Here is a 44,002-nt window from a genome sequence, read left to right as displayed (position 1 = left end):
CGGTAAATGCCGCCGACCAGCAAGCCTTCCTCGCTCCAGTCAAACTGAAACGCCTCGCCAAGAGCAAAGGTCAGCGGCACAAAGGCCTGCGACGCCTTGCCCTGTCCCCCTCGCCAGGCACGGATAAACGCGGTGAGCTGGCTGTAGCCACCGTCATAACCTTCGGCTTTGATTTGCGCCAACAGCGCCTTGGCACTGCGCCGCTGTTGCTTGGGCCGCAGCGAATCGGCTTTTAGCGCCTGCTCCAGCGTGGCGTGAAAAGGGCTGAGTTTGTTGAAGATCGCGCGGCGTTGGTAGACCGGCGGCTTGGCCTCAGGTGCTCTGACCCACTTGCGAATCGTGTTGCGCGCCAACCCGGTGCGCTTGGCTATCTCATGCAGCGACAGCTTGTCGCGGAAATACATCCGGCGAATTTTGCCCATCATTTCCATACTGATCACCCTGTGTTCTCCTGCTCAATAATTGAGCAGAAGCAGTTGAACACCTGGGTCAGTTTTCAGTCGGCAGAACAGCCTCTACTGGGTCAGTTTTCGGTCAGCGGCAACACGCAGGCGCACTGGGTGTTCTCCGGCTCGTGACGAATCACGGTACGCGGAAATTGCGGCGGCAGCGCTGTGCGCTTGGGCTGTTGGCGTGGTTCGGCTGGGGTGGCCGGGGGATTGACGGCTTTCAACTCCGCCTCGATGGCGGCGATGTCAGTGTCGAGCAGGTCATCCAGCAAGCTGCCTTGGTCAGGGCTCAGTTGCTCGCTACGCTTGGCAAACTTGTGCCGTTTGTACCAAGCGATTTCGTGTGTGAGCTGCTCAATGATGGTTTGATCACGGTGGATTTTCTTGCCCATCACGTCGACCTGCGTCAGCAACTGCGCGGCCAGTGTGCGCAGTTGCTCAGCTGTCAGTTGGTCGAGATTGGGCGAGGAGTTCATGCTGCTGATTGTGCCAGAGCAGACGCTCTGCGCAGATACACCGATGGGCTAATGGCCGGTGCTACAGCACTGTGATCGCGCCGCCCGCACCGACCCGCTGCCAGGGCAGCCCCAGTACCAACGCCTGAAGTTGCTCTGCGTCGAGTTCAACTTCCGAGCCGTGGCGGATGCCTGGCCAGTGAAACCTGCCTTGGTTCAATCGCCGTGCGGCCAGCCAGATACCCACGCCGTCATGCACCAGAACTTTCATGCGGTTGGCGCGACGATTGGCAAAGAGATAGGCGCAGTGCGGCTTCGCCGCACCGAACACCGCCACCACGCGGGCCAACGCGGTTTCAGTGCCAGCACGCATATCCATTGGCTCGGTGGCGAGCCAGATACTATCCACGCGGATCACTGGCCGAGCCCACGGACAAAGCGGGCGCATCCTTCAGGATCGGAGGCTGGCCATTTCACCGTGACCGATTGCTCGCCCAGCGGTAGCTCGATAATCACCACTGCTTCAGCTGGTCGTTTGGGCGTAACCCTCGCAGGAACGAACGCCGGCAACGCCGCTGGCAGTTGATCTCGATAAAGCGGTAGCCACTTGCGAATGACGTTGGCGTTGATGCCGTGGCGGATGGCCACGCTGGAGACGCTCGCACCGGGTTGCAGGCACTCCTGAACAACCTGGGCCTTGAATGGTTTGGGGTAAGAGCTTCGTTGGCGCATGGAAATCCCGGCGATAAGGGCTATCGCGTCCGCTTAAAAATACGCGGACACCATCGCCCTTAATGCTGAGATTCGGAAGGTGAGTTGGCCGGACGCTTACTACTTTTTAAGCTACTGAGCCATTTATCGCTCAGCCGCTACAACGCTAGGCGGAGTGCCAGAGCGAATCTTCGCTGATTAGCATGCCGTGCAAAACCACGAAGGTTTCATCTCGGATCTGTAATTTAAGCGGATCGCGCTTGACGATGACCCACCCCTCGCGGAGGAGATAATCAATGTGCGCGCGTAGCGCTGGGAGGTAGCGTTGCTCTTGCATGGACCAGTCCTTTGTTACCTGCAGAATTGCCTTAACACGGCGAATAGAACTACCACGCACACCATCAATCATGTGAGGAAGCATAGTGGCTTCTCGCCTGTCATAACAGCGCTAATCACTGGGATGTGAAAACCAAGAGCCGAACATCACTGGAGGCAGCTGGCTTGCACTGCTACAACGCCGTGACCGCAAAAGCGGGCATCAAGCGCGATCTGAAAGACGCCTGCGACGCCGAGCGTTCGCAAACACCGCAGCCAGCCACTGCTTGATCAACTCAAAGCCTGGCTGGACAAAACCCAGCCGCAGGTTGCCGGCAAGACTACACTGGGCCTGGCCGTGAACTAAGTGGTGAGAAACTGGATCGCTAGATCGAAGCGGTAAACCTGCCCATCGACAACAACAGCGCCGAGAACGCCATCCGCCCGTTCGTCATCGGCCGCAAGAACTGGCTGTTCAGCGACACCCCCAAAGGCGTCAGCGCCAAGGTCCACAGCCTGATCGAAACCGCCAAAGCCAACGGCCAAGAACGCTACGCCTACCTGCGCCACCTTCTTGAACACCTGCCAACCGCCAGCAGCGTTGGGAACTACGAAGCGCTGCTCCTATGGAACTGCTCGCTGGCTTCTGTCCTTGCGCCCTGAAAAAAACTTCGTTCTTCTGGACGGGTTTATGGAGGTCTTACAGAGAAACGGGAGTTCAGCATCTAATGATCGGGGGATATGGGCAGATGGGCGTTATGGCGCGGTACGCAGAAACCGTTCTCGTAACACGTGTCTACCCCAGCCTAAACGAACACTAGCGGCATTGAACACTGCGTATTTTTACAGCCCCGAGCCTACGCCATGCCGTATGTAACCAAGTATCGGTGAAGATATCGGTTTCATCGTACGGCTCAGGAAGCAGGACGTGCGTATATAAAGTAGCCAGAGAGCTTTTTCAGCCTCTCTTAAATTCCAGAAGGCATATCAATTTAAGGCACTTTTCTTAGAACTGGCCGCTGCCCTAAAAAGCACCAAGACAAAATAAAATAGCGTTCAAATAACTTATGGACCCCAATGCACGCGGTAATTGTAACAAACAAAGCAGTCACTACATGCACAGCAATACTTTCAACACCAATATAATGCAGAGCTACTCTAGCTGCAGCAAGAAAGAACACATGAAACAAAAATATTGTATATGAATAACACCCAATATACGCAAGAAAACTGGATTTCAGCCTTGAGTAATATAAAGTCGCACAACCGGAAAAGCCGATCAAATAACCACAAAAGCTGATCTTTCCTACACCTCCAAAATTTGACTGCATATAATACTTACCGACAAGCCCAACCAATAACGAGCAAACCAATACAACCTTCAAAAACCTCGACAGTTCAAAGCCATAAAGGCGCAGCAGACTGCCCAGTAAAAAATAGGGCAGCAGGTATATAAATCCCGAAAACGAGAAAAACTGGATGCCTGCAGGCATATAAAAAGATAAAAATACCGAGGCAAAAAAAGAATAGAGCAAACTCTTTCGATCGACCCCTACCGTCAACGACAGGAAGACTAAAAACAAAAAAACCAAAAATATTGCATGGATAAACCAATAATGAAAGCGCGCATAGTAGAGAATAGAAAAATAGTAGCCAAGCCCTGACGCTTCGACTTGCACATGGGAGTAGCCACTATTAGCCTGAACGAATAAAAACGCTCCACCAACACAGATAAGCGGCAAATATAAACGCTTAACCTTACCCACCAGAAGCACAAGCTCTTCGCCTTTATTTAAACCTCTGAAAGAAAAAACCACACCACCAAGAAATGCAAAAAGCGGCATCCTTAGATTCTCAAATAGCACATTAAAACTTGACCACGGCGAGTCCGATGGCAGGCTAAGACCCACGTCCGAATCACTGCCAATAATATGGAATACCACAAGGAGAATACAGGCCACTCCCCTTAGAGAATCTAAGTGTGAAACTCTCATGCTACTGCTCACAGGAAATTGTATTAGAAACAAAAATAGCCGATATGCTCATGGTGATAAAAAATTACCGACACTAGGACTTAAGCAAGCTTATATTTTGAATAATTCAGCGCTGTCAGAACACGGCCGACCATTGAGCCCGGCCAGGCACTAAACAGACTCATCTAGGCAGATTAGTGTGCGGACTAAGAATATGGGGTTGCCCAATACATAGCGCTGAAATAAGCGCTTCGGTTCGCTCAGCAGGCGAAATACCCACTCACAACCCAGACGGCGCAGCCACTGTGGAGCCCGGGTGACTTTGCCGCCGAGGAAATCCAAAATCGCCCCCCCGCACACAATCAGGCACGGCGCGCCATTAACAGCCAGCCTAGCGGCAACAACTTCCTGCTTAGGCATGCCCATACCCAACACGATCAACTCGGGCTGCAGTTGCTGCGCTAAGTCGAGGTAGTGTTCCACCTCAGCAAAACCATGCTCGGCAGAAACCACATTTACCGCAAACATGGTTTCGCTACACTGCACAGCGCTCATCAGAAAGGGCTCTTCGGTGCCCCAGAAGGCCACACGGCGCCCCTTATAGGCCGCCAGTAACTTGGGAATAAAATCGGTCCCATTCATATTTAGTCCCGGCGTTAAGCCAAGCCGGCGAAACAGGATGGACATGCCGGAACCGTCTCGTAACAGCACATCAGCAGCCGCGAGGGCGTTGTAATAATCGCGGCTACCCGCCACTAAGTTCATGGCATGGGCATTGACGAAGCCCAGCACTGTCGTCGCCTTCGGCTTCGACAAACATTCAATCAAACGTTGTTCATCCTCGGGATCGCCGACCACCCGGAGTTTGTCGACAAGCGCGCGCCAGCGTTGCTGCCAAGGCAAAGAATCCATCAGTGCTCATCCCGTTTCGAACGAACCCAATCGACCTGGCGCTTGAACAGAAAGCCCAGGTACAGGGGAATTTTTTTCGCGGCGTAAAGGGGCGCATACAACAGAGACATGAACGAAATAATCTCGCGCCCGCAACGAGACCACGCAAGCAGGATGGTGCTGCCCAACATTGCCACCCCGACCGTTGCAATCATCGCCGGCGCCAGCAGCCCGCTCAGGGCAAACAGCAGCCAGGCCAAGAGGAAGGCCGCAATAGCCACCAGGGTCAATAACGCCAGCGGCGGCACCAGCAGATCGAGGGTCATGCCCAACAGCTTCCAGTTACCCCGCCCAAGCGCCTCGACTAGTAACTTGGGCGCATCGCTGAGGATCACCCCGAGGTGCCCATGCTCCCAGCGCGTGCGCTGGCTGCTCAACCCCTCCTCACTGCGTGGGAAACAGCTGCTGACCCTGGCATCGGGGCAAAACAATGGCGGTTTGCCGTTGCGGCAAAAGTCCAAGCCCATCTTCAAGTCTTCGACTATGTGGCCGCTGGCGAGGTCGATCAGCGTCAGATCGCGCCAGACAAAGGCCATGCCCGACCCCATCAGCTGACAGGGCCAGCCGAGCCGCACCCAACCGCTCGGGCGAAGCAAGTTCTTCACGCACCAGGCGAATTCGGCAATACGCACTTTCAAGCCTGAACCTGGCGGCGCATGCATCAGATACAGCGCCTGGGTCGGCCGCCCGGACTGGATGCAGCGGACAGCCAGGCGCTCGATCGCACCTTCGCTCACCTGACAATCAGCATCGACAATAATCAGCACGTCAGGTGCATCAGCTGCCAGATAACGCACGCCAAAATCCAGCGCATAGCCCTTTCCACGCTGCTGTTCATTGCTGCGCTCGGCTACCTCCGCTCCCGCAGCCCTGACTAACGCGGCGGTGTCATCCTTACAGTTATCAGCCACCACCAGCAGCCGGTCGCCCTCACGCAACTGCGGCAGAAGGCTATTCAGCGTTGCGGTAATGACTGAAGACTCATTGTGCGCGGGCACCAACACGGCCACGCGCGGGCGCACTACCGGCGATGAAGGCTTCGACCGCACAGGCAGGCAGGCAAGAACCACTTGCAGGAACAGCACCAGTACCGGCAACAAGATGATTATCAGCACTGCGCTCAATAACCAATTGAGAAAAATCATCATGCTTGCGCCTCGAACAACACGGCCAACTTGGCGGCCTCGGTATCGATGTCGTGCCTCTCGAGCACCCGCTGATAAGCCGCCTCGCCCATGCGCGCCAGTACCTCAGCAGATTGCGCTAGGCAGTCCGCCAACGCCACGGCCAACGCTTCAACCGATCCAGCAGGGAACAACCAGCCATTCTCACCGTGGCAAACCAGCTCCGGAATGCCCGCGACATAGGTGGTCAGCACCGGCCTGCGCAACGCCATCGCTTCCATAATCACCACTGGCAAGCCTTCAGCAAAGCTTGGTAACACCAGGGCCCGCGCCGCGAGGATTTCCGCCCGTACCTGCTCGCTGCTTATCCAGCCGGTGATACGCACCCGCGCCTGCAAGCTGTAACGCGCGATCAATGCCTCGATCTCGGCACGCATCTCGCCATCACCGGCCAGCACGATCTCGAACTCAAGCCCCTGCTCGGCCAGCAAACCGGCGGCCTGCATCAGCAACAGCTGGCCCTTCTGCTCACACAGGCGGCCCACGCATACCAGGCGCGGCGCTGTGGGCATGGCGACTGGTGGCACATCGTGAAACGCGCGCTCCAGCCCGCAATGCACCACCTTAACCTTTGCCCAGTGCGCATGTTCTACCCAGCGAAACAGCTGGCTGCGCCCATAGGAGCTGATCGCCACAACGAAAGCCGCCCGGCGCACCTTTTCGCCCAAATGAATAAACTGCGGCTTATCGAATTCTTCCGGGCCATGCACGGTAAAGCTGTAGGTCGGCCCTCCCAAGGCTTCGGCCAGCATCACCACTTCCGCGGAGTTGGTGCCGAAATGCGCATGCACATGGGTTGCACCGAACTCGCGCAACCAGGGCAACAGGCGACAGGCCTCCGCCAGATAGACCAGGTGGTATGGCCAGGCGCGGTCGGCGCGCAGGCCCATGCGCAACGCCAGCAGGAGTGCCGAAAAGAACCGTCGTGGCTGCTCGCGCAGCGTCTGCAAAACCGGCAGCAGCAAACCCTTGATGCCCTCCTGCAACACATAGCGTGTGCGCCCGCGCTCGCGCAGATCCTCATCATCCACCAATTCGCCATCCCAGCCGCGCAAGGCGATGCGTTGCACCTCGAAACCGTTGCGCTCCAGCGCGAGAATCTCTCTGCGGATAAAGCTATGGCTGACCTTGGGGTATTGATTGATAAAGTAGGCAATACGCATCGATTCAATCTTCCTGACAAGGTCGAGGTTTAACAACAGCAGGAACGCCTACCGCCATACAATTATCCGGCACATCAACCAGCACCACAGCATTGGCACCAATCACCACATGATTGCCAATCCTTATCGGCCCTAATATTTTTGCCCCTGCGCCAATATCCACATGGCCACCTATCTGCGGGGCTGCGCCAGAACCGCGCGTCCCGATCGTAACCTGCTGGAAGATCAGACAATTGGGGCCGATTTTCGCATCCGGGTGGATAACCACACCGTTGGCATGGGGTAGCAACAAGCCACCCGCTATCTGCGAGGTGATAGGAATATCCGCCCCGGTGATGACACTCCAGAAGCGATGACGAAGCACCGCCCACTTCTGCAGCAATAACGACAGTGGGTTATGCGAACCACGACGCTGCTGGTAGGCGCGGATGCTCGCGAGCAATGCCCGCGAGGGCGCCCAGGCAAACGGCGCCTTGTGCTCACGCAACATGTCAGGAATTTCAGCCGATGGCACAGACACTCTGTTCACCTATTTATATTCGATCAGCGTCGTCTTGCCGGCACCAACCCGACTCAACAGAAACTTGACCTGACCGAGCATCTCCGGAAACTTGCCCAGCACCAGAAACAACGCCGGCAACCAGTTCTCGCGAGCGCTCCCCTCTCCCCGCAAGGCGAGTCGCGCAACCTGCAACGGGTAGACCAGCAGCAGAATCAGCCCCAACCAACCCAAGATCAGGCAGGCAAGTACAACGCCCACAGGTATGCCCAGCCCCCATAGCCAGGCACGCCGAGACTCACGCAGCCAGTGCCGCTCAGGTGAGGCACCATGCAGAAACGCCCCCTCGGCAAACGCGTGACCACCGCGCAGCGTGCGCCGCCACCACTGGCCAAAGCTTGTCATAGCGGCATCATGTAATGTCATTTCAGCGTCCAAACGCCAGACTTTCCAGCCGGCCGCACGTAGTCGCACGCATAATTCCGGCTCTTCTCCGGCGATCAGATCGGCGCGGAAACCGGCCTCAGCCGTGAAGGCATCGGCCCGCATCAGTGCGTCGCCCCCACAGGCTTTCGCCTCACCGATGGGGGTGTCCCATTCAAGGTCACATAAATAATTGTAAATAGAGCGTTGCGGAAACCGCTCACGACGCCGACCACAGACCACAGCAACCGAGGGATGCTCTTGTAGAAACGCTTGAGCCTTGGCCAGCCAATCAGCGGCTACCTCGCAATCACCATCGACAAACTGCACGTACTCGATTCCTGGCAGCAGTCGCTGCAAACACTGGAAACCTTCATTGCGCGCACGCGCGGCCGTGAAGGGCAGTCTCATATCCAGCGCGACAACCTCAACCCCAAGCCCTTGTGCCATTTGCACGGAACCGTCAGTTGAGCCGGAGTCGACATACACAACCTTGTCAGCTGTACCGAGCAATGATGTCAGGCAGCGTTCAAGACGTCCGCCCTCATTACGACCGATAACAACTACACCGACGCCTGTAGTCATGATCTTCACTCAGCGCCGCATCAGCGCGTTTTTGAACAGACGTAAATAGGCCGCGCCATGGCGCACTATCGGCATAGTGTCATACCAACGCAGGTCATGGATGTCTGTGCGTGACGCACGCTGGAAGCCAAGCTCTGGGGTAACCAGGACGGTCTTGAACTGCGGGTTCGCACGCCTGAACCAGTTGTAAGCACCATCGACATGCATAGGCCCCCCTTCGGGATCTCCCGCAGGCCGACTCAGTATTTTTTCCAGATAGTGCACGGCCGCCGAGATCGCCTCGCCCTGAAAAACCACGAAATGGGTCGTCCCGATCAGCTCATCCGGTTGACTCTCGACTATCCCGTCATGGGCCAGGCCGCGAGAAGGTTGCGCAATGTGGTAACCGCCATAGAACATTGACCAATTGGTACTTGCCAGCCGTTCGATAACAGACGCAATCCGCACATTGAAATTCGCGGCAAAGTCCAAGTCGTCCTCGAAGATAGCCACACGTTGCAACCCCAGCCGCTTTGCGGTGCGTAAAACACTCAAATGGCTCATAAAGCAGCCCCGGGCACCAATGCTGGGAAACCCTTCAGGAGCATCTGGACGCACCGCTGGGAAAAGCTCAATGTTTGTACTATCCAGCCTCAGCCCGATAGCTTTTAGCTGAGCAGCTATTTCAGCTTGGCGATCCGTACGCGCAGGCAGATTGATGATAAAAATTCGTTCGAAATAGTCCAGTGGATGACTCATTAGGATTCCTTAGTCCCTACGCACAGGCTGATAAAAGATAATCGCTGAAACGCTTGCGGGCATTTTTTGAGTTCCATTACTGACTTTTCATGGTTATCTGCGGCTTGACAGCCAGTACTACAGAGTTTGCGGGCACAGACTGAGCCAACACGGCATTTGCGCCGACAAAACTGTCATCACCAATTTCGATACCGCCCACGATTACCGCTCCGGTGCCAATATCGCAGCGATTGCCGATGACGGGCTTCAGCCACCTAGGATCACCCCGATGTTTAACGCCAAAGGTGGTGTTCTGTCGGATATGCACATCATCGCCAATTGCCAGTGCGCCCAACACCATGCCGCCGTGGTGCCAGATGCGTACACGCCGGCCAACCACCACGGTGTACTTGAGGCTAATGCCACAAAGCCATTCGACTAGTTTTTCCAGGATCTTGTAGAGCAACGAGAGCGGCATCCGCAGCAAGCGGTTACCAATACCCATGCGCCAATTACCGAAGCGCTGCACGGCCAGCGCCCAAAACCCCTGGCTGAACAAGTCACGCTCATGGGTAATGAAGTCCTCCTTGATCAGGGCCATAAACCCGATCCCAGGCGGATTGCAATTACGTGTGCCGAGTAAAACATCGGACTCGGGGCGAATATCGGAAGACTCGACCATAGCGTCATGCCTCACAGATAGTTATAACGCAAGAAGTCCCACCATAAACGAGGCGGGTCCTCACAGGGCTTGCGCCGTAAGCACTGCCATAGCCGGCCGAGCGGATAGCTCAACAGCCAAGCCAGGTTCGCCATATGCAGGTAAAGGCCACCAAAATTCTTACGGAAAAAATACGCCCTGGAATCGAACCAGTACTTGGGCCTGCGTTTGAGCATGCGGGTAGACCCCGTCACCCCGGAAGCCTGGCCGACCAGATGCACCACGCTAAAGTCCGGCCAGTACCAAACCTGAAAGCCTTGAGCCTGGGCGGCCAAGCAGTAATCAGTTTCCTCGAAGTACATAAAGTAGTTTTCGTCCATAAGGCCGACGCGTCGCACAACATCGGCCCGTATAAAAAGACTGGCTCCGCTGACCCAGTCGACCGGAACAGCGACCGGGCTAGGGGCTGGCGCTACCTGAAAACGCTGCAGCAGTCGCGAAACCGGACCGAAAGCCAGAGCCGAATCCACTTCAGAGAAAATACTCGGTTTCCTGAAGGCACTACGGCGCACCGTGCCATCCTCGTCCTCAACTTTTGAACCAATAATGCCGACCAGTGGGTTCGTCTGCATAAACTCCAACAGCGGCAAAATACTTTCGTTCTTCAAATAAGTATCAGGGTTCAATAGCCACACCACATCGGCAGAAACATCAGCAAGCGGCAAGAAGTATTGGCGTAACACTTCGTTATTGCCGTAGGCAAAACCACCATTGCGCGCCGACTGCATAAAAGTCGCCGGAACGCGCAGCTGCATGTTCGCAAGGCCCTGCTGAAGAACTTCCGCCGAGTCGTCGCCGGAACAGTTGTCAATCACCACCGCACTGACATCCAGCCCCGGGTGAACAATCTTCTCCAGCGAGCGCAAACAGTCCAACGCCAAGCCTGGCGTACGGTAATTAACAATGACAACTAACAGCCTCATAAAAAACCTCGCACTTTTTAGTGTGCTCACGCGAATGACTTCGTACAGATTTAACTACACATCACCAACAAGAACGACAACCAAAAGCAATCAATCACACCAGCTTATATTAGGATAGCGGCCAGCCATGGAAAACTCATAGACCGCACGATTCTTCCCATAAGAATTATCAAAAAAATGCACTTCTTTATTGAGCAGTAACGAAACAATACATACATGCAATCTATCTGTACGCACCACATCGAATTGACTGACAAAGCCAATAAAAGACCGCGCCGCAATTACAGAATCTAAAGCTGACATACTATCTGCCGCGAGCATCTGAGAGACATCAAAATTAGCCAATGCATCGGCCCTTCCAGTACCCTCAACGTCCCCCCTAAATGAATTAAGCGTATTACGCTGACTTGCATTTTTAAATCTATGGAGCAAAACTCTGACAAAGCGTTTTGCAGTCCTTAATGGCCTATTCAGCCAGGCGCTTTCAGAAATTCCTGCAGAAGTTAGTAACGCCGAAACATCAAGAGATAAAGCAACATCATCCATTAAGTGTACTTTTGCACACGTTACAAACTGCGAAACATAATCATATGAAACCTGCTCCCTGCAAATAATATCCACATTCGAGCCTAATGCAGAAACCAACTCCGAATAGCCGACGATGGTGTGAGGAAGAATAACAAGGCGCTTCGCATGCTCATGATGCCGAGAGATAAAATTCCTGGCATTCGGATAAGGGGCGACTAAATTACCACCGCCACCATAGAAAATCACTGCCCCCTTGGTTTTAGACGGATCAATATCCAAAGGAACAACACTATAGTCAATTCCGAGCCGATCAAGCATCTGATATTCTGCACAAGCGATTACTGAGTCACCCGCATTACCTGGGTTCGGCGCAAATAGCACACGCTCACCAACAAAACTTTTTAAGAAAGCCTCAATATTAGAATTCAAATCAACACCCCCCAAAACTCATTATTACCGCAGGCAAAATCGCCATTGCGCACCGACGGCATAAAAGTCGCTGGAACGCGCAGATACATTTGCGCCAGACCCTGCTGAAGAAATTCCGCCGAGTCGTCGCCCGAGCAATTGCCGATTACCACCGTACTGATATTCTGCCTTGCATGGACAGTCTTCTCGGTCAATCGAAAATAGGCGCATACCAAGCCTGGCGTACGGTCATGAGCGATAACAGCTAACAGCTTAATGAATAAATATTTCTCTCAGATTTCTGTTTATGTTCGCGAAAATATGAATCCCGCGACATCACTGTCTCGTTATGTCTTTTTCGCCAAAGAAGAATGTCGAGCGCATGACCTTAAGTACCGGCTCTATGCGTGGGTCATAAGCACCTTCGCGTTGCCGGATCAGCTCAATCCACGGGTAGGTTTCAGCACGCGCCTCCATGCGCGCCACCAACTCTTCGGTCGTGCAAATGACTTTTGCCGGATTACCACCAACCACAACGCCCGGCGGCACATCCTTGGTGACCACTGCTCCCGCAGAAACAATGGAATCCGGGCCTATATTGACACGCGGCATGACAATAGCCCCATAGCCGATAAAGCAATTGTCGCGTATATCGATGGGACCAACTGAATCAAGTTTTTTATCAAAGCGGGCATTAAGTATACGGATCACGCCGTCATGACCAAGCAACGTACAATCAGCCAAGGTGACATTGTTACCGATCCGCACCAAGGTGGGATCGGTAATATTACAGCCAAGGCTAATCCGCACGCTTTTGCCCACAGAATGTAACCCGCCCCAACGGGCCAAGTACTCGGCCCACTCGAAAGCGCTGGGGCTGCACAGCCGCTTATATAGCGAACGTCCACGCCCGGTTCGTCTGGCGATAAACGCCACTGCCCGCCTACCACCCCAATCATTCTGTTTGCCTCGAAAGACCAGCGCTTTACAAAAACCGACAACAGTGACAATCACTCTCTACGACCAGACATACCGCTCACGTAGAAGATTCAAAAGCAATCCTTATGCCATAAAGCAAAATACAAAAATTTCACCATACACTTACCTGTATCAGCAGCATTCAGGTGTCTCTGCTTACTAAACCTTCATACGCTCATCAAGATGATCGGCCAGTCTCAAGGCAAGTTGCAGGATAGGCATAGTAGGATTACAGGCACCGCCTGTAGCAAAAATACTGCTTCCAGCCACATACAAATTATCCACACCGAATACTTTGCAATTCTTGTCGACTACGCCATGTTCAGCAGTTTCTGCCATTCGTGTAGTCCCCATGTGATGGGCATGGGGGTTAACGTCAAGCGGCAGATCGCTGTCATAGATATTTTCATGTAATTTGACGAAACCAAGACCCGCTTCGGAAAACCGTTTCGCGACTTCAAGCCCGAGCGTTTTAATAGTCTTTCGATCTTCGGGGCTAAGCTCCCAGTGCAGGTTTGCTTTGCGCACCCCTAACCCATCACGCTCATCAAGTAATGAGACACGACTTTTCTGGTTAGGCACCTGCTCAATTAACGTGCTAATCAACCCATCACCCGGGCAATTGAACTTTGCAATAAAATCAACTTTATCGGCAACACCGATTTCACACGCTATATTCTTGAAAAAATCTTTTATCGCAGCTGTGCGGCCATAAGATTTAACCTCAGCAAGCAACGAAAAAGTCATATTCCCTTTACCAACCTGGTGCTTCTCGATAAAGGCGTCCGTGGTGAAATATTGACGTCGCGACGTACCCAAATCACCGGCCAGAATAAAAGTCCCAATATCAATATTCAGGTGCTCCATAAAACAGCTACCCGTAATACCGTCCTGACTGGTAACCCCTGCAGCAAGCAAAGACTCACTATTCAGTAGCTGTCTCGCATTCTCGATTGCACCCGCAGCCAGCACATAATGCCTAGCCTTGATATTCCCTCGTCGCAGATCGTAATCAGACACCACTACAGCCGCTATCTCACCCGTCTCGCTAGCAAAGTCCAGATCAACACAATTGCAATTAATAAATACTTCCAGTCCTTCGGTATCACGCAACGCTTGGTCGTACTTCTGGGCAAATCGTGTCGGCGGGCTGAGCAAGAAACGGTCAGCATCAAAATCACCGCCGGGCAGAGCCTCATTAATAGCCTTGAAATCAGACTTGGCAGGCAAGTCCAAAATATCCATGGCTTGCGCCAAGTAATGCTCAATTTCGGAAAAGGCTATTGGCCAACCGGGTAGGCCACCAGCAGTCGGCATGGCGAAATCAGACCGCTCAAAGGGCCGACAACGACCGGTCCAGTGGTTAGAGGTCCCACCAAGAAAGCGCAAGCGCATTGCATCGACGTATGCATTGAGCCCCGTAGAGGTGGATTGATAAAGTGCTTGAGAACGCGCCGAGTATTCATGACCGCCGCCCTCGACTAGGGCTACACGCCAGCCATTCCCGGCCAAACGCAACGCCAGCGTAATACCCGCAGGCCCACCGCCTACAATGCAGACGTCGTAAAGCTCAAGGAGCTCTTTCTGAGACTGGTAATCTCTGATCATCTTGGTGCCTGCCGAAAATACTGGGCTGGCAACACCCATCCATTGACAACTACAAAACCCGAACGCTCATCCGCAGGTAACTCAATAATCTTGTGAAGCCCCCATGTCGCCGCCCCCACGCCCAAAAGAGCCAGCACTCGAAGAAAGCCTCTACGCCCAATGCCAGTTTTTCTTTTATCAATAGCTTGCATAAACCAAAGCTCCATATGCATTTAATTACAAAAGCACAAGAATATAAATTTACGTAGAGCACCATCAAACACTCATGAACGGCCGCTCACTTCTGCATCCAACAACCACAGACACAGGCGTTAAATATATTCTAAAAACCTCATCAGCAGCGCTCCGAATAAAGCGCCTAGCGGCAACATCGGCAATACAACAAGCTCGCGCCTCATATCGAATAGACCCAAGCGGCGATTTATAAACACAACAAAAAAAACTGTAGGGAGCGCATACAGGGCAACACCCCATACTGCATAAGTCGTGCCGCCCAACGCCAGCAGCAACGGCAGCAACGTCCATAGCGAAACGAAGCGGATGATGTTATCCACAGCCAGATATTTGGTTAAGCCCAAGGCAAGCCACGCTTGGTGAGCCAGCGTGAAGCGCAAGGTAAAAAGAGACAGCGACAGAATGGCCAGCTTATTGCCCGCATCGGCATAACGCGCATCGTACAGCCAACTGATAATCAGCGGGCTAAGCGTCAATAGCAGGCCACAGGCAAATAGCAAAGCAAGATCGATAAACAGCCGGAAGCGGTAATACAAAGCGCGCAGTCGCACCGCATCGCCACCTCTTGCCAGCTCACTCAAGGCCGGTAGCGCCACTGCCGCAGCCAATCGACGCACGGCAATTTCGATGGCCCCCAGTAGCAGCACGGCAATGGAGTAAACGCCCAGCTCGGCGGCCGACATGCTACCGCCAAACCAAATACGATCGCCATGGGCGGCCAGCACTCCTACCGCCGACGACAGCAACACCCAACGCCCGAAAGCGATCAGCTCCTTAAGTGCCGAACTGTCCCATTGCAACCGGTTGGCTGGCCCATGAAACCAGACATGACTGAGCGTTGTGCTGACCATGGTAGCCGCCAAACCGGCAGCCACCAGCGACCATATCGAGCGGGTAAAATAGCCTATAACAAGCATAACCAGCAGCCCGACAAGCTGCGAAGAAAACTCAGCAATAACCACCTTACGCTGCTGGAAGGAGCGAAAGGCCAAGGCCAGCTTGGTCGACTGGAACCCGGTCATCACTGCGGTAAAACCGGTGACCGCTAATACCAGAGGCAACTCAGGCGCTGCATAGGTCGAGCCCGCAGGCGAGAGGTTGATAACTTGCGCATACCAAGCAAAGCTTGCAACCAACAGCGACAGCGCGAAAAGCACAAACCCACGCAGAATCTGTACCGTCCAGGCGGTATTGAGAAACACCGGATCATTGCCGCGAGGGCTCTGGATAATGTTCTGGCGCAAGCCCATGTCGGACAACAAGGCGAGAACCACCGCAACAGTGGTGGCGATGACCATGACGCCAAACATTTCCGGCATCAGCAGGCGAGCCATGATGAGATTGCCCCCCAAGCGCATCGCCTGGGAGGTTACTAGGGCACCTAAATTCCAAACGCTTGCAGATATCGCCCGCCTGCGAAGGTTCATAGATGGTGATATATCACCGGAAGCCATAACATCGTTCCCTGATTCAGTGGCTAGCAAGTTACCATACTGGCCATTAGGACATACATCTTCCCCCACCCATAACCCAGGTTTTTTCGATACCCCATGCCTGAGCACTTACGCGCACTCATCGTCATTCTGGTTCTGGCCTGCATCGTTTTTGCCTTTGCACGCAGCCCAGCTGCTGATCTGATCCCAAACAGCGACTTCAAACGTCGGCGTAACCTTTGGTTAGCATTGTCAGTTCTGGCTTTTATTTCACACAGCTTTTGGCTCTACGCATTGATTACGGTGGTTGTGCTGACCATCGCCCAGCGGCGTGAACGCAACCCTTTGGCCCTGTTCTTCATACTTTTATTCCTCATACCACCTGCACCCGTGCCAGTTCCCGGATTCGGCTTGATCAACTATTTCTTCATACTTGATCATTTACGCCTGCTTGCACTGTTGATTTTGTTGCCCGCTTTTGTAGCGTTAGCCAGGCGATCAGGCACACTGCCGTTTGGCCGTACCTGGCCAGACAAACTGCTGGCGCTGCACCTGCTGTTGAGCGCCCTGTTGCACCTGCGCGAAACCACACTCACCGATACCTTACGTCAGACGCTGTACCTGTTCACCGATGTATTTTTGCCCTATTACGTAGCCAGCCGAGCACTCAAGCAACTCAGCGAGTTCAAGGACGCGATGCTGGCATTTGCCTTGGCGGCCATGGTGCTGGCACTGATTGGCGTATTCGAATATATCCGCCACTGGCTGCTGTATAACTCGTTGATCGATGCCATGGGCATGCGCGGGGGCATGTCCAATTACCTGGGCCGCGGCGGCTCACTACGAGCAAGCGCCAGCACGGGGCAAGCCATTGTGCTCGGCTACGTAATCAGTGTGGCGATAGGCTTCTATCTGTTCTTGCACTCCAGCGTGCGCAGCCGGTTGCAGCAACGCCTCGGCGCCCTGTTGCTGGCCGCGGGTTTATTTGCACCACTGTCGCGCGGCCCCTGGGTCGGCGCAGCCGCGATAATCATGGTGTTTATTGCCACTGGCCGCAACGCAGCCAAACGCTTGATGCTGTTGGGACTTGCGGCACTACTCTCGCTCCCCCTGTTGAGCATTATCCCGGGCGGCAACAAGCTGATCGATTTACTGCCTTACATCGGCACACTCGAGAAAGGCAACATCACCTACCGCGAGCGCTTGTTCGATAATGCAGTGATTGTCATACAGCGCAACCCCTTACTCGGCTCGGTCGATTTCCTCAACACACCTGAAATGCAATCAATGATTCAGGGGCAAGGCATCATTGACATCGTTAACACCTACCTCAGAGTGACATTGGAGAGTGGATTGCTTGGCCTGGCACTTTTCGCCGGTTTCTTTGCAACCGTTGTGTTTGGCATTCGCAAGTCTCTGCGCACCTTTCAGGATAAAGACGATGAAACCTTGCGGCTTGGTCGCGCATTATTGGCTACCCTGCTAGGGGTGCTACTCACAATTACAACTGTAAGCAGCATTTCAGCAATCCCTGTGGTGTATTGGTCTCTGGCAGGGCTTGGCGTTGCCTATATTCAGATGGTGCGGAGCCTTAAACCCCTTCATGTGACAACCCCGGTTGCCACTTAGCTTTATCTGCGCACCGGCCAGGCGGCAAGCCTGCGAGTGCCCATTTTTCAACCAGGTGACGCCCATGAATGCTCTTCTGCGCCGCATCAAGACCCTCTTGTTCCTTTTGCCCCTGGGCCTTTCCCCATCCGCTGGCTGGGCATCAGACTGGGTCGCCAGCGTGGATGAGCGCAGCGGCTTACCGCTGCTGATGCAAGGCGGAAACCCCGCCATTTCGGCCTCCCTGAGTTTCTGGGGAAGCAACTGGGCCTGGGCCTATATGCCCACCGAGTTCAAGGTAGCGGCACCTTATCGCTATACCTTGGCCGGCGAAAACAAAGCGTTGGATTTCAAACTATCCGCCAATATTCAGAAGGACAATCAACAGACCTTAACCTGGGAGGTCAGCCTAGACGCTAAAAGTGCAAAGCAAGACGTGATCGGTGGCGGCATCATTTTCAAATTTGACCTGGCCACCCTTGGCAGCGAAATGGGCGATCCGGTATTGCTACCCGACAACCGCGGTTGGTCCTGGGGGAAAACGCCTGATAGACAAATCACAATGCATGTTGAGCCCGCCCTGGCCAAAACGTATTTTGAGAAGGGCAACAAAACCCAGCTGCGTGCATTTTTCATCGAAGGCGCCATCACACCGGGCGTCAAGAACTTCAAGGTCACTTTGACCATTGACGGCGACATAGCCCTTGGCCCTACCACAGCCGAGCGTTTTGGTTTAGTCGACCCTAAAACCTGGCCCAGCGATAAAGTCGACTGGAAAACCTCCCCGGTGGATCTTTCCTTCCTCAACGAACAAGAAAAACCTGCAGGCAAACGTGGTTTCGTCAAGGCATCGGGCGAACAGCTGCTATTTGCCGACAATACTCCCGCGCGCTTCTGGGGCACAAATCTGTCGGCTTACACGTTATTCGGCACCCCGGATGATGCAATTAAACAGCAAGCCCGCCGCCTTTCGGCGTTGGGCTTCAATCTTGTGCGCTTGCACCACCATGATTCTGCCTGGGTAAACCCAAATATTTTTGGCGACAAAAAGTTCATAAGCAATACCCAACAAGTGAGCGCCGAGGCACAGGCAAAACTTGATTGGTGGATAAAGTGCCTGAAAGATGAGGGTATTTATGTCTGGCTTGACCTGCATGTAGGACGAACACTCAAGGCCGGCGACAACATCTACGGCTTCGATGAGATACGTAAAGGTAAGGATGAGGCAAGCCTAAAGGGCTACGCCTACGTCAACATCACCATTCAGCAAGCAATGAAGCGTTTTGCCGAGGCTTATCTAACCCATGTGAACCCACATACCGGCCTTGCCTACAAGGATGATCCAGCGATCGCCGCTGTATTGATCACCAACGAGAACGACATTACCCACCATTTTGGCAATGCTCTTTTGCCAGACAAGAAGGTGCCTGAACACAGCGCGATTTATATGAGCGACGCAGAGAACTTTGCCCGCCAGCACAATCTACCCAAAAATAAAACCTGGCGTGCCTGGGAACATGGGCCATCGAAGCTATTCCTCAACGATCTGGAACAACGCTTCAACGTGGACATGATTCAACACCTGCGTGAACTGGGCGTAAAAGTCCCAATTGCGACCACCAGCACGTGGGGCGGCAATGGACTGAGCTCTCTTCCAGCCCTTACGGCAGGCGACGTAATCGATGTGCACAGCTATGGCGGTGCAGGTCAACTGGAAAAGAACCCACTGTCTAGTGACGGTATGCTGCATTGGATTGCCGCAGGCCAAGTGGCAGGCAAACCACTGACAGTGACTGAGTGGAACGCCGAACCCTTCCCGACGCCGGATCGCCATACGCTGCCGCTCTACATGGCGGGTATGGCCAGCCATCAAGGCTGGGATGCCATGATGCAATATGCGTACAGTCAGGAAAGGTTGGCTGGGCAACGGATATCGGCCTCAAACTGGCACGCTTACAACGATCCGGCCCTGCTAGCAACCCTTCCTGCTGCGGCACTCATGTACCGCCGTGGCGATATTCGCGAGGCGCTGACAACCTACGTATTTGCACCGACGGCATCCACCTTATTCAATCAGCAGATCACACCCAAGAACTCAGTTGCACTGCGAACCGCCGCCGAGAAAGGTAAGCTGCAAATTGCCATGCCCTACACCACGGAACTCCCGTGGCTTGAGCAAAGCACCTTACCCTCCCAGGCTCAGGTGATAAATGACCCCAACCAGTCGCTGCTCAATGCCAACGCAAGTGCGTCAACCTCAGATACGGGCGAGCTGAAGCGCAACTGGCAGAAAGGAATCTATACCATCAATACGCCGCGTACCCTGGCTGCGACAGGCTGGATAGGCGGAGAGTCGATCACCCTTGGCGCGATCAATATTCAGGTCAATACGCCTAACGCCAGTGTGGCGGTACAGAGCCTGGAGCGCGCGCCTGTCGGACGGTCCAGAAACTTGCTGATATCCTTGGGCACCCGTGCCGTCCCTAGGGACGGCAACAAGACTCCGTTTTATGTAGAGCCGATCAAGGGGACCCTGACTATCCAGGCCCCCGAGGGCTTGAAATTGTTCAGCAATGGCATCCTCGCGCAAATGAAGGAGCTACCAGTGACCTACAGTGGCGGGCGCTACACAATCCAACTCGACGGCAAGCAGGTGTCAAACTGGCTGTTTTTGAGGTAGCAGCCAGGCCGGGATGGTACTGATTTCCCTTGAGGAAGAAGGGCTGCTCTTGGCCTATGTGTAGCCGCTGCGGGAACACTGGCCGCTGCTTTTCGTAGGAGCCGCGCCCTCGCGGCGAATGCAATGGGCAACACCGAAGCCACTGGCTGGCGGCAATCGCTTCGCCCCGGAATCTGGCTCACCGAGGTGCAGCGTGGTGGCTTGCACAGGCTGCGACACGATTTGAGACATAGCCTAAATTTTCTACACTGGGCGAATCTCGAGCCGCGCTGAACAGCACCGATTTGCAGGATTTTCAGGAGAGGTAGATGAAGTTTCTGGTTGTAGGCGGTGCGGGTTATATCGGCTCTCACATGGTCAAGCATCTGCTTGATGCGAATCACCAGGTAGTAGTGGCGGACAACTTCTCTACGGGTCACCGCGCGGCACTGCTCGGCGGCCTACTGGAGGAGCTGGATATAGCCGATGCTGCGGCGCTTGATGCCTTGTTTGCGGCGCACCGTTTCGATGCGGTGTTTCACTTCGCCTCATTTATCCAGGTCGGCGAATCCGTTAGCGAGCCGGCCAAATACTACGCGAACAACTTTTGCGCGACCCTCACCCTGCTCCAGGCCATGGTGCGTGCGCAGATTAAGCACTTCATTTTCTCGTCGACTGCGGCAGTCTATGGTGATCCAGTCTATGTGCCTATCGACGAGGAACATCCCAAGGCGGCGATCAATCCCTACGGCCGAAGCAAGTGGATGGTGGAGCAGATGCTGGAAGACTTCGACCGGGCGTACGGGCTGAAGTCGGTCTGCTTACGCTACTTCAATGCCGCGGGTGCTGATCCTGAAGGCCTGCTGGGTGAACGCCATGAGCCGGAGACCCACCTAATTCCACTGATCCTGCAGGCAGCCGCTGGTCGTCGACCCGCAATCACCGTGTTCGGCCGTGATTACGACACCCCTGACGGAACCTGCATCCGTGATTACATCCACGTTGCCGATCTTGTCCAGGCACACGCCCTTGCCGTGGACTATCTGCTGGCTGGGGGGGAAAGCAATGCGTTCAACCTAGGTAATGGCCAGGGATTTTCAGTACAGGAAGTGATAGATACCGCATGCCGCGTAACCGGTCGAGCTATCGCCGTGAACGATGCCCCTCGCCGTGCGGGGGACCCGCCGCGTCTTGTCGCTGACGCCAGCAGAGCCAGCACCTTGCTTGGCTGGCAGCCACGATTTGCATCGATTGAACAGATCGTGATGCATGCCTGGGCCTGGGAACAGCGCTACCCATGGACAGACAAGCTGAGCTAACAACAGGGGCTGCGTGCAGCCCTGTGCTGTTATCCGCCCTTCGTTCGGTGCTGCGTAATCGAAACGGGGCGTTTCGCCAGTTGCGATTGTTAGTAGCTGTAAGTGCGCGACTCAATTTGGGCTTTGTTGAGCACCGTACCAATCAAATTAGCCGCCGGCAGATGGTGCAAGCAGTCCTCGATCTCTTTCTTGCTGTTCATGCCATTAGCGACGACCAGCAGGACGCAGTCGACTTTCGGCAATACCGCTATAGCATCATCAGTACTCAGCAAGGGCGGTAGGTCAAAAATAACGATGCGTGAGTCGTAGCGCTCGCGCAGATCAGTGATCAAGTTGCCAACCCCTGACGAGGAGAGCACTTCAGTGGAGTGCAGAACCGGCCTGCGCGTCGGCAACACAACAAAGCGCGGCAAAGATGGATTGACCAGAACATCTTGCAGAGATGCCTCACCGGCCAGCAAATCGTTCAGTGATTGCTCCATCGGCAGGCCAAGGTAAGCGCCCACCTTCGGGCGACGCAGGTCGAAATCGACCAATAACGCTGTCTTGGTCGTGTGATGGGCGATGCTCATTGCCAGGTTGATGGCCACTACCGTTTTGCCGGCCTCCGGGGTGGGAGAGGTGATCGCGAGGGTACGCCAGCCATTTTCTTCCATGATTTTCAGAACCTGCGTGCGCAGCAGATCGAAAGACCAGCCCATATTCGAGTTTTTGTTGTAGGCAACAATCCGGTTGCGCTCAAGGAGATCCGCGCGCAAGGAAACGACCCTTGTCTGTACATAGTTGAGCTCCCCCAGCTCTGCAATAGGCTGCGAAGTCGGGGTCAAGACCTGTGTCTTGGCCATAAAGTTGGGGGAGGCCTGCTTCTTGGCTTTCTCGATGGCTTGCTTGATTCGTTCCATTGCTATTTGCCTTACTCAAACCGGGCCAGAGCTTTGAATACCAGAAGGTCCAGCGGCATGTATAGGAGATGCAGTAGCACCAGAGAGGCCGTAATGATCAGGATCGCAGAAACAACCATCATCGCCAGCCACCTCCTACGACGTGTCAGTTCAGCCGGAGTAGAGATGTAGGGAATGGAAGCCAATACGCGCCTACCCAACACACTGGTCAGTGCGTCAGCACCACGAACTCGCTGGTTCAGGGTTTCCAGAAACACTACTATTCCCCCCGAACCGGCCAGGGCGAGGAAAAAACCCAGGGCTGCAATTTTCTTGCGATTGGGTTTGACGGGCTTTTCTGGCATAAGCGGCGGTTCGAGAAGCACAAAACGCTCGGCCTTGTTTTCCTGCTCGAGGTTTTCAGAGATCTGCGCACTCATCTGCTTCGTGCGAATCTCCTCGTACTTCTTGCGTGCGTTCTCATGGTCACGCATCAAAGTGACCAAGCCGCGCTCAATTTGTGGCGTCTGCAAAATTTGTTGCTCGTAGCCTTCTATCTTGGCAAGCAAAACTTGCCTCTGTGCGGCAAGTGACACAACGCGCGCGTTAGCGGCCGCTATTTTGGCCTGAACTCTGGCAACCTCCAAATCGCTTTGCGATAAGGCGCTCTCACCGTCGCTACCGGATGCTTCGAGCGCATCAATTTGGCGTTTGAGAGCCCGCACATCAGGGTGCGCTTCTTTATAAAGGGAGAGAAGCTGGGCGTACTCGGCTTTCAGACTGGCCAAATTAGGGGACGTGCTCGCAGTCGGGTAGGCCGATCCTGTCTTGGCTGTTAAGCCAGCGTTTGCGGCGGACAACTCCAGATCCAGAAACCGCAGTTCTTCCTGTGCCGTCTTGTAGTCCCGATCAACTTCTTTCAACTCCGCCTCTGTGCGTGACAACATGTTCATGCGCAGTTCTTGATGTTCTGGCAGAGCGTTACCGTTGTCTTGCTTGAAAGCAGCAAGCTGATTTTCCAATCTTTCTAGCTCTACCCTGAGCTTGTCTGCCTCGCGGGTCAGAAACTCTGTGGTTTCACTTGCACGTTCGGTCCGCTGCTTGATGTTCTCGTCAAGAAACAAGGTAACCAGCTCGTTTGCCACCTTGTTCGCAATATCAGGCTGCTTATGCTCAAAGGCAAGGCGGAAGGCAATAGTAGCCATGCCGCGCCCCTTGACCTCCGCATTGACCAGCGACACGCTTATTGCAGCGCGCATTTCATCAATCTTCTCGGAAACCGTCAGTACTTTCCCATCATTGCTAAAGAGTCGGTATTTGTCGACGATACGCATCAGGTGCTCACGGGTCATCACTCGCTGGCGAATGATCTCGATACGCTCGTCGGCATAGGTCGTATTGCTCGCAGCAACCAGATCTGCAGAAATCTGCTGAGACTCAACGAGAATAGTGCCCGTTGACTGGTAGACAGGTGGAATAGTGATGGCAATGACCAGGCTTACACCGAGTATGACTGCAAAACTCAGACCCAGCAGAAGGGCTCGACGCTTGATTACGGCCAGGTAATCGTTGAGCGACATTTCGTATTCAGAGTTCATAATAATCACAGAGCTGGAATTCAAAAATCGGGGTGATTATAAATCAAGGTCACCCCAAGTACGTTTGCGCTGGCATCTGGACGGTCATCTTGCTGACGTTGTCTGTACGCTAGGGAAAGGCGAGCAACCCAGAATGGCGAAAGCTCCTGGCTGGCCCATAGATTGATTTGACGCATGGTATTGGGCGCGGTGCTTTTACTATCTTGCAATGAGGCATCAAGACCCGCTCGGAGAGTCTCGCTAACTGCGTAACTCCAGCTAGCACGCAGCTGGCTCACCTCGGTAAAACCGCCCTCCCCGCTGGTAATAGTACTACGACCGACGTCGATACTTGTATCAAAACGCTCACCGATATAGCTCAACTCAAAGCCGCCCTGCCAGCTGGGGCCGCCTTCGTCACCTGAGACCTGATTGACACCTGCCCGCAACACACCTTGAAGTTGCTCAGAGATAGAGAACCGCAGACCGCTCATGGGGCCATATCGGGTTGAGGATGCCGTTACAGTCTCGCCCACCGGCTCATAGCGACTGAGCGACACCTCTGCATAGGGCTCGAGAAGCTCGCTCCACCCATAGCTCCAACTGAACTTGGTGGATAGCTCGTCATAACTGGTAAGCGAATCGACATCGTACCTGACACGTGTGTAGTCGGCATCGCTAGCCAGTGTGCTGCGCTCGCTGATGGCGGCACGCCAGTTTCCGGCCAATTTATATTTCTTGCGCGTACCATCACCAGCGACCACACCGGTCTCTTCAAGCTCGCTGAAGAGCGTGGAGCTCTCATCATACTTCGCCGTAAGACCAAAACCACCCCTCTCGGTCTCGCGCTGCCACCCCAGTAGCAACTTGGGATCTTCACGGTCCAGGGCAATGGATTGGTCGGAGGATCGCTCGAGATTGAGGCCGATGCCGAAGCGGAGCTCGTCCAGGCCAAAAGCACCTATGAGGGTGTAATCCGGCGCAATGGTTGTGCGGGTTACTCCTTTCTCATCCTCAGCATCAAGCCGAGGATTGCTGTCGTGCTCGGTAGTCATAGGCAGCGCAACCGTGGCCTGCCAGCTGGCCGCATGGGCCACGCCTGAAGACAGCAACACTAGGGAAGCCGTCATCACTTGTGCAGCTCGTCGCAACCTCATCTTTGATATATCACGCAAGGCTAGGGCACAACCAATGTATCACCGGCCTGGAGCTGGATATTGGTGACCATATTACGCCCAGAAATCAGGTCCTTGTAATCAATCGGCAGGATCTCCTGACCCTGACCACTGTGACGTATAATTTTTATTTCACCCTCATCGGCAAACTTGTCGAGGCCGCCCGAAACACTCAAGGCCTGCAATACCGAGGTTGGCCCCGTCAACACAATCGGACCAGGCTTCGTTACTTTACCCAACACATAAACGAGGTTGCCTTCGATGCCGGTGACGACAACACTGACACTCGGATCAGGCAAATACTCCTCGAGTCGATCCGAAATCATCTGAGCCGCAACAGTGGAGTCATGCCCGGCGACCTCGACGCGGCCCGCGAGGGGGAAAGTAACACTGCCGTCAGGCAGCACACGCACTTCCATCTGCAAGCTTTCTTCACGCCAAACGGAGACCAGAACGACATCACCCGGATTAAGCAGATAAGGCTCGACTTTTTCGTCGGCAGAGGCAAACCCGCAACTGACCGCCAGCATGACGAACGTAAGCAACAACAAACGCAACATCGGGATGTCTCCGATTAGATAGCTTTACTATCGCTCAATAAAAAAGGGGAGGTCTCCCCCCCCTTCATCAAGCCAGAGCAATTTTCAAGCAGCGACCATGTCGAGCTTCTTGGCAGCAGCCAGTTTGCGACGACGCAGCACACCAGCGCCCAGAAGGGCAGAACCGAACAACAGGGCGGCACCTGGCAGAGGCACAGTCGCATCGAGCAGAAGCGTTGAGTTAAAATCATTGTCAAGGATGTTGCTTACGCCAAATACCAACGGGCCGTTATAGTTAACTTGCGGCACCCAGCTGTAATACTGCCAGCCGCTGTCACCGTAATCACCTACAGTCGCCACGCTCGCGAGCAGATTGTAGCCAGCATCGGTGATTACAAACGAAGTGTCATTGTACGGCAGGTAATCACCCGCAATAAAACGCCACATGAAGCTATAAGTCTCTCCGGCAACCAGATTTGCTGTCTGGAATAGGCTTTGGCTGCCTGTTAATTGGCCATACGAACTGCCTTCATATGCCAGCGCAGGATTACTACCTACCGTACCCGAACCGCCCCAAGAAGAAAGGCCGCTTTCAAAGCCCATATTCGGGATGCTAGCAGCAGTAGCCACTTGAGCGGAGGCTAGCAATACTGCCGCCAAACCCAGTTTTCGAATCATTTTCATAATTACCTCTCAATACCGCGAAAGTTTAGACGCCGCTGTTTTTTACACCTTCCGTCGGCTGGCAACTACAATAAAACCAAACAACGCGGAAGCAAATAACCATGCTGCTGCAGGTAGCGGCACAGTATTCGGTTGAGCGGTATAGATGACGGACGGGCCGATCAGACCTATACCCTGGGAATTTAAACCAACCCTAAGACGGCTTTCGACAAGCACCGCAATCATTCTATCGATTGAACCAGCACCGGCCCAAACCCCTAGAAAGCCGCTCGACTTATCCGCAGCACTGAACTCATCACGCAGAAGCCATTCACCTTTAAGGCTCTGCACATCATGCTCACGAGACAGAGTGCTTAGAAGACCAATAGCGCTAATGCTAGGAAGACGTGCAGGCTTAGACTGAAAACTGAAGGGTACACCCGCGTACAAGTCGCTGCGATGCAAGATGTTTCTTGCCTGCTCACTCTCCGATGCGGAGCCAGCGGCTTGGGCACAAGAAACTGACGCACCGTTCAACAGCAGCAGCAACACCAACGATTTGGTTAGAAGCACTAGGCGCATCACACACTCCCTGTGCACGGGTTGTATCACTGAACATAAGGAAATACTTTTTACGTGTTGCGATCCTATAGGCACAACGCCAGCACGTCAACAGCACGTCGCACGGATAAAATAAAATAAATCTATCGCCAAAAACGCCAAAAAAACGCCGCACCAGAAAATATCGCACTTGTGTTTTTACGGACCATCGCAGTGACACGAGACCATAGTGCTACATCCATCATCACACAGATGTAGGAGCCTCACCTAGGGGCGCGGCTATAGCGATTCAGTGACTTCAACGCTGCCCATGGCACTCGCCGCAGAGGTGCCTTTCACAAAACATCGGCACAGTCTAAGCATCACGTACCCCCTGAACGAAACCTAAAAGGCGTGGGGCGCCGTCGCGCGGCGATGCTTCAGATCGGGGCTTAAAAAGGCCCTGCCCCTGGCAAAACTAGGTTTTGCACGAAAAGCGCTGCCCTCGGTACCGCAGAATGCTGGCCAGTGCGGCCAGTGCGGCCAGTGCGGCAGAACTTCTTGCTAGCTTGTCGTAGTGAGCGCCGATTCTTCGACTAGCCTTCAGACAGCCGAACATCCGCTCGATGATGTTGCACTACCGGTATTTCGGCGATCAAACAATCTTCGCAGTCCCGGTTTGGGCTCACGCCTCACGGCTCCCAGCGGAATCACAGCCCGCATCCGATAACGATCGCAGTACTGGCGCAGGTAGGCGGGGCCGTAGCGCTTGCCGACCAGCAACCTGCGGCAGTGCTCGCGAGGCGACCAGGCCTGTCGAGGATGCGAACCTGGTCCAAGTGCGCCTAAACGCTCGAGATTTCGCCGAGCTAGCCGGACGACGAAAAAAAGCAGAGGCACGCCCGAGACATCGCAGAGCATGTGGATCCTAGTAGCTAAGCCGCCTCGGGTACACCCAACATATACACCTTTCCCGGCACCATAAGAACCGCGGGGTACTTGTACCGCTGTCGGATTGATAATCCTTATATCTAGATCAATCAACCCTTCTCGATTCAAGCGAATGTGCAAACACTCCAGAACTTGATCGAAAGGGCCATTATCCGGCCAGTATCGAAGCCACTGATAGACAGTCGACCATGAGCCGACTTCTCTGACAGGTCACGCCACGCTGCGCCCGAGCACAAGACCCAGAGGATGCCATGCGTCCCCTAGCCGATAATGGCGACGATTCTACCTGTAGGAACTTTCCGTACAGAGCCTAGTAAGCGTGCTTTCCGGTGAACGCAAATACAGTGCGCAGTAAAATGACGAAATCGAGCCACAGCGACCAATTATTGATGTATTCGATATCAGACTCAACCCGCTGCATCATTTGTTCTATATCCTTTGTTTCACCGCGAAAACCACGAACTTGGGCCAACCCGGTAATACCCGGCTTGATCTTGTGGCGAGCGAAGTAATCAACAATACCGTCCGAATATTCCGCATCGTGTTGAATGGCATGCGGGCGAGGGCCGACCAGCGACATTTCGCCGACCAGAACATTGAACAACTGCGGTAACTCATCAAGGCTTGTCCGACGAATAAAAGCGCCAACGCGAGTCACCCGCGGATCATTCTTTTCTGCCTGTTTCACGACGCCGTTTTCGATCTGATGAACGACCATACTGCGAAATTTCCAGATGCGAAAAATCCCACCGCTCCAGCCCATACGCTCTTGTCGAAAGAAAACCGGTCCTGGGCTATCTATCTTTATGGCAATCGCCACAATCAATAATAAAGGGGCAATGAAAATCAAGGCGAGGGAAGCCAGCAGTCTGTCCTCAAGATTTTTAAGAAACAGGCGCATCCCCATCAACGGAGTTTCAGACAGCGTAAGTACCGGTATACCGGCGATTTCACGGACACTATGATTAATCAAACGCAATGAAAATATATCGGGCACCCAATTAACCGCGATGTGCTTACCAAGCAACTTAAGGTATACCTCCTCAATGACTTCGGAAGCATCCAAGGGGGTGACGAAATACACAGTGCGAATAGAGTATGTACTGATCAATTGATCTAGGTCGGCAATAGTGCCCAGCACTGCCAAGTGCCGCGAGCTTTCCACAGGAGCTATGTCCTGCTCATCCGCACTGATCAGCACACAGCCAACCATACGTTCACCGAGCCATGGATTGTTGCTGATTTTCTGATGAAGAAAACTGGCCAGCCGCCCGGAACCGATAATAAGGGAGTTGTCCAACTGCGTAGGGTTATTCAAGAATTTCTTCTGTACTTCGCGCATCGCAACATGCAGCAAAAGCTGAACAAAGAATCCAATAATATATAATTGTCCTACCAACAATCGCGAATACTGTTCGCTTTGCTTGGTCAGGAAGGCCATGGCAACCAAAAAGGCAAACGTGGCGCTCCACGCCTTGAACAACTTGAACGCTTTCAGGGTTAATCCGACATTACTCCGGTAAATTGCATAATGGTCACAGACGACAGCTAGCGCCCCCAGCAACATCAGCAACATGATGACGTAGGCTGGAGTCAAGTATCCGATATGATAATTGATCAGCCCCCAGGTAATACCGGTCACAGCCAGGCCGTCGAGACCTGCCTGTATGGTGTTGCTGGTACTGCTGCGCCGCTGAAGGATCGACCGCCGACCACTGGGTTGAAACGTCATGCTGACACCATCGTATATTGGAGCACTGGAACCCTCACCACCCAAACAACAGGTGACCACATAGTGTTATGCGTTAGCTAATCAGTATGCCACTAACATTCTCACGACGACACTCAAAACAACCCCCTGTCGATTTATATGCAACCCCACCAACTTTTAAAAATATATTTGAGCGAAACAAAGTCTAGGCTCATAGCTCTGCAGGCAGACTAGAATAGACCAGACCAAACAGAGACTTGCCCTAGCTACAGGCTGAACTCGCCACGTTCGAGATCAAAACCTGAACCTGAAAACTAACCAGGCAATGATATATAACCGCGTATTCCAATCGCGCACCGTAAATTGCATCGCCATTCAAACCGAGGCCAACATCAATCCATCGAAAAAACCCCAAACTCAGACTGATCTTTCACCACGTCCTCGATAAGGCCGACGTCAATTCGAGCTAGCCCCTCAGAAAAACCGTATACGAGCGCGGTATCGCAGAGCATATTGATGCTTCGCGGTACGCCCCGACTGAAATGGGCAACCCGCAAGTTTGCCGCCGACGTAAACAGCGGCTCCATTCGCCCGGATATTTTCAGCCGATGCTGAATGTAGCCAGCCACTTCCCCAGCTTCAAGCGGCGGAATAAAAAAATGCGATGACACTCGTTGCGCCAGCTGCCGAAGCTCCGGGCGGCGCAAAACCTCCTTCAACTGCGGCTGACCGACAAGAATTATCTGCAAGAGCTGGTCTTTATCTGCATTAATATTCGACAGCATGCGCAAAGACTCCAGCGCACTGACGCTAAGGTTTTGCGCCTCATCGACAATTAATAATACGCGTTTGCCCGAACCGTACTGACGCACCAAAAAACGCTGGAACGCGTCATAAAGAGCTACTGTCGACACCCCCTCATAAGGCAGATCGAAAGCCAGCATCACCCACTCAAGCAGATTATTCACGTCCTGATGGGTATTGTTTATCAGCCCGACCAGCGCCCGCCCATCAAGGTGATTAAGCAGATTACGTATTAAGGTTGTCTTGCCGCAGCCTATGTCGCCACTAATAACAGTGAAACCTGCCCTGTTAACAACGCTGTACTCGAGCATGGCATAGGCCATGCTGTGCCTCTTCCCCATAAACAGAAATTCGGGATCGGGCTGGATGGAAAATGGCTTTTCTCGAAGGCCGTAGAACGCTTCATACATAATAATTGCCTTGAGCCTGTTACAGCTTTTCCAGCGCCTCGCGGATTCGCTCAACGTCTTGTGAACTATTCAACTGACTCAACTCAAGCGCTTTTTCGAGTTCCTCGCGGGCTTGCTCTTTATTGTTCAGTGCCGCATAGCTCATGCCAAGGTGATAACGGAATACTGGCTGCTCGGGTAGTTGCCGCACTGCATCCTTGATTAACACCACGCCTTCTTCAAATTTACCTAATCGATAGTTGGCCCAGCCCAGAGTATCTTTAAAATAGGGCACATCACTGCGCCTGAAGCGAAGCGCGAGCTCGTAGGCACGAACCCAGTCAGCTTGCTCTGCCCGGTGTTCACTCAGAAGGCTTGCAAGATTGTTGACCACAACATCTGCACCCGGATAGTCCATGTGCAGCGCCTCGTAGGCAGTGATCGCCTCAGCAAAACGTCCGGATACCTCAAAAATACTCGCGCGGGCCATTAGAAGGTCAAAATTGCCAGGAGACATTGCCAGGCCCTGCTCAACAACCTGCTCCGCTTCAGCGACTCGGCCTGCACGCATATCCACGTTAGCCAAATTTATATAACCCACCGCCTGGGCCGGCTGAAGGCTGATGACCTGCTGAAAGATCTCAGCCGCAGCCTTGTCATCCTTATCGGCCACATGCAGCTCGCCTAAGAGCACAAGCGCACTCGTATTACTCGGAGTGGCCTGAATGACCGAGCGCAGAAAGTCCTTTGCCTCGCTCACTTTGCCAGCCAGCACGTAAGAACGCACCAGGGACACCATGGGCTGAACTTCTGCTGGCGCGGCATCGTAAACGCGCCGAAAAGCGGCAATGCTCTCAGAATAATCTTTACGGGCGGCAAAAATGGTACCGCGGATCTCGTCAGCAACCTGTCCCTGACCTGGCAATTGGCTCATCTGGTCGGCAACTGTTTGCGCACCCGACCAATCCCCCTGATTGATCCGAGCCTGTGCAAGTACTTTCATCGCCGGCACATGACCTGGCTCTTCCTGCAGGATCTCGGAGGCGACTGTCTCGGCACGCGCCATCTGGCTGCGCTGCAAAAGAAACTCGGCATATGCCATACCGAACTGCACCACCGGCTTGCCGTTTTCATAGGCCTTTAGATAGTTTTCCTGAGCAAGCTCAGCTGAGCCAGCAAGCTCATAGGTCTTGGCCAACATCAATAACGCACGAGGGGAATTGGGCGAGTCCCGTAGAATGCTACGTAAATCGGCAATCGCCTCATCATACTGTCGCCCGTCGACTGCCAGGCTGGCTTTTAGCAGCAAACCCTGTTCATTGCGCTGGTCTCCCGCGAGCACTTCGTTGATAAGAGTCTGTGCGACTGGCTTATCGCCATTCAAAAGCAGAACCCCCGCGAGCAAGCCTTTAGCTCTGATCGCATCGGGACTATCAGCGGACCTTGCGATGATAGTGCGAAATATCGTTTCGGCGGCACGCTGATCACCCTGGGACTGTTGCATCGCCGCGAGCGCAAAGCTGAGCTCATTATTGCTAGTGTCAGCAGAAATCATTTCCTGCAAGTACTGTAGTGCAGCGTCCCGGCCTTTGATCGTGCCAATAAAGCGGACGACATCGAGGCTGGCGTCAACATCCTCGGGATTCTCTGCCGCAATGGCTCGATACTCGGCCTCGGCCGCCTCTGCGCGCCCATGAACCAAATAAAACTCTGCCAACGTGTGGCGCAAGGCTCGTGTCTCCGGGTAGAGCGCGATCAACTTCCGAAAAATAGCCTCGGATGAATCCGTTTGCGCCATCGACTCCAATGCCTGCACCTTGATGAGCTGCAGTGCAATATTTTTGTCGTTGACCTTCAAACCCCGGTCCAGATACTCAATGGCTTTTTCCGCGTCGTTCGCCGCCAGACGCTCAGTAGCAAGCACCACCAACGCGTCAATATTGTTCGGGCTTATCTTCAGCGCTGCATTTGCCTGGGCCACAGCACCGATCTTGTCGTCCAGCTTGTAAAGAACACCGGCACGCAAACCCAGCACCTCAGCGTTATCTGGTGCTATGCTGAGGGTAAAGTCACTAGCCGCCAGCGCTCTATCCAACCGACCGGCAGCCAGCAACATGCGCCCCAACTTGATCTGGGTTTCCAGATGCTGAGGATCATAATCAGCCACTTTATTGAGCAAACCAAAAAGCTTCTCCCAGTCGCCTTGCTGTTCGGCAATCTGGGCTAGCGCAAACCATGCGGCAGTGAGATCTGGCTTTATTTGTAGCGCGTTCTGTAATTCAATGCGCGCCTTGAGCAAGTCCCCCTGCTCCATCAGGGACACTCCCCTCTCGTAGTACTTATTAGCCTTTTCTTCTGGTGTAGAGCAAGCCGTCAGGCCAATAAAGAAAACTGCCAGTAGCGCACCCCGGACATTCTTGCCAGCCTTGAGCCGATGTATCTTCATTTTATATCCAACCCTAGGGATCAATGCGGCACATGAGCCGCCAAGCGCGGCACAGCGAGTTTCATGAAATCTTGTATGCGTTGATCAGCATCAGCAGGCGCCTCAAAAGGCCGTATAACCGTGGTAACGCGCACCAAGGCACCATCGCTGCGATTGCGAACCAATGCATCCACTAACAAATACCACTTCATCCAGTATTCGTTGGCAATACGCCGACCGCGCTGCTCGAACCAATAATAAACAAGCTGCCGCTGCCCGCCGCGCTCAATAATGACGCGATTCACCTCAAAAGAACCATCACTCGAGTGCGCCAGCACTACCGGCAAACGGCTCAACCCGGTGATAAGCCAACCGCCACCTGGAATACAAACTTGCGGTGAGTGCGGTGAAACACCCTTACGCTGAGAGCCATAAAAGGCCGCATAAAAATTAACGACATCCGCCTCGCCGCGGCGGTAATCCGCAATAACATAGTCATCCAAGCCCAGGCTATTTTCGACCTCGACTTCCATTCTGCTCTCGCTGGCTTGCCATTCATCCAGGAACAAAGGAAAAGCCGTAAGCGGAAGGCGGTCCAAACGCAGCTCTTCACGATTGCCAATAACACTTACCGCGAGACTGGCCAGCACAAGGACTGGCAATGCAAAGACTAACGGGTGACGAGAGATTTTCGGTGCAGCCAGCGCACCACCGCCACGAATAACCGGGAAGTTCAGCGCATCGACCACGCGCCGCCGGGCACCGAGTCGTTCGAACAACCAAACCTCAGCCAGCAAGATCATCAGACAGGCCATAAAGATGATCCAGCCTTCAAAATAATGCAGAAAGCCATCAGCCATGCCAATGCCCCAGCGCTCCACCAGCACACCGACCGCAGCAATTCGCAGGCTGTTCGTCAATACGGTCACCGGGATGGTAGAGAGAAACAGCAAGCCTTTCTGCCATAACGGCCCACGGAACATATACCCCATCAGGAAGCCGATGCTCAGCAATGGATAGAGGTAGCGCAAGCCACTGCAAGCCTCTACGACCTGCAGCCGGTAGACGCCAAGATCAATAATGTTGCCTTCGAGAAAAACAGAGATATTGAAGGCCCTGAGCACCCACACACCAATTTCCGAAGAAATTAATTGCAGACGCCAGGAGAGCTGCGAGTCAACGAAATAAGGCAAGGGAATAGCGAATACAAGCAAGAGTAAAGGCAGCACTGTCACCCTAAGCAGCGATCGACCTCCAAAACAGAGTACCAAGGCCAGCAGGCAACACAGAAAGCCGTATTGCGCGATGATGAAGATCGCGGTCAGCTCCCCCATCAACAGCATGCCAACCGCGATCAGCAAAAGCACTAACCCAGCCCAAGATGGCGAGCCGACACTCGCGCGCAACGCATCACGGCGCTGCCAGAGCAACCACAGACTTATAAGGGGGATAAAAAAGCCGTGACTGTATTCCTCTTGCTTGCTCCAGCGGCTGACCAGCTCGACCAAGCCGCCAAAGTAGGCGGCAAAGGACAGAAGAACGGCGACTACAAAGAAAGTAAACATCCGCCCGATCTTGCCGGCCATAGACTCGCCCATAGGAAAACCTTCCTGATTGATTAATTTTCGTACGCACCGCAGCGCAACCTCTAGGCCGAGAGTAGGACTTCCAACCTAGATTTACGGGGGGCTTTACTATACCTAGCGGCGGAGGATAATATCACTATAACATCACCCCACCACCCCTCTTTTTTGGTGCGCTGCCATGAAAATACGAGTTTCGAGGACGCTTGTCGCTATCCTGCTCTGCGGATTAGCAACCGTCAGCCATAACGTCATGGCTACCACGATGACACTACAACACCAAGGCTCAGCCTATGGCTTCCTCAACGGAAATATCAAAGCTGACTTTACCCCTACGACTTGGTGGAACCCCGGCACCTGGGGGCTTGAGACCCGTTCGGCATCTGCAGGCGGGCTCAACATGCTTGACACAAGCACCGGCAAATCACTGATTGCTTGGTGTGTGGACGTATTTACTTCGCTCAGTAACAAGTTCGACTACACAGTCGGCAGTTCCACCCAGCTCAGGAACAGTGATGCTCTGCAGAAGCTGGTCAATCAACGCTACTCCCAAGTGTCCGACACACGAACCTCAGCAGCCTTCCAGCTGGCTATCTGGGAAATTGTTACCGACACCGGCGGCGGCTACAGCCTTAACAACGGGACGTTCCAGGCAAACGGCTTTGGCAACGCGCAAGCCTTGGCTCGCGACTGGCTGAAACTCGACGGAGCGAATACCGGTAACTACAAAATAAGCTACTTCTACGACGGTATTCTAAACGACAAGAAAACTTCGCAGAACCTGATCGCTATCTCGTCCGTACCGCTTCCCGGCGCTGCGGTTCTGATGTTGTCGGCACTTGGCGTTGCCGGTCTGATGGGGCGCCGTCGACGTGCAGCCAAACCCTTGTCTAATGCTGAGCAATCGGCTGTAGCTATTTGATAGCAGGGTAAGGCAACTGCAGCGCCGGGCTTGGCAATTGATGCTATGTGCGCCTTTTAGGGTGTTTCTCCTAGGCTCGATAAGCCGTCCGCCTGGCCAAACAGGTGGTGATGTTGCGCGTGAGCTTATTAAGCAGCGCCTCGGTCGGTACGCCTTACGCCTGTCGTTAGCGGCTTGTTATCGGTAACGCTAGCTCAGCCCTACCGCTGGCGTTTATCGCAGTTTCCACACCAGCAAGCAGTCCGCCACCGTCAAACGTTTAGAAGGCCACTAGCCGCAACAGCGACCTCACTGATGCCCGGCACATCAGGTATCAAGATGATCTCTGGCGGCTATTTCCCGACCGGCCATGCTTTCGAAGGGATCGCCCAGCTCCCAATAATACCTGTCGCGAATTACATAACGCTTGCGTGATGGCTTTCGCTGCTTTTCATATGCCTACCCATGCTTGAGCTGACAATTGCTGGCGGGGCCATGCCGATATAAAGCACGATGCCCTGAGGTCTGTTGCCGTTTCGTTTGCGGCCGCGCGGAGCCAGATTTAGCACGAGGCAACGCACGAGATTCGAAGTTTAGTCGGCTAACTGAGCCATTGAGAAACGCATCACTGCTGCAAAAACGTGATCAGCCAGTCTGGCGCGGCGTTTAGGTTGCGCGCAAGATCTCGCCATGCGGTACTGGAGGATCTGACAAGGAAACGCGGTGAACAGCGACTTCATTCCCTGCATCCTTCGCTTAGAGGAACGCCGACCTGGCAAAAAATTTTCGCGACAACGCGGCGTGCGACGATAGATCCAAGCAAAGTGGAGTCGACACTCTTAGCACTGATACTATCCAGCGATCGGGCCGCAGACCCGCTCTTAATAGCGCAGGCCGGCTACAGCCTGCGAGCAAATTACGCGGATCAGCCAGCATCATGTATACCCACAGCAACTGCTGAGCAGATTGATTGAAGGTACTTCAACAGGCCTGTCCTACTTTAAACGAGCACCACCATGCGCATTATCATTACAGGCGGGGCTGGTTTCATCGGCTCGGCGCTGATTCGCCACATGCTCAACGACACCCAGCACCAGATACTCAACCTCGACAAGCTGACCTACGCCGGCAATCTGGAATCGCTGACAAGTGTCGCCGAGCACCCGCATTACCGCTTCGTGCAAGCGGATATCGGCGACCGAGCGCGGGTCGACGCGCTGCTCGCTGAGTTTCAACCCGAGGCCATCATGCACTTGGCCGCAGAGTCCCATGTAGACCGCTCTATCGACGGGCCAGCGGCCTTTATCGAGACCAATATCGTCGGCACCTACAGCCTGCTGGAAAGTACCCGCGCTTACTGGCTCGGACTGGACGCCGAGCGCAAGGCGGCCTTCCGCTTTCACCATATTTCCACTGACGAGGTATATGGCGACCTGCATGGCGTCGACGATCTGTTCACCGAAAATACGCCCTATGCGCCCAGCTCGCCCTACTCGGCCAGCAAGGCGGCATCCGACCACCTGGTTCGCGCCTGGCACCGTACCTATGGTCTACCGGTACTGTTGACCAATTGCTCGAACAATTACGGTCCCTACCATTTCCCGGAAAAGCTGATCCCACTGGTGATCCTCAACGCCCTGGATGGCAAACCTCTACCTGTGTATGGCGACGGCCAGCAGGTGCGCGACTGGTTGTACGTGGAAGATCATGCCCGCGCCCTGCTCAAAGTGGTAACAGAGGGCCAGGTAAGTGAGACCTACAACATCGGCGGGCACAACGAGCAGACCAATCTGCATGTAGTGGAAAGCATCTGCGCGTTGCTTGACGAGCTGGCACCACGGCATACCGGCGCTTACAAGGATCTCATTACCTTTGTACAGGATCGCCCTGGCCACGACCTGCGCTATGCCATCGACGCAAGCAAGATCCAGCGCGACCTGGGCTGGGTCCCACAAGAAACCTTTGCTTCCGGACTGCGCAAGACCGTGCAGTGGTACCTGAACAACCTCGACTGGTGCCGCCGAGTACAGGACGGCAGCTATCAGGGTCAACGTCTCGGCACCCAAGGAGTGACAGCATGAAAGGCATCATCCTCGCCGGCGGATCGGGTACGCGACTGCATCCCATTACCCTGGGCGTGTCCAAACAGCTGCTGCCGATCTACGACAAACCGATGATCTACTACCCGATCTCGGTGCTGATGCTCGCGGGTATCCGCGATATTCTGATTATCTCCACACCTCAAGACCTGCCGAATTTCGAGAAGATGCTTGGTGACGGCAGCCAATTCGGCATCCGACTGAGCTATGCCGAACAACCTTCACCGGATGGCCTGGCCCAGGCATTCCTGATCGGTGAAACGTTCATTGGCACTGACTCGGTCTGCCTGATTCTTGGCGACAACATCTTTCACGGCCAGCACTTCACCGAGCAGCTCATGCGCGCAGCCGCGCAGCCTAGCGGTGCGACGGTTTTCGGCTACTGGGTCAAGGATCCGGAGCGCTTTGGCGTGGTCGAGTTCGACGCTCTGGGCAATGCCGTGTCCATTGAAGAAAAGCCAGCGCAGCCCAAGTCCAGCTACGCCGTGACTGGCCTGTATTTCTACGACAACAGCGTCGTCGATATTGCTAAAGCCGTGCGGCCCTCCAGCCGCGGCGAGCTGGAAATCACCGATATCAATAACGCCTACCTGGCTCGCGGCGGCCTCCGTGTGGAGCGCCTGGGTCGTGGCTTCGCCTGGCTCGATACCGGCACTCACGACAGTCTGCTAGACGCGTCCCAGTACGTGCAGACCATTGAGCATCGCCAGGGCTTGAAGGTCGCCTGCTTGGAAGAGATCGCCTACCAGCAGGGTTGGATCGACAGCGCGCGCCTGCTCAGCCAGGCCCGCCTGTTTGGCAAGACGGCCTACGGCCAATACCTGTTTGGCCTGGCCGAGGAATAAGCATGCGCGTAATAGCTACAGAGTTATCGGACGTAAAGATCATCGAGCCCAGCGTTTTCGGCGATGATCGCGGCTTCTTTTACGAGAGTTTTAACGCCCGCACGTTTGCCGAGGCCACGGGGATCACCCACACCTTCGTTCAGGACAATCACTCACGGTCCGCGCGCGGCGTATTGCGAGGCTTGCATTACCAAGTTCAGCAGCCACAGGGCAAACTGGTGCGGGTCAGCGCTGGGGAAGTCTTCGATGTCGCTGTGGATATTCGCCGCAGCTCACCGACCTTCGGGCATTGGGTAGGAGCCCTGCTGTCGGCGGAGAACAAGCGCCAAATGTGGATTCCCGAAGGCTTCGCCCATGGTTTTCTAGTGCTCAGCGAGTCCGCCGAATTTCTCTACAAAACTACCGACTACTATGCGCCGCAGCACGAACGCTGCATCCGCTGGGACGATCCACAGCTGGCCATCGACTGGCCGCTGACGACAGCCCCTCTGCTTTCCGGCAAGGACCAGGCGGGCACAACGCTGGCCGCGGCCGAGCTGTTCCCATGAGCATCCTGCTGCTGGGCGAACACGGCCAGGTCAGCCACGAACTGCAGCGCTGCCTGCCCGATCTGGTGGTACGCGGCAGCGCTCAGCTCGACCTGAGTGACCCTGCGCAGATACGCCAACAGGTGCTGACGCTGCGCCCACGGCTGATCATCAACGCCGCTGCCTACACCGCCGTCGACCAGGCCGAAAGCGAACCGGAGCGCGCCTTTGCGATCAACGCCGACGCACCTGGCGTGCTCGCTGAGCTGGCAGCAGAACTGGCAGCGCCGCTGATCCACTACTCCACCGACTACGTGTTCGACGGCAGCCTCGCCCGCCCTTACCGCGAGACCGATACGCCTAACCCGCTCAACGTCTATGGCCGCAGCAAGCTCGCTGGCGAGCAGGCGATTGCGCGCGTCGGCGGCGCGCACCTGATTCTGCGCACCAGCTGGGTCTACGCCGACCACGGGCGCAACTTCCTACTGACGCTGCAGCACTTGTTGCAAACCCGCGAGCAGGTCAGCGTGGTCAGCGACCAGATTGGCGCGCCGACCTGGGCCGGCAGCATCGCCAAGGCCACTGCCGACCTGATTCAGCGCTGGCAAGCGGGCCAGCCGGGAAGTTGGGGGGTTCATCATCTGACGGCCCAGGGCGAGACCTCGTGGTTCGGCTTTGCCGAAGCGATTGGCGCCACCCTGCGCGAAGCCGGCCTGCCCTGTGCGCACCTGCTGCCCATCAGCAGCGCCGAGTACCCAACTGCCGCCGCGCGCCCGCTCAATTCACGCCTGGACTGCAGCCAGCTGCAAGCCGACTGGCGCATCCAGTTGCCGCACTGGCGCGAGGGCCTGACGGCCTGCCTGCGGCAATCCGCCTGATGCAACCACGCAGCAGTCTGGCGGGTTTTCCTGCCGGATAAAAAGCGAACGTGCATAATGCGCCGGTTCCCCCGGCGCTCAATCTCCATGACCTCTCCCACCCGTACTCCCAAACGCCTACGCTGGCGCAGCCTGGTGATACTGGCGCTGCTGCTGACGCCGCTGCTCTGGCCCCTGCAACAACTCGCGCAGCGTTACTACAGCAGTGTGCTCGCTGAGCAGAACCGCCAGACCCTGGATTTCTACGTCGCCAACCTGCTCGGCACCCTGCGCCGTTACGAGATCCTGCCGCAGATCCTCGGCGACCTACCAGACCTGCGCCGGGTACTCGAAGCGCCTGACGACAGCCGTGCACTGGACAGCGCCAACCGCCTGCTGCAGCGCATTCGCGAGCAGACTGGCGCGGATGTCATCTACCTGATGGCCCCCTCGGGTAATACCCTGGCCACATCCAACTGGGATAAAGACGACAGCTTCGTGGCGCGTAACTTCGCCTTCCGCCCGTATTTCCGCGAGGCCATTGCTGGCCGCGTCGGCCGCTTCTTCGGCCTGGGCACAACCTCCGGCAAGCGCGGCTATTACTTCGCTGCCGCGGTACGCGATGGCGAGCGCAACCTCGGCGCGCTGGTGGTCAAGGTCGACCTCGACCACACCGAAACGCTGTGGGGCAATACGCCCGAGCAATTGCTGGTGACCGATGCCAACGGCGTGGTCATCCTCACCTCACGCAGCGACTGGCGCTTCCATGCCAGCCGCCCGCTGGACGCCGCCGAACGTGCCGCCATCGCGGCCAATATCCCCTATCCGACCCAGTCGCCGCCGCCGTTGCGCCTCGACGAAGGTGCCTGGATCCGGCAGAACCGCACGCTTGAGGAAACCGGCTGGACCGTCAGCATTCTCGCCCCGCGCGCCCTGGTCGACCGCCCTGTGCGCACGGCCGTGGCCATTGGCGGTGGCGCCCTGCTGGTCCTGTTGCTGCTGCTTGGCCTGATGATGATGCGCCGCCGTCATTACCTGGAACGCATCGCCCTCGACACCCGCGCGCGCCATGAGCTGGAGGAGCGGGTGCAGGCGCGCACCCAGGACCTGGAGCTGCTCAACAGCCGCCTCAAGCAGGAGGTGCTGGAGCGCGAGCACGCTGTTTTAGGCTTACTCTGCGCGCTCAGTGGTACATCCATTTTGAATGAGCTTTCAGACGAGCCACTAGGTGGATGCATGCAAGCGATTCGACTGTTGTGCAGCGATGCTGCAGGTTTGTACTCAGCGGCATGGGAGAGCATGCCGCGAGGCACCGCCTAAAGCACGGTGACCACTTACAAGGGCGTATCCGCCCTACTCAAAGACGAACCCTCACTGGCATCCAGTAACTGGGTAATGTTCGGAGCGGCCACGGAGCAAACCGCTCGTCCATGTTCAAAAGAGGCAGGTGTTACTGACCCGCCCCTTTTGAAACCGAAAGTTCATCCTCAAATCGCTTTACGAACTCAAGCAGATCAAGGCTCAGCACGTGACAGATGTCCCGCAACTGAACAAGGTCGAGCCGGCGCAAACCACGCTCGATATCACTTGTGAAAGACTGGGGCCTGCCAAGCGCTTCGGCGAAGCGCGCCTGAGTCATCCCAGCATCCACGCGACATTGCTTCAGCAGCCTGAGCAAAACCAAATTTTCGTCTCGGTATACTGACTTTTCCAAAAGCCACTCTCCTCCCGACTTGACAGCGTACAAAGGTATATCTAATCTTCATATATCTGATTTATGGATATTCAGATTTAAATTATCGGAGACGCCCATGATCACCACAACACAAACCACATCTGCAGGCGGCAAGCTTCAGCTCAAAATGAACATGGAATCGCTGCAACTCCGTGTGGAACTGAAATCACTGCTTCAGTCGTTCGGCGCACAGCCATCTCTGGCAGAGCTTGCCATCACAGAATTTGGAGGCGAACTCCTTATTGAAGAGACACCGGAAGCTGGGAGCTCGCTCTACTACTTGCCGCTCCGTCTAGCTCCAGATTTTATTGATCACATCCTTGATCAACTCTGTCCGGATAGCAGGCCCGCAGCCATTGAGTGCTTGAACAAGTATCGCGCTGCATGGAGTAGGGCAGATCAAGACACCGAACAGATGCTGGAGAAAAATTCTGATCTACGAAGATCACTACAGCTGCTCAAGAGACAAGATCAGATGGCCTACACCCTGAAGAGGATGCTCTCCTCGCTTCAAAAAAACCGCCAACCGGCCCTCTAAATCAGGGCTGCGATCATGACCACCAAACGTCCAAAAGAGTTTTTAACTCCCACGCCCCAAGAAATCCTGAACGCAATAACCCTCTGGCAGAGCATGCACGGGGCCCCAAACGGGCAAATTACGCGGGTCGCAAGGATGGAACGGGAATTCACGACAGCTTTTGGGGGCAGCTTCGGCACCGTCTCGGTTAATCAATTGCCGCAGGCAATTGATCTACTGTGCAACGTCATTGCCAACCTGGAGCGGTTTAGTTTCAGGACTGCCACCGAGAGACTGGAGCTGATCATGGAGCACCTGGTCACGACAATCGGAAAAGGTTCGGGGCGCGCAGGCTTCGCCGATGCAGAAGCCCTGACGAGCGCACTACAACTCGCGCGACTGGATCCCAACTTCCCTTACACGTACCCCGGTTGGGCTAAATGATATGACCGACCTCAGTCCATTGGCTGAGCTTTTTCCGGGTATCAGCCGGCCTATTTCCGGCAGCTCGATGCCGGATAAAAAGGCTCTCAGCTGCGCCTGCAAGCACTTTCCTAGCACGTCAGGCCTGCAACATACAGCAGACGCTATGGCGGTAGTGGGCAGCTAGCTACCTCAGCTATTGCCCGGAATGTCACAAGCCATCCTCAGGGGATGTGGATCACATCAACCATGAATTCACTAAAAGAAATCACAGAGCAACTGAACGCTGTAGGGGTGTCCATGCCCGGCAGTTCCATGTCCGACGAAGAGGCACTCAGCTATGCCCGAAAGAACTTCCCCTATGGAAATTTTTGCCTGGTGCGTGACTGGCTGTGGCTCGATATAGAGACCACGGACGCTCAACGGCATGCCCTGGAGAAGACACAACGCCAGCCGGCTTTGATCTATGCGCACCAGGTTGTCTTCGACAGCGAGCGACGATGGGATGTCGGCGACTTCGTGAGAACTTCGCTACTGCATCAGTTCAGCGAGGGATTTCATTTCAGAACGCTCAATTCTGTGTACCTGCTACTGGGCCCCGGTACTCGCAAGCCTGCCAGCGCCGACACCATCGCATGCCTGATATAAGCCATGGAGTATCCCGGAGAACACACGGGCGTCAACCCGGAGTTGATCATTGATCTGTGAGGAGCAGTAATGCGCCCAATTTCTCCCGAGAATATGCAGAAGTGTTGGCGCTGATGGAAAATTGACCCACCCTGCCGATTGAAATTTGACCCAGGGCGGATTGCTGATTTTGTTACCAGCAACTGTGGATAAGTCTACCAGCGCAGCTGCTGTTGCCCCCACTCCTTCGCTAGCCCAGTTCAGTTGTTTAAGACCTGCCACACGCAGCCATGTAGCAGGCCGTCGTCGCCATGAAATCAGAACGGCTCATCGTCCTCCGGTTCTTGGCCGCCCTTACGCTTTCGCTCCCGKGATTTGATCTTGGCCTG

General features: G+C 54.7%; 41 protein-coding genes and 3 pseudogenes. 13 read left to right on the top strand and 31 right to left on the bottom strand.

Features of this window, described 5'->3' with window-relative positions:
* From SOP97_RS02745 to SOP97_RS02725, 5 genes and pseudogenes are all read right to left on the bottom strand, one after another.
* A partial coding sequence (locus SOP97_RS02745) for an IS21 family transposase (RefSeq protein WP_459349890.1) occupies nucleotides 1–431 on the bottom strand: 431 nt, incomplete at its 3' end.
* A 116-nt stretch (nucleotides 432–547) separates the two neighbouring features.
* Nucleotides 548–925: pseudogene (locus SOP97_RS02740) on the bottom strand (transposase domain-containing protein); the annotation flags it as partial.
* Between the two features lie 61 nt (nucleotides 926–986).
* Nucleotides 987–1,313: an IS66 family insertion sequence element accessory protein TnpB gene (gene tnpB / locus SOP97_RS02735; protein ID WP_322948157.1), complete on the bottom strand. Its 327-nt coding sequence runs from the start codon at nucleotides 1,311–1,313 to the stop codon at nucleotides 987–989.
* Between the two features lie 5 nt (nucleotides 1,314–1,318).
* Entirely contained in the window at nucleotides 1,319–1,636 is a 318-nt protein-coding gene (gene tnpA, locus SOP97_RS02730) for an IS66-like element accessory protein TnpA (protein WP_322948156.1), read from the bottom strand.
* 145 nt (nucleotides 1,637–1,781) lie between these two features.
* Entirely contained in the window at nucleotides 1,782–1,952 is a 171-nt protein-coding gene (locus SOP97_RS02725; RefSeq protein ID WP_322948155.1) for a hypothetical protein, read from the bottom strand.
* Between the two features lie 197 nt (nucleotides 1,953–2,149).
* Between SOP97_RS02725 and SOP97_RS02720 the strand changes: the two are divergent.
* Nucleotides 2,150–2,593, top strand: a pseudogene (locus tag SOP97_RS02720) (IS66 family transposase); the annotation flags it as partial.
* A 329-nt stretch (nucleotides 2,594–2,922) separates the two neighbouring features.
* On the opposite strand, the gene SOP97_RS02715 reads toward SOP97_RS02720, so the two are convergent.
* The 14 genes from SOP97_RS02715 to SOP97_RS02650 all read right to left on the bottom strand — a co-directional run bounded on the left by SOP97_RS02715 (nucleotide 2,923) and on the right by SOP97_RS02650 (nucleotide 16,279).
* Complete coding sequence (locus SOP97_RS02715) at nucleotides 2,923–3,924, bottom strand: acyltransferase (RefSeq protein WP_322948154.1); 1,002 nt, start codon at nucleotides 3,922–3,924, stop codon at nucleotides 2,923–2,925.
* A 150-nt stretch (nucleotides 3,925–4,074) separates the two neighbouring features.
* Nucleotides 4,075–4,815 carry a WecB/TagA/CpsF family glycosyltransferase gene (locus tag SOP97_RS02710; RefSeq protein WP_322948153.1) on the bottom strand — a complete coding sequence of 247 codons (741 nt, stop codon included), beginning with the start codon at nucleotides 4,813–4,815 and terminating at the stop codon, nucleotides 4,075–4,077.
* The gene (locus SOP97_RS02705) at nucleotides 4,815–6,002 is read right to left on the bottom strand and encodes a glycosyltransferase family 2 protein (RefSeq protein ID WP_322948152.1); all 1,188 of its coding nucleotides are present in this window, start codon (nucleotides 6,000–6,002) and stop codon (nucleotides 4,815–4,817) included. The genes SOP97_RS02710 and SOP97_RS02705 overlap by 1 nt, the downstream gene beginning before the upstream one ends.
* On the bottom strand, nucleotides 5,999–7,201 hold the full coding sequence (locus SOP97_RS02700) for a glycosyltransferase (protein ID WP_322948151.1): 1,203 nt from the start codon (nucleotides 7,199–7,201) through the stop codon (nucleotides 5,999–6,001). The genes SOP97_RS02705 and SOP97_RS02700 overlap by 4 nt, the downstream gene beginning before the upstream one ends.
* Nucleotides 7,202–7,205: 4 nt before the next feature.
* Nucleotides 7,206–7,691: a serine O-acetyltransferase gene (locus tag SOP97_RS02695; RefSeq protein WP_322948150.1), complete on the bottom strand. Its 486-nt coding sequence runs from the start codon at nucleotides 7,689–7,691 to the stop codon at nucleotides 7,206–7,208.
* 39 nt (nucleotides 7,692–7,730) lie between these two features.
* Nucleotides 7,731–8,708, bottom strand: coding sequence for a glycosyltransferase family 2 protein (locus SOP97_RS02690; protein WP_322948149.1), 978 nt, complete (start codon nucleotides 8,706–8,708; stop codon nucleotides 7,731–7,733).
* Nucleotides 8,709–8,717: 9 nt separating this feature from the next.
* On the bottom strand, nucleotides 8,718–9,446 hold the full coding sequence (locus SOP97_RS02685) for a glycosyltransferase family 25 protein (RefSeq protein WP_322948148.1): 729 nt from the start codon (nucleotides 9,444–9,446) through the stop codon (nucleotides 8,718–8,720).
* Nucleotides 9,447–9,522: 76 nt separating this feature from the next.
* Nucleotides 9,523–10,107, bottom strand: coding sequence for a serine O-acetyltransferase (locus SOP97_RS02680; protein WP_322948147.1), 585 nt, complete (start codon nucleotides 10,105–10,107; stop codon nucleotides 9,523–9,525).
* Between the two features lie 11 nt (nucleotides 10,108–10,118).
* Nucleotides 10,119–11,099: a glycosyltransferase family 2 protein gene (locus SOP97_RS02675; RefSeq protein ID WP_322948146.1), complete on the bottom strand. Its 981-nt coding sequence runs from the start codon at nucleotides 11,097–11,099 to the stop codon at nucleotides 10,119–10,121.
* Between the two features lie 60 nt (nucleotides 11,100–11,159).
* Nucleotides 11,160–12,026, bottom strand: a complete 867-nt coding sequence (locus SOP97_RS02670; RefSeq protein WP_322948145.1) for a polysaccharide pyruvyl transferase family protein — start codon at nucleotides 12,024–12,026, stop codon at nucleotides 11,160–11,162.
* 315 nt (nucleotides 12,027–12,341) lie between these two features.
* Nucleotides 12,342–12,986 carry an acyltransferase gene (locus tag SOP97_RS02665; protein ID WP_322948159.1) on the bottom strand — a complete coding sequence of 215 codons (645 nt, stop codon included), beginning with the start codon at nucleotides 12,984–12,986 and terminating at the stop codon, nucleotides 12,342–12,344.
* 156 nt (nucleotides 12,987–13,142) lie between these two features.
* On the bottom strand, nucleotides 13,143–14,591 hold the full coding sequence (locus SOP97_RS02660; protein ID WP_322948144.1) for a GMC family oxidoreductase: 1,449 nt from the start codon (nucleotides 14,589–14,591) through the stop codon (nucleotides 13,143–13,145).
* Nucleotides 14,588–14,782: a hypothetical protein gene (locus tag SOP97_RS02655; RefSeq protein WP_322948143.1), complete on the bottom strand. Its 195-nt coding sequence runs from the start codon at nucleotides 14,780–14,782 to the stop codon at nucleotides 14,588–14,590. Before SOP97_RS02655 ends, SOP97_RS02660 begins: the two co-directional genes overlap by 4 nt.
* A gap of 120 nt (nucleotides 14,783–14,902) precedes the next feature.
* Complete coding sequence (locus tag SOP97_RS02650) at nucleotides 14,903–16,279, bottom strand: oligosaccharide flippase family protein (RefSeq protein ID WP_322948142.1); 1,377 nt, start codon at nucleotides 16,277–16,279, stop codon at nucleotides 14,903–14,905.
* A gap of 96 nt (nucleotides 16,280–16,375) precedes the next feature.
* Between SOP97_RS02650 and SOP97_RS02645 the strand changes: the two genes are divergently transcribed.
* From SOP97_RS02645 to galE, 3 genes are all read left to right on the top strand, one after another.
* Nucleotides 16,376–17,887: an O-antigen ligase family protein gene (locus SOP97_RS02645; RefSeq protein ID WP_322948141.1), complete on the top strand. Its 1,512-nt coding sequence runs from the start codon at nucleotides 16,376–16,378 to the stop codon at nucleotides 17,885–17,887.
* A 64-nt stretch (nucleotides 17,888–17,951) separates the two neighbouring features.
* Entirely contained in the window at nucleotides 17,952–20,546 is a 2,595-nt protein-coding gene (locus SOP97_RS02640; protein WP_322948140.1) for a glycosyl hydrolase family 5, read from the top strand.
* Nucleotides 20,547–20,854: 308 nt separating this feature from the next.
* A complete protein-coding gene (gene galE, locus SOP97_RS02635; protein WP_322948139.1) occupies nucleotides 20,855–21,844 on the top strand; it encodes a UDP-glucose 4-epimerase GalE in 990 nt (329 codons plus the stop codon).
* A gap of 89 nt (nucleotides 21,845–21,933) precedes the next feature.
* Here galE and SOP97_RS02630 read toward each other — a convergent pair whose 3' ends face one another.
* The 10 genes from SOP97_RS02630 to xrtD form a co-directional block, all read right to left on the bottom strand.
* Nucleotides 21,934–22,689, bottom strand: coding sequence for a CpsD/CapB family tyrosine-protein kinase (locus tag SOP97_RS02630; RefSeq protein WP_322948158.1), 756 nt, complete (start codon nucleotides 22,687–22,689; stop codon nucleotides 21,934–21,936).
* Between the two features lie 68 nt (nucleotides 22,690–22,757).
* Complete coding sequence (locus SOP97_RS02625) at nucleotides 22,758–24,323, bottom strand: GumC family protein (RefSeq protein WP_322948138.1); 1,566 nt, start codon at nucleotides 24,321–24,323, stop codon at nucleotides 22,758–22,760.
* A 20-nt stretch (nucleotides 24,324–24,343) separates the two neighbouring features.
* Entirely contained in the window at nucleotides 24,344–25,459 is a 1,116-nt protein-coding gene (locus tag SOP97_RS02620; RefSeq protein WP_322948137.1) for a hypothetical protein, read from the bottom strand.
* A gap of 20 nt (nucleotides 25,460–25,479) precedes the next feature.
* Nucleotides 25,480–26,037 carry a polysaccharide biosynthesis/export family protein gene (locus tag SOP97_RS02615; protein WP_322948136.1) on the bottom strand — a complete coding sequence of 186 codons (558 nt, stop codon included), beginning with the start codon at nucleotides 26,035–26,037 and terminating at the stop codon, nucleotides 25,480–25,482.
* Between the two features lie 84 nt (nucleotides 26,038–26,121).
* Nucleotides 26,122–26,700 carry a hypothetical protein gene (locus SOP97_RS02610; RefSeq protein ID WP_322948135.1) on the bottom strand — a complete coding sequence of 193 codons (579 nt, stop codon included), beginning with the start codon at nucleotides 26,698–26,700 and terminating at the stop codon, nucleotides 26,122–26,124.
* Between the two features lie 42 nt (nucleotides 26,701–26,742).
* On the bottom strand, nucleotides 26,743–27,261 hold the full coding sequence (locus tag SOP97_RS02605; RefSeq protein ID WP_322948134.1) for a hypothetical protein: 519 nt from the start codon (nucleotides 27,259–27,261) through the stop codon (nucleotides 26,743–26,745).
* A gap of 1,219 nt (nucleotides 27,262–28,480) precedes the next feature.
* On the bottom strand, nucleotides 28,481–29,902 hold the full coding sequence (locus tag SOP97_RS02595; protein WP_322948133.1) for an undecaprenyl-phosphate glucose phosphotransferase: 1,422 nt from the start codon (nucleotides 29,900–29,902) through the stop codon (nucleotides 28,481–28,483).
* A 371-nt stretch (nucleotides 29,903–30,273) separates the two neighbouring features.
* Nucleotides 30,274–31,095, bottom strand: a complete 822-nt coding sequence (locus SOP97_RS02590) for an ExeA family protein (protein ID WP_322948132.1) — start codon at nucleotides 31,093–31,095, stop codon at nucleotides 30,274–30,276.
* 19 nt (nucleotides 31,096–31,114) lie between these two features.
* Nucleotides 31,115–33,520, bottom strand: a complete 2,406-nt coding sequence (locus SOP97_RS02585) for a tetratricopeptide repeat protein (protein ID WP_322948131.1) — start codon at nucleotides 33,518–33,520, stop codon at nucleotides 31,115–31,117.
* 20 nt (nucleotides 33,521–33,540) lie between these two features.
* Complete coding sequence (gene xrtD, locus SOP97_RS02580; RefSeq protein WP_322948130.1) at nucleotides 33,541–35,097, bottom strand: VPLPA-CTERM-specific exosortase XrtD; 1,557 nt, start codon at nucleotides 35,095–35,097, stop codon at nucleotides 33,541–33,543.
* Between the two features lie 166 nt (nucleotides 35,098–35,263).
* Between xrtD and SOP97_RS02575 the strand changes: the two genes are divergently transcribed.
* Nucleotides 35,264–36,004: a VPLPA-CTERM sorting domain-containing protein gene (locus SOP97_RS02575; protein ID WP_322948129.1), complete on the top strand. Its 741-nt coding sequence runs from the start codon at nucleotides 35,264–35,266 to the stop codon at nucleotides 36,002–36,004.
* A gap of 572 nt (nucleotides 36,005–36,576) precedes the next feature.
* On the opposite strand, the gene SOP97_RS02570 is transcribed toward SOP97_RS02575, so the two are convergent.
* Nucleotides 36,577–36,723, bottom strand: a complete 147-nt coding sequence (locus tag SOP97_RS02570) for a hypothetical protein (protein WP_322948128.1) — start codon at nucleotides 36,721–36,723, stop codon at nucleotides 36,577–36,579.
* Between the two features lie 276 nt (nucleotides 36,724–36,999).
* Here SOP97_RS02570 and rfbB point away from each other — a divergent pair, with 276 nt between their 5' ends.
* The 5 genes and pseudogenes from rfbB to SOP97_RS02545 all read left to right on the top strand — a co-directional run.
* Nucleotides 37,000–38,064: a dTDP-glucose 4,6-dehydratase gene (gene rfbB, locus SOP97_RS02565; RefSeq protein ID WP_322948127.1), complete on the top strand. Its 1,065-nt coding sequence runs from the start codon at nucleotides 37,000–37,002 to the stop codon at nucleotides 38,062–38,064.
* Nucleotides 38,061–38,927: a glucose-1-phosphate thymidylyltransferase RfbA gene (gene rfbA, locus SOP97_RS02560; protein WP_322948126.1), complete on the top strand. Its 867-nt coding sequence runs from the start codon at nucleotides 38,061–38,063 to the stop codon at nucleotides 38,925–38,927. Before rfbB ends, rfbA begins: the two co-directional genes overlap by 4 nt.
* Before the next feature lie 2 nt (nucleotides 38,928–38,929).
* Nucleotides 38,930–39,475: a dTDP-4-dehydrorhamnose 3,5-epimerase gene (gene rfbC / locus SOP97_RS02555; protein WP_322948125.1), complete on the top strand. Its 546-nt coding sequence runs from the start codon at nucleotides 38,930–38,932 to the stop codon at nucleotides 39,473–39,475.
* The gene (rfbD, locus tag SOP97_RS02550; protein ID WP_322948124.1) at nucleotides 39,472–40,332 is read left to right on the top strand and encodes a dTDP-4-dehydrorhamnose reductase; all 861 of its coding nucleotides are present in this window, start codon (nucleotides 39,472–39,474) and stop codon (nucleotides 40,330–40,332) included. Before rfbC ends, rfbD begins: the two co-directional genes overlap by 4 nt.
* An 87-nt stretch (nucleotides 40,333–40,419) precedes the next feature.
* Nucleotides 40,420–41,472 (top strand): annotated as a pseudogene (locus SOP97_RS02545) (cache domain-containing protein); the annotation flags it as partial.
* 289 nt (nucleotides 41,473–41,761) lie between these two features.
* On the opposite strand, the gene SOP97_RS02540 reads toward SOP97_RS02545, so the two are convergent.
* Nucleotides 41,762–42,025 carry a helix-turn-helix domain-containing protein gene (locus SOP97_RS02540; RefSeq protein ID WP_143508064.1) on the bottom strand — a complete coding sequence of 88 codons (264 nt, stop codon included), beginning with the start codon at nucleotides 42,023–42,025 and terminating at the stop codon, nucleotides 41,762–41,764.
* Nucleotides 42,026–42,122: 97 nt separating this feature from the next.
* On the opposite strand from SOP97_RS02540, the gene SOP97_RS02535 reads away from it, so the two are divergent.
* The 3 genes from SOP97_RS02535 to SOP97_RS02525 all read left to right on the top strand — a co-directional run bounded on the left by SOP97_RS02535 (nucleotide 42,123) and on the right by SOP97_RS02525 (nucleotide 43,634).
* Nucleotides 42,123–42,584, top strand: a complete 462-nt coding sequence (locus tag SOP97_RS02535; protein ID WP_143508063.1) for a hypothetical protein — start codon at nucleotides 42,123–42,125, stop codon at nucleotides 42,582–42,584.
* A 15-nt stretch (nucleotides 42,585–42,599) separates the two neighbouring features.
* Nucleotides 42,600–43,007 (top strand): hypothetical protein, encoded by a 408-nt coding sequence (locus SOP97_RS02530; protein ID WP_143508062.1) that lies wholly within the window; start codon nucleotides 42,600–42,602, stop codon nucleotides 43,005–43,007.
* Nucleotides 43,008–43,235: 228 nt separating this feature from the next.
* Nucleotides 43,236–43,634 carry a DUF6957 family protein gene (locus SOP97_RS02525; RefSeq protein ID WP_260678994.1) on the top strand — a complete coding sequence of 133 codons (399 nt, stop codon included), beginning with the start codon at nucleotides 43,236–43,238 and terminating at the stop codon, nucleotides 43,632–43,634.
* Nucleotides 43,635–44,002 lie beyond the last annotated feature (368 nt).

This window comes from Pseudomonas spirodelae (assembly GCF_034653255.1).
GTDB classification, from domain to species: domain Bacteria; phylum Pseudomonadota; class Gammaproteobacteria; order Pseudomonadales; family Pseudomonadaceae; genus Aquipseudomonas; species Aquipseudomonas spirodelae.
Note: the sequence above shows the minus strand (reverse complement) of the source record. Positions and strands in the feature narration are given on the sequence as shown.

Bases quoted from the DNA above. Each gene is read 5' to 3' on its own strand.
- tnpA (WP_322948156.1), bottom strand. From the start codon at position 1,636: ATGCGCCAACGAAGCTCTTACCCCAAACCATTCAAGGCCCAGGTTGTT.
- SOP97_RS02725 (WP_322948155.1), bottom strand. From the start codon at position 1,952: ATGCAAGAGCAACGCTACCTCCCAGCGCTACGCGCGCACATTGATTAT.
- SOP97_RS02715 (WP_322948154.1), bottom strand. From the start codon at position 3,924: ATGAGAGTTTCACACTTAGATTCTCTAAGGGGAGTGGCCTGTATTCTC.
- SOP97_RS02710 (WP_322948153.1), bottom strand. From the start codon at position 4,815: ATGGATTCTTTGCCTTGGCAGCAACGCTGGCGCGCGCTTGTCGACAAA.
- SOP97_RS02705 (WP_322948152.1), bottom strand. From the start codon at position 6,002: ATGATGATTTTTCTCAATTGGTTATTGAGCGCAGTGCTGATAATCATC.
- SOP97_RS02700 (WP_322948151.1), bottom strand. From the start codon at position 7,201: ATGCGTATTGCCTACTTTATCAATCAATACCCCAAGGTCAGCCATAGC.
- SOP97_RS02695 (WP_322948150.1), bottom strand. From the start codon at position 7,691: ATGTTGCGTGAGCACAAGGCGCCGTTTGCCTGGGCGCCCTCGCGGGCA.
- SOP97_RS02690 (WP_322948149.1), bottom strand. From the start codon at position 8,708: ATGACTACAGGCGTCGGTGTAGTTGTTATCGGTCGTAATGAGGGCGGA.
- SOP97_RS02685 (WP_322948148.1), bottom strand. From the start codon at position 9,446: ATGAGTCATCCACTGGACTATTTCGAACGAATTTTTATCATCAATCTG.
- SOP97_RS02680 (WP_322948147.1), bottom strand. From the start codon at position 10,107: ATGGTCGAGTCTTCCGATATTCGCCCCGAGTCCGATGTTTTACTCGGC.
- SOP97_RS02660 (WP_322948144.1), bottom strand. From the start codon at position 14,591: ATGATCAGAGATTACCAGTCTCAGAAAGAGCTCCTTGAGCTTTACGAC.
- SOP97_RS02655 (WP_322948143.1), bottom strand. From the start codon at position 14,782: ATGCAAGCTATTGATAAAAGAAAAACTGGCATTGGGCGTAGAGGCTTT.
- SOP97_RS02650 (WP_322948142.1), bottom strand. From the start codon at position 16,279: ATGGCTTCCGGTGATATATCACCATCTATGAACCTTCGCAGGCGGGCG.
- SOP97_RS02645 (WP_322948141.1), top strand. From the start codon at position 16,376: ATGCCTGAGCACTTACGCGCACTCATCGTCATTCTGGTTCTGGCCTGC.
- SOP97_RS02640 (WP_322948140.1), top strand. From the start codon at position 17,952: ATGAATGCTCTTCTGCGCCGCATCAAGACCCTCTTGTTCCTTTTGCCC.
- galE (WP_322948139.1), top strand. From the start codon at position 20,855: ATGAAGTTTCTGGTTGTAGGCGGTGCGGGTTATATCGGCTCTCACATG.
- SOP97_RS02630 (WP_322948158.1), bottom strand. From the start codon at position 22,689: ATGGCCAAGACACAGGTCTTGACCCCGACTTCGCAGCCTATTGCAGAG.
- SOP97_RS02625 (WP_322948138.1), bottom strand. From the start codon at position 24,323: ATGAACTCTGAATACGAAATGTCGCTCAACGATTACCTGGCCGTAATC.
- SOP97_RS02620 (WP_322948137.1), bottom strand. From the start codon at position 25,459: ATGAGGTTGCGACGAGCTGCACAAGTGATGACGGCTTCCCTAGTGTTG.
- SOP97_RS02615 (WP_322948136.1), bottom strand. From the start codon at position 26,037: ATGTTGCGTTTGTTGTTGCTTACGTTCGTCATGCTGGCGGTCAGTTGC.
- SOP97_RS02610 (WP_322948135.1), bottom strand. From the start codon at position 26,700: ATGAAAATGATTCGAAAACTGGGTTTGGCGGCAGTATTGCTAGCCTCC.
- SOP97_RS02605 (WP_322948134.1), bottom strand. From the start codon at position 27,261: ATGCGCCTAGTGCTTCTAACCAAATCGTTGGTGTTGCTGCTGCTGTTG.
- SOP97_RS02595 (WP_322948133.1), bottom strand. From the start codon at position 29,902: ATGACGTTTCAACCCAGTGGTCGGCGGTCGATCCTTCAGCGGCGCAGC.
- SOP97_RS02590 (WP_322948132.1), bottom strand. From the start codon at position 31,095: ATGTATGAAGCGTTCTACGGCCTTCGAGAAAAGCCATTTTCCATCCAG.
- SOP97_RS02585 (WP_322948131.1), bottom strand. From the start codon at position 33,520: ATGAAGATACATCGGCTCAAGGCTGGCAAGAATGTCCGGGGTGCGCTA.
- xrtD (WP_322948130.1), bottom strand. From the start codon at position 35,097: ATGGGCGAGTCTATGGCCGGCAAGATCGGGCGGATGTTTACTTTCTTT.
- SOP97_RS02575 (WP_322948129.1), top strand. From the start codon at position 35,264: ATGAAAATACGAGTTTCGAGGACGCTTGTCGCTATCCTGCTCTGCGGA.
- SOP97_RS02570 (WP_322948128.1), bottom strand. From the start codon at position 36,723: ATGAAGTCGCTGTTCACCGCGTTTCCTTGTCAGATCCTCCAGTACCGC.
- rfbB (WP_322948127.1), top strand. From the start codon at position 37,000: ATGCGCATTATCATTACAGGCGGGGCTGGTTTCATCGGCTCGGCGCTG.
- rfbA (WP_322948126.1), top strand. From the start codon at position 38,061: ATGAAAGGCATCATCCTCGCCGGCGGATCGGGTACGCGACTGCATCCC.
- rfbC (WP_322948125.1), top strand. From the start codon at position 38,930: ATGCGCGTAATAGCTACAGAGTTATCGGACGTAAAGATCATCGAGCCC.
- rfbD (WP_322948124.1), top strand. From the start codon at position 39,472: ATGAGCATCCTGCTGCTGGGCGAACACGGCCAGGTCAGCCACGAACTG.
- SOP97_RS02535 (WP_143508063.1), top strand. From the start codon at position 42,123: ATGATCACCACAACACAAACCACATCTGCAGGCGGCAAGCTTCAGCTC.
- SOP97_RS02530 (WP_143508062.1), top strand. From the start codon at position 42,600: ATGACCACCAAACGTCCAAAAGAGTTTTTAACTCCCACGCCCCAAGAA.
- SOP97_RS02525 (WP_260678994.1), top strand. From the start codon at position 43,236: ATGAATTCACTAAAAGAAATCACAGAGCAACTGAACGCTGTAGGGGTG.